General features: G+C 60.4%; 53 protein-coding genes and 2 pseudogenes (1 of these 55 cut by a window edge). 27 read left to right on the forward strand and 28 right to left on the reverse strand.

Annotation, left to right across the window (positions count from 1 at the left end; all coding sequences use genetic code 11):
• The 8 genes from ACA066_RS03130 to gcbA form a co-directional block, all read right to left on the reverse strand.
• A protein-coding gene (locus ACA066_RS03130) for a hypothetical protein (protein ID WP_497698084.1) crosses the window boundary here: on the reverse strand, nt 1-277 show its 5' portion. Its footprint begins 140 nt before the window's first position; 277 of the gene's 417 nt are visible here — the first part of the coding sequence; the start codon lies at nt 275-277; its stop codon lies off the left edge, out of view.
• Nucleotides 210-575: an AlbA family DNA-binding domain-containing protein gene (locus ACA066_RS03135; RefSeq protein ID WP_497698085.1), complete on the reverse strand. Its 366-nt coding sequence runs from the start codon at nt 573-575 to the stop codon at nt 210-212. The genes ACA066_RS03130 and ACA066_RS03135 overlap by 68 nt, the downstream gene beginning before the upstream one ends.
• Nucleotides 576-732: 157 nt before the next feature.
• Nucleotides 733-2,091, reverse strand: a complete 1,359-nt coding sequence (accC, locus tag ACA066_RS03140) for an acetyl-CoA carboxylase biotin carboxylase subunit (RefSeq protein WP_497698086.1) — start codon at nt 2,089-2,091, stop codon at nt 733-735.
• 17 nt (nt 2,092-2,108) lie between these two features.
• The gene (gene accB, locus ACA066_RS03145; RefSeq protein WP_007947648.1) at nt 2,109-2,573 is read right to left on the reverse strand and encodes an acetyl-CoA carboxylase biotin carboxyl carrier protein; all 465 of its coding nucleotides are present in this window, start codon (nt 2,571-2,573) and stop codon (nt 2,109-2,111) included.
• 46 nt (nt 2,574-2,619) lie between these two features.
• On the reverse strand, nt 2,620-3,072 hold the full coding sequence (aroQ, locus tag ACA066_RS03150; protein ID WP_033059577.1) for a type II 3-dehydroquinate dehydratase: 453 nt from the start codon (nt 3,070-3,072) through the stop codon (nt 2,620-2,622).
• 131 nt (nt 3,073-3,203) lie between these two features.
• Complete coding sequence (locus ACA066_RS03155) at nt 3,204-4,943, reverse strand: protein-disulfide reductase DsbD (protein WP_497698087.1); 1,740 nt, start codon at nt 4,941-4,943, stop codon at nt 3,204-3,206.
• Between the two features lie 215 nt (nt 4,944-5,158).
• Entirely contained in the window at nt 5,159-7,105 is a 1,947-nt protein-coding gene (locus ACA066_RS03160) for a methyl-accepting chemotaxis protein (protein WP_497698088.1), read from the reverse strand.
• 52 nt (nt 7,106-7,157) lie between these two features.
• The gene (gene gcbA / locus ACA066_RS03165) at nt 7,158-8,828 is read right to left on the reverse strand and encodes a diguanylate cyclase GcbA (protein ID WP_497698089.1); all 1,671 of its coding nucleotides are present in this window, start codon (nt 8,826-8,828) and stop codon (nt 7,158-7,160) included.
• Between the two features lie 324 nt (nt 8,829-9,152).
• Between gcbA and ACA066_RS03170 the strand changes: the two genes are divergently transcribed.
• From ACA066_RS03170 to ACA066_RS03220, 11 genes are all read left to right on the forward strand, one after another.
• The gene (locus tag ACA066_RS03170) at nt 9,153-10,304 is read left to right on the forward strand and encodes a DUF2515 family protein (protein ID WP_497698090.1); all 1,152 of its coding nucleotides are present in this window, start codon (nt 9,153-9,155) and stop codon (nt 10,302-10,304) included.
• A complete protein-coding gene (locus ACA066_RS03175; protein ID WP_497698091.1) occupies nt 10,301-10,984 on the forward strand; it encodes a hypothetical protein in 684 nt (227 codons plus the stop codon). Before ACA066_RS03170 ends, ACA066_RS03175 begins: the two co-directional genes overlap by 4 nt.
• Before the next feature lie 130 nt (nt 10,985-11,114).
• Complete coding sequence (locus ACA066_RS03180) at nt 11,115-11,576, forward strand: hypothetical protein (protein ID WP_497698092.1); 462 nt, start codon at nt 11,115-11,117, stop codon at nt 11,574-11,576.
• Between the two features lie 15 nt (nt 11,577-11,591).
• Nucleotides 11,592-12,098 carry an Hcp family type VI secretion system effector gene (locus tag ACA066_RS03185; protein ID WP_497698093.1) on the forward strand — a complete coding sequence of 169 codons (507 nt, stop codon included), beginning with the start codon at nt 11,592-11,594 and terminating at the stop codon, nt 12,096-12,098.
• A complete protein-coding gene (locus ACA066_RS03190; protein ID WP_497698094.1) occupies nt 12,095-12,571 on the forward strand; it encodes a hypothetical protein in 477 nt (158 codons plus the stop codon). The genes ACA066_RS03185 and ACA066_RS03190 overlap by 4 nt, the downstream gene beginning before the upstream one ends.
• 152 nt (nt 12,572-12,723) lie before the next feature.
• The gene (locus ACA066_RS03195; RefSeq protein WP_497698095.1) at nt 12,724-13,791 is read left to right on the forward strand and encodes a DUF2333 family protein; all 1,068 of its coding nucleotides are present in this window, start codon (nt 12,724-12,726) and stop codon (nt 13,789-13,791) included.
• A 3-nt stretch (nt 13,792-13,794) separates the two neighbouring features.
• A complete protein-coding gene (locus tag ACA066_RS03200; RefSeq protein ID WP_497698096.1) occupies nt 13,795-14,352 on the forward strand; it encodes an NUDIX hydrolase in 558 nt (185 codons plus the stop codon).
• Between the two features lie 275 nt (nt 14,353-14,627).
• Nucleotides 14,628-14,999, forward strand: a complete 372-nt coding sequence (locus ACA066_RS03205) for a translation initiation factor Sui1 (RefSeq protein WP_007947660.1) — start codon at nt 14,628-14,630, stop codon at nt 14,997-14,999.
• A 218-nt stretch (nt 15,000-15,217) separates the two neighbouring features.
• On the forward strand, nt 15,218-17,131 hold the full coding sequence (gene speA, locus ACA066_RS03210; protein ID WP_497698097.1) for an arginine decarboxylase: 1,914 nt from the start codon (nt 15,218-15,220) through the stop codon (nt 17,129-17,131).
• 233 nt (nt 17,132-17,364) lie between these two features.
• Nucleotides 17,365-18,681 carry a type VI secretion system Vgr family protein gene (locus tag ACA066_RS03215; RefSeq protein WP_497698098.1) on the forward strand — a complete coding sequence of 439 codons (1,317 nt, stop codon included), beginning with the start codon at nt 17,365-17,367 and terminating at the stop codon, nt 18,679-18,681.
• Entirely contained in the window at nt 18,678-19,463 is a 786-nt protein-coding gene (locus ACA066_RS03220) for a DUF4123 domain-containing protein (protein ID WP_497698099.1), read from the forward strand. The genes ACA066_RS03215 and ACA066_RS03220 overlap by 4 nt, the downstream gene beginning before the upstream one ends.
• On the opposite strand, the gene ACA066_RS03225 is transcribed toward ACA066_RS03220, so the two are convergent.
• Both ACA066_RS03225 and ACA066_RS03230 read right to left on the reverse strand, forming a co-directional pair.
• Nucleotides 19,457-20,806 (reverse strand): MATE family efflux transporter, encoded by a 1,350-nt coding sequence (locus ACA066_RS03225; RefSeq protein ID WP_497698100.1) that lies wholly within the window; start codon nt 20,804-20,806, stop codon nt 19,457-19,459. The two genes, ACA066_RS03220 and ACA066_RS03225, sit on opposite strands and share 7 nt — an antisense overlap.
• Nucleotides 20,807-20,941: 135 nt before the next feature.
• Complete coding sequence (locus ACA066_RS03230) at nt 20,942-21,235, reverse strand: hypothetical protein (RefSeq protein WP_497698101.1); 294 nt, start codon at nt 21,233-21,235, stop codon at nt 20,942-20,944.
• A gap of 271 nt (nt 21,236-21,506) precedes the next feature.
• On the opposite strand from ACA066_RS03230, the gene ACA066_RS03235 reads away from it, so the two are divergent.
• The 4 genes from ACA066_RS03235 to ACA066_RS03250 are packed head-to-tail and all read left to right on the forward strand — an operon-like array spanning nt 21,507 to nt 23,797.
• A complete protein-coding gene (locus ACA066_RS03235; protein ID WP_017336358.1) occupies nt 21,507-21,809 on the forward strand; it encodes a MazG-like family protein in 303 nt (100 codons plus the stop codon).
• Complete coding sequence (locus ACA066_RS03240; RefSeq protein WP_497698102.1) at nt 21,809-22,558, forward strand: methyltransferase domain-containing protein; 750 nt, start codon at nt 21,809-21,811, stop codon at nt 22,556-22,558. The genes ACA066_RS03235 and ACA066_RS03240 overlap by 1 nt, the downstream gene beginning before the upstream one ends.
• 12 nt (nt 22,559-22,570) lie before the next feature.
• On the forward strand, nt 22,571-23,185 hold the full coding sequence (locus tag ACA066_RS03245; protein WP_497698103.1) for a DUF4136 domain-containing protein: 615 nt from the start codon (nt 22,571-22,573) through the stop codon (nt 23,183-23,185).
• A 54-nt stretch (nt 23,186-23,239) separates the two neighbouring features.
• On the forward strand, nt 23,240-23,797 hold the full coding sequence (locus ACA066_RS03250; RefSeq protein WP_497698104.1) for a DUF4136 domain-containing protein: 558 nt from the start codon (nt 23,240-23,242) through the stop codon (nt 23,795-23,797).
• Between the two features lie 138 nt (nt 23,798-23,935).
• Here ACA066_RS03250 and ACA066_RS03255 read toward each other — a convergent pair whose 3' ends face one another.
• From ACA066_RS03255 to ACA066_RS03265, 3 genes are all read right to left on the reverse strand, one after another.
• Nucleotides 23,936-25,924, reverse strand: a complete 1,989-nt coding sequence (locus ACA066_RS03255) for a PAS domain-containing sensor histidine kinase (RefSeq protein ID WP_497698105.1) — start codon at nt 25,922-25,924, stop codon at nt 23,936-23,938.
• A gap of 280 nt (nt 25,925-26,204) precedes the next feature.
• Nucleotides 26,205-27,059, reverse strand: coding sequence for a MaoC family dehydratase (locus ACA066_RS03260; protein ID WP_497698106.1), 855 nt, complete (start codon nt 27,057-27,059; stop codon nt 26,205-26,207).
• Nucleotides 27,060-27,061: 2 nt separating this feature from the next.
• Complete coding sequence (locus tag ACA066_RS03265) at nt 27,062-28,414, reverse strand: 3-oxoacyl-ACP reductase (RefSeq protein WP_497698107.1); 1,353 nt, start codon at nt 28,412-28,414, stop codon at nt 27,062-27,064.
• Between the two features lie 265 nt (nt 28,415-28,679).
• Between ACA066_RS03265 and ACA066_RS03270 the strand changes: the two genes are divergently transcribed.
• Nucleotides 28,680-29,957, forward strand: a complete 1,278-nt coding sequence (locus ACA066_RS03270) for an acetyl-CoA C-acetyltransferase (RefSeq protein ID WP_497698108.1) — start codon at nt 28,680-28,682, stop codon at nt 29,955-29,957.
• A gap of 178 nt (nt 29,958-30,135) precedes the next feature.
• Nucleotides 30,136-30,927: an AraC family transcriptional regulator gene (locus tag ACA066_RS03275; RefSeq protein WP_497698109.1), complete on the forward strand. Its 792-nt coding sequence runs from the start codon at nt 30,136-30,138 to the stop codon at nt 30,925-30,927.
• A gap of 105 nt (nt 30,928-31,032) precedes the next feature.
• Here ACA066_RS03275 and ACA066_RS03280 read toward each other — a convergent pair whose 3' ends face one another.
• A complete protein-coding gene (locus ACA066_RS03280) occupies nt 31,033-31,800 on the reverse strand; it encodes a methyl-accepting chemotaxis protein (RefSeq protein WP_390959830.1) in 768 nt (255 codons plus the stop codon).
• A 90-nt stretch (nt 31,801-31,890) separates the two neighbouring features.
• A pseudogene (locus ACA066_RS03285) lies at nt 31,891-32,979 on the reverse strand (cache domain-containing protein); the annotation flags it as partial.
• A 445-nt stretch (nt 32,980-33,424) separates the two neighbouring features.
• Here ACA066_RS03285 and ACA066_RS03290 point away from each other — a divergent pair.
• Entirely contained in the window at nt 33,425-34,318 is an 894-nt protein-coding gene (locus ACA066_RS03290; protein WP_497698110.1) for a PA4780 family RIO1-like protein kinase, read from the forward strand.
• 185 nt (nt 34,319-34,503) lie between these two features.
• Nucleotides 34,504-35,719, forward strand: a pseudogene (locus ACA066_RS03295) (MFS transporter).
• Here ACA066_RS03295 and cueR read toward each other — a convergent pair.
• The 3 genes from cueR to ACA066_RS03310 form a co-directional block, all read right to left on the reverse strand.
• Nucleotides 35,673-36,086: a Cu(I)-responsive transcriptional regulator gene (gene cueR / locus ACA066_RS03300; protein WP_497698111.1), complete on the reverse strand. Its 414-nt coding sequence runs from the start codon at nt 36,084-36,086 to the stop codon at nt 35,673-35,675. The pseudogene ACA066_RS03295 and the gene cueR overlap by 47 nt on opposite strands.
• The gene (locus ACA066_RS03305; protein ID WP_497698112.1) at nt 36,083-38,476 is read right to left on the reverse strand and encodes a heavy metal translocating P-type ATPase; all 2,394 of its coding nucleotides are present in this window, start codon (nt 38,474-38,476) and stop codon (nt 36,083-36,085) included. Before ACA066_RS03305 ends, cueR begins: the two co-directional genes overlap by 4 nt.
• Nucleotides 38,477-38,664: 188 nt before the next feature.
• Nucleotides 38,665-39,048: a hypothetical protein gene (locus ACA066_RS03310; RefSeq protein ID WP_253435896.1), complete on the reverse strand. Its 384-nt coding sequence runs from the start codon at nt 39,046-39,048 to the stop codon at nt 38,665-38,667.
• Nucleotides 39,049-39,195: 147 nt separating this feature from the next.
• On the opposite strand from ACA066_RS03310, the gene ACA066_RS03315 reads away from it, so the two are divergent.
• Both ACA066_RS03315 and ACA066_RS03320 read left to right on the forward strand, forming a co-directional pair.
• Nucleotides 39,196-39,393: a heavy-metal-associated domain-containing protein gene (locus tag ACA066_RS03315; RefSeq protein ID WP_497698113.1), complete on the forward strand. Its 198-nt coding sequence runs from the start codon at nt 39,196-39,198 to the stop codon at nt 39,391-39,393.
• A gap of 218 nt (nt 39,394-39,611) precedes the next feature.
• On the forward strand, nt 39,612-40,808 hold the full coding sequence (locus ACA066_RS03320; RefSeq protein WP_497698114.1) for a multidrug effflux MFS transporter: 1,197 nt from the start codon (nt 39,612-39,614) through the stop codon (nt 40,806-40,808).
• Nucleotides 40,809-40,816: 8 nt separating this feature from the next.
• Here the strand turns inward: ACA066_RS03320 and ACA066_RS03325 are convergent, their stop codons facing one another.
• The 3 genes from ACA066_RS03325 to ACA066_RS03335 form a co-directional block, all read right to left on the reverse strand.
• Nucleotides 40,817-40,987, reverse strand: coding sequence for a hypothetical protein (locus ACA066_RS03325; protein WP_497698115.1), 171 nt, complete (start codon nt 40,985-40,987; stop codon nt 40,817-40,819).
• Between the two features lie 134 nt (nt 40,988-41,121).
• Nucleotides 41,122-42,135 carry a zinc-binding alcohol dehydrogenase family protein gene (locus tag ACA066_RS03330; protein ID WP_497698116.1) on the reverse strand — a complete coding sequence of 338 codons (1,014 nt, stop codon included), beginning with the start codon at nt 42,133-42,135 and terminating at the stop codon, nt 41,122-41,124.
• 32 nt (nt 42,136-42,167) lie between these two features.
• Nucleotides 42,168-42,461, reverse strand: coding sequence for a putative quinol monooxygenase (locus ACA066_RS03335; RefSeq protein ID WP_497698117.1), 294 nt, complete (start codon nt 42,459-42,461; stop codon nt 42,168-42,170).
• Nucleotides 42,462-42,579: 118 nt separating this feature from the next.
• On the opposite strand from ACA066_RS03335, the gene vimR reads away from it, so the two are divergent.
• Both vimR and ACA066_RS03345 read left to right on the forward strand, forming a co-directional pair.
• A complete protein-coding gene (gene vimR / locus ACA066_RS03340) occupies nt 42,580-43,509 on the forward strand; it encodes a transcription regulator VimR (RefSeq protein ID WP_497698118.1) in 930 nt (309 codons plus the stop codon).
• Between the two features lie 316 nt (nt 43,510-43,825).
• A complete protein-coding gene (locus ACA066_RS03345; protein WP_497698119.1) occupies nt 43,826-44,560 on the forward strand; it encodes an ArsR/SmtB family transcription factor in 735 nt (244 codons plus the stop codon).
• A gap of 81 nt (nt 44,561-44,641) precedes the next feature.
• Here ACA066_RS03345 and ACA066_RS03350 read toward each other — a convergent pair whose 3' ends face one another.
• Nucleotides 44,642-45,595, reverse strand: coding sequence for an adenosine deaminase (locus ACA066_RS03350; RefSeq protein WP_497698120.1), 954 nt, complete (start codon nt 45,593-45,595; stop codon nt 44,642-44,644).
• 191 nt (nt 45,596-45,786) lie between these two features.
• Here ACA066_RS03350 and ACA066_RS03355 point away from each other — a divergent pair, with 191 nt between their 5' ends.
• Nucleotides 45,787-46,875 (forward strand): calcium:cation antiporter, encoded by a 1,089-nt coding sequence (locus ACA066_RS03355; protein ID WP_497698121.1) that lies wholly within the window; start codon nt 45,787-45,789, stop codon nt 46,873-46,875.
• 94 nt (nt 46,876-46,969) lie between these two features.
• Here the strand turns inward: ACA066_RS03355 and ACA066_RS03360 are convergent, their stop codons facing one another.
• The 3 genes from ACA066_RS03360 to ACA066_RS03370 form a co-directional block, all read right to left on the reverse strand.
• Nucleotides 46,970-48,328, reverse strand: a complete 1,359-nt coding sequence (locus ACA066_RS03360) for an 8-oxoguanine deaminase (RefSeq protein WP_497698122.1) — start codon at nt 48,326-48,328, stop codon at nt 46,970-46,972.
• A gap of 276 nt (nt 48,329-48,604) precedes the next feature.
• On the reverse strand, nt 48,605-49,291 hold the full coding sequence (locus tag ACA066_RS03365; protein ID WP_497698123.1) for an SDR family oxidoreductase: 687 nt from the start codon (nt 49,289-49,291) through the stop codon (nt 48,605-48,607).
• 25 nt (nt 49,292-49,316) lie between these two features.
• Nucleotides 49,317-49,667, reverse strand: a complete 351-nt coding sequence (locus ACA066_RS03370) for a MerR family transcriptional regulator (protein ID WP_497698124.1) — start codon at nt 49,665-49,667, stop codon at nt 49,317-49,319.
• Between the two features lie 83 nt (nt 49,668-49,750).
• Here ACA066_RS03370 and ACA066_RS03375 point away from each other — a divergent pair, with 83 nt between their 5' ends.
• A complete protein-coding gene (locus ACA066_RS03375; RefSeq protein WP_497698125.1) occupies nt 49,751-50,176 on the forward strand; it encodes a hypothetical protein in 426 nt (141 codons plus the stop codon).
• 459 nt (nt 50,177-50,635) lie between these two features.
• Here the strand turns inward: ACA066_RS03375 and ACA066_RS03380 are convergent, their stop codons facing one another.
• From ACA066_RS03380 to ACA066_RS03390, 3 genes are all read right to left on the reverse strand, one after another.
• The gene (locus ACA066_RS03380; RefSeq protein WP_497698126.1) at nt 50,636-51,217 is read right to left on the reverse strand and encodes an IMPACT family protein; all 582 of its coding nucleotides are present in this window, start codon (nt 51,215-51,217) and stop codon (nt 50,636-50,638) included.
• A gap of 7 nt (nt 51,218-51,224) precedes the next feature.
• Entirely contained in the window at nt 51,225-51,875 is a 651-nt protein-coding gene (locus ACA066_RS03385) for a TetR/AcrR family transcriptional regulator (protein WP_497698127.1), read from the reverse strand.
• A gap of 223 nt (nt 51,876-52,098) precedes the next feature.
• A complete protein-coding gene (locus ACA066_RS03390) occupies nt 52,099-53,019 on the reverse strand; it encodes a LysR family transcriptional regulator (RefSeq protein ID WP_497698128.1) in 921 nt (306 codons plus the stop codon).
• Nucleotides 53,020-53,158: 139 nt separating this feature from the next.
• Between ACA066_RS03390 and aptA the strand changes: the two genes are divergently transcribed.
• Both aptA and ACA066_RS03400 read left to right on the forward strand, forming a co-directional pair.
• Entirely contained in the window at nt 53,159-54,508 is a 1,350-nt protein-coding gene (gene aptA, locus ACA066_RS03395; protein WP_497698129.1) for an omega-aminotransferase AptA, read from the forward strand.
• A 64-nt stretch (nt 54,509-54,572) separates the two neighbouring features.
• A complete protein-coding gene (locus ACA066_RS03400) occupies nt 54,573-56,066 on the forward strand; it encodes a CoA-acylating methylmalonate-semialdehyde dehydrogenase (protein ID WP_109627832.1) in 1,494 nt (497 codons plus the stop codon).
• Nucleotides 56,067-56,470 lie beyond the last annotated feature (404 nt).

The raw sequence follows: 56,470 nt of genomic DNA on the forward strand, positions 1-56,470 counted from the left end.
CGCTGCCAATCTCTTGCAGGAAGTTTTGCATCAGTGGTTTGGACAGGTCGATGACACGGGCTCCCAGATGGAAGCGATCATCGAAAGGTACCTTGGCAGCAAGACTCAAGAGCTCCTGTTCGGTTTCACCCTTGGCTTCCACTGTGCTGCTGTAGCGGCGGATGTAGTAATGCAGGCTCCGATGGTTGGCTGTCACCGCTGCCGGGGCTTTATATGGGCGATTTTGCCCGCCCGGTGCCCACAGTACGATCAGCTTGCGACCTTCGAACTTTTCCACGCTCAGCACGGGAAAGGCTGGCTGAACTGGATTGGCAAGCCGCCAGCAGTTCGAGCTGAATCCTGTCGAGCTCCTGATCGGCAAGGCCTCGCGGAGGAAAGATTGGCTGACCGTTGGGATCGCAATCCTGCCCAATCACCACATAACCACCGCCCAGGTTTTCAAAGTCGTTGGCGAAGGCGCAGAGCGTGCGAATGATCGGGTCAGGGTTCCAGCCCGTTTTGTATTCGATCCGCTCGCCCTCGACTGTTCGCTGGCGCAGGAGGTCGTTGAGATTGATGGGTAGCTTTTCAGGCATGGGCGGGCTCTGGTTCGTCGGCGTTGCGCTGATTAGAGGGCGATTATAGCCAGCCCGGATAGGCCAGTGACTGTCAGATAAACCCCAGCGGGAATGGATGAAACCTTCAGAAACAACAAAGCCGCTCGAAAGCGGCTTTGTTGATCCGGATTACAGACTAGTGCTTGTCGCCAGCCAGCTTGTGTTCCAGGTAGTGGATGTTGACTCCACCTTTGCAGAAGCCTTCATCGCGGGTAAGGTCGCGGTGCAGCGGGATGTTGGTCTTGATCCCGTCGACCACGATTTCGTCCAGCGCATTGCGCATGCGCGCCATGGCTTCGTCACGGGTTGCGCCGTAGGTGATCAGCTTGCCAATCAACGAATCGTAGTTCGGCGGAACGGCATAACCGCTGTACAGGTGCGAATCGACGCGAACGCCGTTGCCGCCTGGAGCGTGGAAATGCTTGACCGTACCTGGGCTCGGCATGAAGGTTTTCGGGTCTTCGGCATTGATCCGGCATTCCAGCGCGTGGCCGCGGATAACGACGTCTTCCTGGGTGTACGACAATTTGTTGCCAGCGGCGATGCTGAGCATCTCCTTGACGATGTCGATGCCGGTGACCATTTCCGAAACCGGGTGCTCAACCTGAACGCGGGTGTTCATTTCGATGAAATAGAACGCGCCGTTCTCGTACAGGAACTCGAAAGTGCCCGCGCCACGGTAGTTGATGTCGATGCAGGCTTTAACGCAGCGTGCGAGGACTTCAGCCCGTGCTTTCTCGTCGATGCCCGGTGCCGGCGCTTCTTCGAGAACCTTCTGGTGACGACGTTGCAGCGAGCAATCGCGGTCGCCCAGATGGATGGCGTGGCCCTGGCCGTCGGAAAGTACCTGAACTTCCACGTGACGTGGGTTGGTCAGGAATTTTTCCAGGTAGACCATCGGGTTGCCGAACGCCGCGCCAGCTTCGGAGCGGGTCAGTTTCGCCGAGGAGATCAGGTCTTCTTCTTTATGCACAACGCGCATGCCGCGACCACCACCGCCGCCAGCGGCTTTGATGATCACCGGGTAACCGACTTCGCGACCGATGCGCAGAGCGGTTTCTTCGTCTTCCGGCAGCGGGCCGTCGGAACCCGGAACGGTTGGAACGCCGGCCGCGATCATGGCGTGCTTGGCCGAAACCTTGTCGCCCATCAGGCGAATGGTATCGGCTTTCGGGCCAATGAAGGCGAAGCCGGAGTTCTCGACCTGCTCAGCGAAATCAGCGTTTTCCGCAAGGAAACCGTAGCCTGGGTGAATGGCGGTGGCGCCGGTCACTTCAGCCGCGGCGATGATGGCCGGGATGTGCAGGTAAGAGTGGGCGGCCGAGGCCGGACCGATGCAGACGGATTCGTCTGCCAGGCCCAGGTGCATCAGCTCTTTGTCGGCCTTGGAGTAAACGGCGACGGTCTTGATGCCCATCTCTTTGCAGGCACGCAGAATCCGCAGTGCGATCTCACCGCGGTTGGCGATCAGAACTTTTTCCAACTTCGCAGTCATCAAAGTTTCTCCGCGGTTCAAACGATGGTGAACAGCGGTTGGTCGTACTCAACCGGCTGGCCGTCTTCGACGAGGATGGATTCGATCACACCGCTGGTTTCAGCTTCGATGTGGTTCATCATCTTCATGGCTTCGACGATGCACAGGGTGTCGCCTTTCTTCACGGTCTGGCCGACTTCAACGAAGGACGGCGAGCTTGGGGAAGACTTGCGATAGAAGGTGCCGACCATCGGCGAACGGGCAACGGTGCCGTTCAGGACAGGGGCGGCTGGAGCAGCTGGAGCGGCAGCGGCGGCAACCGGAGCAGCAGCGACAGGCGCTGGAGCCGGAGCGTGCATTGGAGCCGGTGCGTAGTACTGCTGAGCCGGGGTCTTGCTATGGCGGCTGATGCGTACGGACTCTTCGCCTTCCTTGATCTCGAGCTCGTCGATGCCGGACTCTTCCAGCAATTCGATCAGTTTCTTAACTTTACGGATATCCATGAATCATCAACTCCCAAGGGTCGGTCAGGGGCGTTACGCTTGTTGTTCAAGCTGTTGCCGGTCTTTCAAGCTGCTCTAGGGCGGCCTCCAGGGCCAGTCGATAACCGCTGGCGCCAAGGCCGCAGATCACTCCCACCGCAACGTCGGAGAAGTAAGAGTGATGGCGGAAAGGTTCGCGTTTGTGCACGTTAGACAAATGCACTTCGATGAATGGGATGCTCACCGCCAGCAGCGCGTCACGTAATGCGACACTTGTGTGCGTAAAAGCTGCTGGGTTGATCAGAATGAAGTCCACACCTTCGCTGCGGGCAGCGTGGATGCGGTCGATCAATTCGTACTCGGCGTTGCTTTGCAGGTGCAGCAAATGATGGCCGGCTTCACGAGCGCGGCGTTCCAGGTCCTGGTTGATCTGCGCCAGTGTCGTAGCGCCATAGGTGCCCGGTTCGCGGGTGCCGAGCATGTTCAGGTTGGGGCCGTGCAGAACCAATAGCGTCGCCATCTGCTGTTCCTTGTTATCCGTGTGCATTTGTCAGAACCCGGCGACTATGCCGCAAAGCCTTTGTGACTGTCCAGTTCTATGCAATAGCCAGCACGATGGCCGATGTTTGCGCGAAATATGTGACCGGGTGATTAAATCCGGTCATTTGCTTTAGCGACACGTTCGGCGAAGTCCTCAGCGTTGATCTCGCCGATCACACGCACATCGGTGCGTTCAACGCCGTCCTTGCCGAAAAACATCAGCGCCGGTGGGCCGAACAGTTTGTAGCGGTCGAGCAGCGCACGTTGTTCGGCGTTGCTGTCGGTGATGTCGAAGCGGATCAGCCGATAGCCCTTGAGGCGTTCGACGACGCGGGTGTTGTTGAGCACTTCGTGCTCGATGACTTTGCAGCTGATGCACCAGTCGGCGTACCAGTCGAGCAGCAGTGGGGTGCTGGACGATCTGGCCTCGGCGAGAACGCGATCCAGCTCGGCCGGGGTGGTGATGGTTTGCCAGTCGCTAGTGGATTGCGGCTGCTCGTTGCCGCTAACGATGCGCGGCTGTCCGATTGGATTGAGCGGATCAGTCTGGCCACTGAAGGCGCCGTACCAACACGCCAGCGCATAAAACAGCAGGAACATTCCGAGCAACTGGCCCACACGTTTTCGCGGAGGTTTGTAGACGAACTCCAGCGCGCCCATGAACAAACCGACGCCACCGGCCAGCAAGCCGATCAGCAGCAAGGTGATCTGACCCGGCAAAACCCGACTGAGCAGACCGATCGCCAGCCCCAGCAACAAAACGCCAATCGCGTTTTTCACGTAGACCAGCCACGGCCCGCTTTTCGGTAGCCAGGCTGCACCGCCGGTGGCCACCAACAATAGCGGGGCGCCCATGCCGAGGCCGAGCATGAACAACTTCAGCCCGCCGCCCAGCGCATCGCCACTGGCGCTGATGTACAGCAACGCGCCGGCCAGCGGTGCCGAGACGCAGGGCGAAACCAACAGACTGGAAACCACGCCCAGCACCGCCGCACCCCACAACGAGCCGCCTTTGGTGCGACCTGCGATGCGGTCCAGTCGGCTGCTAATCGCCTGCGGCAACTTGAGTTCGAAGACGCCGAACATCGCCAGGGCAAACACGGCAAAAAACATCGCGAACGGCACCAGCACCCATGCCGATTGCAGCCGCGCCTGAAGGTTGAGCTGCGCGCCAAACATCCCCATCAACGCACCGAGCAGAGCGAAGCAGGCGGCCATCGGCAGCACATACGCGAGAGACAGATTGAAGCCGCGCAAGCCACCGACCTGGCCGCGCAACACCACGCCGGACAGGATCGGCAACATGGGCAACACGCAAGGGGTGAACGTCAGGCCCAGGCCGGCGAGGAAGAACAGCGCCAGCTCCCGCCAGCTCCAACTCGTGGTTGCACCGCTGCTGCCATCGATACTCAGGCGTTCGGTTTCAGGCGGATAACACAGGCCTCTATCGGCACAGCCCTGATAGGTCACGGCGAGGGTAAAGGCGCGTTGATCGGTGCGTGGCAGTTCTACATCGAGAATCCCGTGGTAAACCTCGACATCGCCAAAGTATTCATCATGCTTTTGTTCACCCTTGGGCAATTGCGCCGTGCCGAGCGCGACATCGGCGGGATCGGCGCGAAACTGAAAGCGATGGCGGTAGAGGTAGTAACCCTCGGTGGCGATGAAACGCAGCTTTATCGATTGCGGCGTGCTTTCTACCAGACTGAGCTGAAAGGCTTCGCGCACCGGCAGAAAGTCGGCGCTGTTGTTGATCGAGCCCAGCGTGGCGCTTGGCCGACTCTCCAGCAACCCGTCGGCGTTGGCCGGCAGGGCGAGGACAAAAAGCAGCAGGCAAAGCAAACGGCGCATGACAATCTCGCGTATCGGAGGTGAGGGCATGATAGCGGACAGTGTTGAGGTGTGCCGATGAGCTTTTGTGGCGAGGGGGCTTGTCGGAACGCCGCATCGCCCCGTTCGGTTGCGTAGCGACCGTTATTCAGGGCACGCGGTTTGTCAGGTTGAATGAGGTCGCTGGTAATGGGCCCGCTTCGCGAGCCAACGGGGGCAAGCCCCCTCGCCACAAATCAGACGCGGAAGGCTTGGACGGCAGTATGTAACCGCCCACCCAGCACCAACAAATGCTCCCCTTGCTCACGTCCCTCACCGATGCGCAGCAGGTTATCCCCACCCAACTGGTGAATCCTCTCACTGTGATCACGGATCTCGCTGACAGCGCCGCTCTGCTGAGCCGTGACATCGGCGATGCGCACGGCGGTGTCGGAAATGGTCTGGATCGCCCCGACGATTTTATCCAGCGCGCCGTCAGCGGCCTGGGCCTGATTGGCTGTTGCTTCAGCATGCTCGACCTGCGCGCGCATACCTTCCACCGATTGCTGCGCCGCCGTTTGCAACCCGGCGATCAAGGTCTGAATTTCGGCCGTGGCGCCAGCGGTGCGTTGCGCCAGTGAGCGAACCTCTTCAGCCACGACGGCAAAACCGCGACCCATTTCCCCGGCGCGGGCCGCTTCAATGGCGGCGTTCAGCGCCAGCAGGTTGGTCTGGTCGGCAATCGAGCGAATCACCGTCAGCACGCCGCCGATGGTGGCCGATTCCGAGGCCAGGTGTTCAATCATCTGTGCATTGCCTTGCACTTCATCGACAAGTGCGTGCAGCCCGGTGAGGCTCAAACCGATGACTTTTTGCCCATGTTCCACCGCCAGCCCGGCATGGCGGCTGGCGTCGGCGGCCTGGCTGGCATCACCGGCCACTTGTTGAATGGTCGCTTCCAGTTCGCTGAGAGAATCACGGATGAGCGCCGTGTCACCCGCCTGATGCTCGGCGCCGCTGTGCAGGTCATTGCTCAATTCGGCCAGGGTGCGACTGCTGCCGGCGACCTGTTCGGCGTTAAGGCGAATGGTCCCCACCAGATCGACGAGGTAGGCGCGCAGACGGTTGAGCGAGGCTTGAATGTCATGCAGCTCGCGATTGGTCTTGCCCAATTCAATGTCCCGGCTGAAGTCGCCCTCGGCCCAGGTCGAAAGCGCCGGTGCGAGGTTGGTCAGCGTCCGGGCGAGGCGTCGTTGCAGGGTGTCGATGAGCAACGCGATCAGCAGGATCAGGCCGATCATCACGCCTTGCATCAGCCGCACTTCGCTCTGGATCTGCCCGTGCTGGGCGCGGACCACCGGTTCCAGTCCGGCGATGGCCTGTTGCACCGCAGCGATTTTCAGGTGCGTCGCGGCGCTTAGGTCGGCACGTTTCTGGATCTGCTCACGGGTGCGCACAAGCTCCGCGGGATAGCGGGTCAGCAGGCTGTTGAGTTCGCGTTTGAGCCCGACGCCAGCATCTTCGGCCACGGCTTTTTCGGTGTTCTCCAGGCCCATCATCGCGGCGAAATCATCGGTGCCCGATTCACTTTTACTGGCCACGCCGAGTAGCGGCAGGGCATTCAGACGTTCAGCCTGAGCGCGGATGTTGGTGACTTCGCGCTCAACATCCGCCGCCAGTTCGCTGCGACCGCTGCTGACCAGTTTGTCCCGGGCCAGCGACAGTTTGCCCAGGTGTTGGGATGCAGTGAGCAGAGGCGTCAGATAAGTCGCGTTATCGCTGGCGTACTGGCTGAGCTGATCGAGGCTGGCACCGAGCTCGCGTTCGGCTTGCAACAACAGTGCTTGCGGGTCGCCCGCGAGTTTGCCGGCGGCCAGCAGGTCGGTTTTGCTGAACTCATCCAGGTTGGTCAGGCTGGGGCGCAAGGTGTCGGCCAATGCCGGCGGCAATTCACCGAGTTCTTTTTGCAGCGCGTCGATGGCCTGGCTGGCGCTGCTCAGGCGCAAGGCATCACCGCTGGCGAGGTAATCCTCAACGTTGCGCGCCACTTCATTTTGAAATTGCTGGGACAACCCCAGGTAGCGTTCCATCAACAAATACGGGCGTTCCAGGGCTTTTTGCGACCACCAGAGCGTAGCGCCGAGGGCCACGCACACGGCAACTAAAAGGAGGGTGTTGAGATTGGTCAGCAGCTTCAGGCGCATCGCGGGACAACCAGCGGCAGAATGGTAAGTGCCTGAAGTTATTGCGTTTCTGTTACAGGGTTATGACTGGCTGGGTTGATTCCGATGAAAAGGTGGCACTTTGCTGTGATGCCCGCGCCGCCTGTACGCGGTTGCGCCCGGCGTGCTTGGCACGGTACAGCGCCTCGTCCGCCTGGCTGGCCATCATCAGGCCGTCGGAGTCTTCGCACAATTCGACCACTCCGGCGCTGAAGGTGCACCAGAGATCCTGCGGCTGAGCGGGGTAATGAATTTCCGCAAAGCGCTGACGGATTTCATCGAGGACGTTGTAGGCCGCTTCGATATCGGTGTCCGGCATGACGATGGCGAACTCTTCGCCGCCGTAACGGCCGATGAAGTCAGTCTTGCGCAGGCGTTGCTTGAGAAACAGCGCCAGGCTCTTGATCACGCGGTCGCCCATCGGGTGGCCGTGACTGTCGTTGACCCGTTTGAAATGGTCGATGTCGAGCATCGCGAAGCTCAATGGCTTGCTCTCGCGGCGGGCGCGAAACGAGCAGTCTTCGAGCAACTGCAGAATGTGCGTGTGGTTGTACAGCCCGGTGAGGCTGTCGCGGACCATCCGCGCTTTGAGATTGCGTGCACGCGCCGCGCGGTTGCGCACAGTGGTGATCAGGTGGCGCGGCTTGATCGGTTTGGTCAGGAAGTCGTCGCCGCCCTCGCTCATGGCGTCGAGCTGCTTGTCCAGATCGTCTTCAGCGGACAGGTAAATGATCGGCACGCTGACGTAGCGGTCGTTGTGACGAATCACCTTGGCCAGTTCAGTGCCGGTGCAGGTCGGCATGTACATGTCGAGGATGATCAGGTCGGGCTGGAAGTCCGCCAGTTCGGCCATGGCCTGGATCGGCTCGATCAGAGTCCGCGTGACGATCCCTGCACTGTTGAGCAGGCGCTCGGTGTGCAAGGCCTGGGCACGGGAGTCGTCGATAATCAGCACTTTATAGGGTTCATACTGGGCGACGCAGGTCAGGACTTCGATTTTCTCCAGCAGACTCGAGGCTTCGAGGGTACCGGTGAGAAATTCCTGGCCGCCGGCACGCACCGCCGCGAGGCGGGTCGGAGTGTCGGTTTCGAGCAGGCTGAAAAACAGCAGCGGCAACGGTTCATCCAGACCGATCTGGGCTTCGGCGGCCAGTTTCAGGCCGATACCGGGACCGCTGAAGTCCACGTCCATGACGATTGCGGCGGGCAAGCGTTCGACCATCGACGAGCGAAAGGCCGCCACGCTGTCGAGGGATTGAGCGCTGAGTCCGAAAAACTCCAGTTGCTTGGCCAGGCGCTCGGCACGGTCGTGATCCTGCAGCATCACGTAGATCGGCTTGCGCAGCGGCGGCAGGAAGGTTTGTTCGAGTTGATCGCCATGCCGCAGGCCGGTGCGCGACAAGCGCTGCATCAGGCGATTGAGATCAGTGATCAGGCCGCTGCTCAGGCGTCCGCGATTGGCATCGACGGCTTCCAGCGATTGGCCGATGTGGCGCGCCAGCTGGATGTGTTCCGGTTGTTCGAAACGCTCGGCGAAACGCAGCAGGCGCAGGTTGGCCTCGCTCAGTTCCGATAAATCGGTGGTGGACCACTCACTGCGTTGCAGGCGCTGCCAGATCTCAAGAATTTGACGTGCCTGATGAATTACCCGCTGGGCAAAGTGGTGCTTGAGGCGCTCACGGCTGGGGTCTTCTGGCTCGGTCATATCCTGACTACTAGTTAGGGTGCATGCTGAGATCGACTGGTGGCTCTATGCTAGCACCTCTTTTCGATTGTATGAGTGTCGTACGTCAATAATCTGCAAAGCGGCGTCATTCAGTTTCTGACTGGGTGGTCTGAATGTGCTTGCGAGAAGTTTTAAAGCATCAGTGGATTGGGTGTTTCAGGCTTTTCCGGCGTATTTGTATGAAAGTTCTGTAACCCCGGCGAGCATCCCTTATCAGGGAATTCTGATTTTTCGCCTACTGGATTAGGAGAGGGTTTTCGGCTGATAGGGTTCAGGGATACCCCTAGACGCCATTTCCCGATCATGACCCAGTGTTTCAAAGATCAACCCTGCGACGAGCAGCGCCTGAACCACAACAGCACGCCAGTTGCTGACTGTGAATGCAAAGAGGAGCTGCTTTACGGCAGCAAGACGCTCATTACCGAAGTGCCGATTCTTACGTGCGCCTGCCTATGGCGACACTACCAGCGCGAGGCGGAAGAGATTGTTGCACCCGGTGGTGTACTGATTGCCGACCCGGTAGAGCGCAACCGCGTGATCAACGCTGCCTACGCTCGCCTGTGGCTGCACGATTCAAGGTTTCAGTGGGCCGGGCTGGCGGCGTTTGCCTCCAAGCAGGTCGGCTGCGGATTGCTGCATGCGGCTGACAGTATCGACCTCATTCGCAAGGAGTACGAGGCGCGTCAACGTGTGCGCGATAGCCGCAGCGAGTTCGGGCTGCTGACGCCAGACAAGATGTCCGAGCAGGCGGATGAGCTGCGTGATTATAGAGGCGCGGATGCGCGCAATCCTTTGCCCTCTGTGGATTTTCGTTCTGCGGGGGAGGAGTTGTCGCTGGTGCAACAGCAGTTCCGGCATGTGCACGACATGATGGCGCTGGGGAATACCACACTGTTTCTGGATGTTTTTCCGTTGCATGAGTTTTATGCGAAGCGTGGGTTCAGAGAGTTGAAAAAGTGTTTGGGAGCACGGGCGGGAATATTTGGGCATCCGAAGTTTCCGGTGCTGTGGCCAGCGGGGAAGGAGAAGCTGGAATTCGGGCTGGATTACACCGAGATTTTTCTGGGTTTTGAGGCGATAGAGGACGGAAACATTGCCGGTAGCGTTGAGCATTTGGCGTTGCATGAGCAGAAAAATATCCTCCAGCCGACAATTTACCTGGACCGCCAATTGGTGGCTTTGCTGCGTGCCAACCACGCTTCCTACGTTACAGGGTTTCCTTCAGGCGTTGCCCAGGCGATTGAGTTGACCCTTACCAGCCAATGCCAACGTGTCGAGGACGGGCGCACCATCGATTTTGGCGACAACCCGTTGGCGGACTTGTCCGACATCAAGCAGCGAATGGAATTCGTGCTCCAAGCAGCGACACGCTTTGATCAGATGCTCGGTGACCACAACCGTAATGCATTAGAACAGTCGATCAACGAAATCGCATTGAGCGGTAGCAGGCTATGAATCTGCGACCGTGGTTGTTCGGCTGGCGCTGCGGCGCCTACCTTCTACTTCTAGCCGTCTTGATATGGGCCGTCATACACAGCCTGACGCAACCTCTCTGGGATGAGCCCGAAATCGTCCTGGAAATGGGGGGGACGTATGAGAATCTGCGCAGGAACTCCTCAGCCCCTTTTAGTCCGGAGATACGCGGGCACATCTGGTTCGGCATTCCCATGACCGATGCAAGATTGCGATTCGTCGATTCGCAGTTCGGATTCACCACGCCTGCGGCGCGCTTTTTCACTGTCAATTTTGACGACAATGTCATTTTCGGCATCCGCATGTCACCACAGATCGAGCCGCTGCTGATCGATGACGCCCTCAAGGTGGTTCTCGATCTGCAAGACCAATGGCGCGAAAAAGGCTGGGCCGCGAAGGGCCTTCGAAACAATCCCACGATCGCCGATACCCCTGAATGGCGGGCCTACTTGAAGAAAGGAATTCTGGCCGGGCGATCCTACTGGCAAGCCGCCGATAAGTACCAGGTGATGCTGGTACTGGCGCGCTTCGAGGATTATCGAAATCCAAACGAGGAACGCTACCTCATCACCTTGGACCTCGGTAAAGCCTGGAGGCCCTTCGACGAAATCGAAGACATGTACGACGAGCCCAGTCACTTCCCCGCCCCACAACCCAAATAAAAAGGAGCGCTTTTATGCAAGTTGCTTCCGAGTTTCGGGCAACGGCACGCTGTAATCAGGTGCTTAACGACACAAACTGCAATTTGCTTGAGCAGTCGATCAACGAGATCGCATCGACTGGTAGCAGGTTTTGAGTATGCGACCACATTTGTTCGGCTGGCGCTGCGGCGCCTATCTTCTTGTCCTGGCTGTCCTGACGTGGGCCGCCATTCAGCAGTTGACGCAACCTCTCTGGGATGAACCCGAAATCGTCCTGGAAATGGGGGGCACATATGAAGATCTACACAGAAAGTCTTCAGCCCCCTTTAGTCCGGAGGTACGCGGACATATCTGGTCCGGTATCCCCACGATCGCCGATACCCCTGAGTGGCGGGCCTACTTGAGTAAAGGAATTCTTTCCGGGCGATCCTTTTGGCAGGCAAGCGATAAGTATCAGGTCATGTTGATATTGGGGCGCTTCGAGGATTACCGAAACCCCACCGAAGAGCGCTACCTCATCACCCTTGCGCTCGCCAAACCCTGGGTGCCCTTCGACGAAATCGAAGACATGTACGACGAGCCCAGTCACTTCCCCGCCCCACAGCCCAAATAAAAAAGGAGCCCCATCATGCCAACTCCCGCCTTCATGACCCTCCGCGGCGAACTACAAGGCCTGATCAGCGAAGGTGCCTTCACCGAGGCGTCGGTGGGTAACACCTATCAAAAGGGACGTGAGGACCAGATCATGATCCAGGCCCTGAGCCACGGCATTTTCGTACCGAAAGGGTCGGGTGCAGGTCGTCGGATGCACAAGCCCTTGATCATCACCAAGTCCATCGACAAAGCGACACCGCTGATCAACAACGCTTTATGTTCTGGAGAATTGCTGAAGGTATGCCGCGTCGAGTGGTATCGCACCTCGGCTCAGGGAGTCCAGGAACACTTCTATACGATGGAACTGGAAGACGCGGTAATCATCGGCGCGGAAGTGCTCATGCCTCATTGCCAGGATCCCGGCACTGCCCACGTCACTCAACTGGAGAAGGTCCACTTCAGTTATCGCCGGATTTACTGGCGGCATGAAATCAGCCGAACCATGGGGGCCGATGAGTGGAACACCGAGGTGCAGGGATGAGGTTGGTCAATGACATTCACCTGTCAGAATGGGAACGCCAGCATGCCTGTTCCAGTGAGCAAGCGCTGGAGCTTGTGCGCCAGGCGCTGCTGGATCGGCAGCCGATCGATGGAATGAACGAGTTGCGTATGGGGCTGCTGATCGATATCGACAGCGAGGTGCTTGACCAGATCGAGCGGGGAGAATGGCGATTGGTCAGGCCTGAAGCCGACTACGCTGACTGGAAAATGCCCGATCGCACCTTTGATTCAAGGGTGATGGAGTTGATGCAAAACCCGCCCGTCCAGCCTTCGAGGTCACCAAGAATCTTTCGCCTCGTAGACAGCGTAACCGGTGAGCCGCTGCCGCAGCGTCACTACATCGCGACGGTGGATGGGGGCACTGCGCCGCGCAGCACCGACGGCGCGGGCATTGCGCATCTGTTTGTATCGCCCGGGGCGCAGCAGATATCGATGGCGATCATCGGCGTTTAACCCAGGCGGCGCTTGAGTTCATGGGCGCACGGTTGTCACAGCTACTTGACGCAAATTTATCCGGATAACCCGACGACGGGTGCCGGGCAAAGGCACGTTGTTGTATGGTTGTGGTCGAATCGATGAACTCAAGTGATTGAAAGGATATCGCCATGCTGGACTGGAAGAACCGCGCGGGCAGCGCGCCTGAACGTGCCGCTGAACCGAAATCGGCCACCCGCAGCTACATCGGCGGCCTGTTGTTCAGCCGGGCGCTGGCCACGTTGATCGGCCTCTACCTGATTGTGGCCATTGCGCTTGGCTGGTACTGGAGCCAGGAACCGGCGCTGTTCCCGGTTCAGCAGAATGCTCAATTGGCGGCCGAGAAAGAAGGCAAACAGATGGTCATCGGCTACACCACGGTGGAAACCCTCAAGACCGTTGCCGACACCTTGCTGACCAAACCGGGCGGCTACATTTCCAACGATCGTTTCCCGCCGGGCCTGTGGATGGATAACACGCCGAGCTGGGAATACGGCGTGCTGGTCCAGGTTCGCGACCTGACGCGTGCGTTGCGCAAAGACTTCGCCCGTTCGCAATCGCAATCGGCCGAAGACTCCGATCTGGCCAAGGCCGAGCCGCGTTTCAATTTCGACAACAAAAGCTGGGTGCTGCCGTCCAGTGAGTCCGAGTATCTGGAAGGCATCAATTCCCTGAGCCGCTACCAGGCGCGCCTGTCCGACCCCTTGCAGAAAAATGCACTGTTTTATGCCCGCGCCGACAACCTGAACAATTGGCTGGGCGATGTGGGCACCCGTTTGGGGTCGCTGTCGCAACGCCTGTCGGCCAGCGTTGGCCGGGTCAAACTGAACACCGCGCTGAAAACCGAAGTGGTCGCACCGGGTCAAGTGCCACAGGTGGACGAAGAAATCGTCGAAACCCCGTGGATGCAAATCGACAACGTCTTCTACGAGGCTCGCGGTCAGGCCTGGGCGCTGTCCCACCTGCTGCGCGCCATCGAGGTCGACTTCGCCGATGTGCTGGCGAAGAAGAACGCGACGGTCAGCGTGCGCCAGATCATTCGTGAGCTGGAAGCCTCTCAAGAGCCGGTCTGGAGCCCGATGATCCTCAACGGCAGCGGCTTCGGCGTGCTGGCCAACCACTCGCTGGTCATGGCCAACTACATCTCCCGCGCCAACGCGGCGGTGATTGATCTCCGTCAACTGCTCAATCAGGGCTGAGTCATGGTCGATAGCGCCAAAGAGGCCGCTCACCGCGCGGCCTCGGATGCCGAACAGATCGCCTGGGTCGACGAGCAGGACAACCTGCTCGGCGCACTGGTCCGCTCCGACCTGCGCGAGCGCGGGCTGATCGGCCGCGGTACGTACATCATGCTGTTCAATTCCGCCGGTGAACTCTGCGTGCATCGGCGCACATTGAGCAAGGCGATTTATCCCGGTTACTGGGACGTGGCGGCGGGGGGCATGGTGCTGGCGACCGAAACCTACGCCGAATCGGCCGCCCGTGAGCTGGAAGAGGAACTGGGCGTGAGCGGCGTGGAACTGACCGCCCATGACCATTTTTTCTTCGAAGACACCGGTAATCGCCTCTGGTGTTCGGCGTTTTCGGCGGTGTGGGACGGCCCGTTGATCCTGCAACCGGAGGAAGTGCTCGAAGCGCGCTTTATTCCCATCGATCAGGTGATGCTGGAAATCCAGCAAAAGCCTTATTGCCCGGACTCTTTGGCCGCCTTGAAGCGCTATCTACGGGCTCGTGGGGAAGACGTCGCAAAAGAGGCATAAATTGGCGCCGATTGGCTCTTAGCAATCGGCGTTTTTGCCGTTACACTGCGCGACCTTTTGTAGGAGCGAAGCTTGCTCGCGAAGAACGCATGGACGACGCGTGCTGCCTGACGCCGCGCGTTATCGTTGACGTCCATCGCGAGCAAGCTCGCTCCTGCAGTGAAATGAATGTTGTACCGTTTCAGTAGCGCTGCCCCTGCCTGAGTGGGGCTTCGCGGTCGATGGCACTTGCCCAAGTGCCGCGACCAGTCTTTGTCCTCCCAAGAGGATTGCCGGTGGCCAAAAAAGCCGCATCCTTCGCCGCCCTTGGTGGCCTGGTATTTTCCACCGACGCAGGTCGTCATTGCCCGGAATGCAGTAAACCGGTGGACGCCTGCATCTGCAAACAGACCGTTATCCCGGCCGGCGACGGCATCGCTCGCGTGCGTCGCGAAAGCAAGGGCCGTGGCGGCAAGACGGTGACCACCATCACCGGCGTGCCGTTGGCCGAAGACGCGCTCAAGGACCTGGCCACCACGTTGAAGAAACGCTGTGGCACCGGTGGAGCGTTGAAAGACGGAATCATTGAAATCCAGGGCGATCATGTCGAGCTGCTGTTGGGCGAGCTGATCAAACTCGGTTTCAAGGCGAAGAAGTCCGGCGGCTAGCAGCCTCTGTGAAAACCACCCCCGGCTTGATCCGGGCCTGATTCAACACGGGTCCGCCGTCGCCTACATGGTTTTCACAGAGCCTGTTCTGACCGGTTTCTAAACTCACTGCGGTCAGCGAGGTCTATCCCCTCGTTGACGAACCGTCATTTTCATCCTTTAGACTGCGCCGGCCTGAACCCAGGCGACGCTCTATGACTTCTTTATAGGGGACTTCAATGTCCGTACGACGCACACGCAAAGACGATGGCAGCCAATGGACAGTTGCGGACAGCCGCAGTGTTTACGGGATTCGCCATTGGGGGGCCGGGTATTTCGCGATCAATGACGCCGGTCGCGTCGAGGTTCGTCCAAACGGTCCGGCCAGTTCGCCTATCGACCTGTTCGAACAAGTCGACCAGCTGCGCAAGAGCGGCCTGTCCTTGCCGTTGCTGGTACGTTTCCCGGACATTCTGCAAGACCGCGTGCGTCAGCTGACCGGCGCGTTCGACGCCAACATCGAGCGCCTGGAATACCAGAGCAAGTACACCGCGCTGTACCCGATCAAGGTCAACCAGCAAGAAGCGGTGATCGAAAACATCATCGCCACCCAGAATGTGTCGATCGGTCTGGAAGCCGGCTCCAAGCCTGAACTGCTGGCCGTGCTGGCACTGGCGCCGAAGGGCGGCACCATCGTCTGCAACGGTTACAAGGACCGCGAGTTCATTCGACTGGCGCTGATGGGCCAGAAGCTTGGGCACAACGTGTTCATCGTGATCGAGAAAGAGTCCGAAGTCGGCCTGGTGATCGAAGAAGCCGCCTCGCTGAAGGTCAAGCCGCAGGTCGGCCTGCGCGTACGTCTGTCGTCCCTGGCCTCGAGCAAATGGGCGGACACCGGCGGCGAGAAATCCAAGTTCGGTCTGTCGGCGGCGCAACTGCTGTCGGTGGTCGAGCGTTTCCGCGCGGCGGGTCTGGACCAGGGCATTCGCCTGCTGCACTTCCACATGGGTTCGCAGATCGCCAACCTGGCGGACTACCAGCACGGCTTCAAGGAAGCGATTCGTTACTACGGCGAACTGCGCAACCTCGGTCTGCCGGTGGATCACATCGACGTCGGTGGTGGTCTGGGCGTCGACTACGACGGCACGCACTCGCGTAACGCCAGCTCGATCAACTACGACATGGACGATTACGCCGGTGTCGTGGTCGGGATGCTCAAGGAATTCTGCGACGCGCAGAGCCTGCCGCACCCGAACATCTTCTCCGAAAGCGGTCGTTCCCTGACCGCTCACCACGCCATGCTGGTGGTGCAGGTCACCGACGTCGAGAAACACAACGACGACGTGCCGCAGATCGAAAACAAGGAAGCGCTGCCGGAAACCGTGCAGTGGCTGGTTGACCTGCTCGGCCCGACCGACATCGAAATGGTCACTGAAACCTACTGGCGCGCCACGCACTACATGAGCGACGTGGCCACCCAGTACGCCGATGGCAAGCTGACCCTGGCTGAAAAAGCCCTGGCCGAGCAATGCTACTTCGCCGTGTGCCGTCGCCTGCACAACTCGTTGAAAGCGCGTCAGCGTTCCCACCGTCAGGTGCTCGACGAACTCAACGACAAGCTGGCCGACAAGTACATCTGCAACTTCTCGGTGTTCCAGAGCCTGCCGGACACCTGGGCCATCGGCCAGGTCCTGCCGATCCTGCCGTTGCACCGTCTCGACGAAGAACCGCTGCGTCGCGCCGTATTGCAGGATCTGACCTGCGACTCCGACGGCAAGATCAAGCAATACGTCGACGAGCAGAGCATCGAAACCAGCCTGCCGGTGCACGCACTGAACGAAGGTGAAGACTACTTGCTGGGCATCTTCCTGGTCGGTGCCTATCAGGAAATTCTTGGCGACATGCACAACCTGTTCGGTGACACCGACTCGGTGAACATCTACCAGAATGCCGACGGCAGTGTGTACCACGCGGGTATCGAAACCCACGACACCATCGAAGACATGCTGCGTTACGTGCATTTGTCGCCAGAAGAGCTGATGACTCACTACCGCGACAAGTGCGCCAGTGCGCGCATCACCGCCGCCGAACGTACCCAGTTCCTCGACGCTTTGCGTCTGGGCCTGACCCGTTCGTCTTACCTGTCTTCTTGAGGTAAGTCGCCGTTCTCATCAGGTTGTCTGAAAATGTTCCGTACGCTGCGGAAATTTCAGATGACCTGGTGCGGCGGTTCTCTATTTTCCCGCGAAATTGCCCACACTCCCGGCTATCAAAGCCATATGGTCTTCTTTTCGCGTAGGCCATTTCCTAAGTTGTACTTCGGCACTCTACTCAGCCATGGCTCTCGGCGAGAATCCCCGGCCGCCCCTCCTGTAGAGAATCGCCGATGTTCGATCCAGTCAACGAGCCTTCATTTCGTCTGGACGTAGCCGGTCTGCCCGACCCTTTCGAAGTCCTGGCCTTTACCGGTAGAGAAGCGATCAGCGAGCCCTTTGTGTTCGACGTGGACCTGCTGATCGATGACCCGACGCTCGACCTTGCGAGCTTGCTGTACCGCCCGGCCGTTTTACATTTCGGGCCCGAGGGCAGCACGTTGCATGGTCTGTTGCATGAACTCGTCCAGCGTGACCATGGTCCGACGGTCAGGCTTTGCCATGTGCGTCTGGGGCCCAGGCTGGCTTGCCTTTCCCAGCGTTTCAGTCGACGCATTTTCAACGACGTCTCGGTGCCCGAGATTCTCAGCCAGGTGCTCAAGGAACATGGCATCACGGGCAAGGATCGACGCTTCGAACTGAGTGGCGATTACCCGCCCCGTGATTTCTGCACGCAGTATCGGGAGTCGGATTTGCAGTTTCTCCAGCGCCTGTGCGCCCAGGAATGCCTGCATTACCACTTCGAGCACCATGCGCGCGGGCACTGCGTGGTGTTTGGTGATGGTCGCGGCCATTTCCATCTCGCTGCGAGCGCGCAGTTCCAGGTCGATGGCGAGCAACCGGCGGTGCGGCAGTTTCAGCTTCAGGCGGGTCAGCGTGCCGCGCCAAGTGCCGAAGGTCGTACAGACTTGCCAACGTTGCGCAGTGGTCAGTTGATGCCGTTGTCCGGCCACCCGGTCGCCGACTGGAATCATCTGTGGCTGCTGACCCATGTCGAACATCAGGGCAGCCAGGACCCACTGGCTCCCTACAGCAATCAGATCCGTGCGATTCATGGGGAGGCCTCCTTCGTCCCGGCCCCAAGCGCTGTGAAACCGCGGATGCACAGCCTGCAACGAGCCTGGGTGGTCGATGTCGATGAACCTCGGCCGGATCCCTCCCGACCGGTGGCCGTGCAGTTCGACTGGCTCTATCAGGGGGAAGGCGCGACCCCCAGCCATTGTTGGCTACCGTTGGCCGCTGAGCTGGAAGATCCGAGCGTCTCGCCACTGAGCGAGGGCACCGAGGTGGTGGTGAGCTTCATCGAGGGCGATCCGGATCAGCCGTTGATTTGCGGGTTTCTGCCCGCGCCGTCGACGGTCGAAGAGGTCGAGGTTGCCGGCCCCACAGAAAACAGCTCGCCCGAGGAAGGGTTGCTGGAACTCCTGCGCTCGGGCGAGCCTTTGGTGCTGTTGTGTCTGTTGCCCGGCGGTGGCAGTTTCAGCCATTGCGCGCAGGCGCTGTGCACCTGTCGGGCGGTGACGGGGTTTGGCCAGAGCGGTGCGGCATGATCGGCGCGACCCCGCAATGGCTGTTACTGGATGCACCGAGTGCGCCTCAGACGAGGGCCTTGCTGCAACAGGCATTCGCGCAGGCCCGATGGTTCTGGTTGTTCGAGGACACGGAATGGCATGCGTTGCGCAAGGACGGACCGATCCTGATCGACCTTCGGACCTGCCCGGCGCTGGCGGAATCGTGCTACAGCCAAACACAGGTCTGGCGTGGTTTGCTGGTGGTCAGCGAGGCGTCTTCGTCGCTGTTGCTGGAGCATTTGCGGCGCATGCTCACCGTCACCATCGGGCTGCATCACCGGGCCTTGTTGAGTTATTACAACCCCAACACCGCCAGTTACTTTTTCGATGCCTGCGATGCCCTGGAACTGAGTCGCTGGCTGGGGCCCATCAGTCAGTTGCATTGGTTCGGCGGGACCTGGGCCGACCGCGCAATCGGCAGCCAGGGTTGGCAGCAGTTGCTCAATCCGGAGCTCGTCGTCAGCCCGTTGGCGGTCGAAGAAAGCCTCAGCGCTCGTCAGCGGGAAAAGCTGCAGACCTGCCTGCTGGAGCAGCATGCCTGGCACTGGAGCCAGTCCACCGGAACCGATTACCACCGCTTGTGGGCTCATGTGCAGGAAGGGCTGATGCTGGGCTTCAGCGAACGGCCGGTACTCGATGGCTGGTTATGGCTACGCTTGCAGAACCCCCGGGCTTCGCTGGTGCAGCCGTTGTCGGGGCTCACGCAGCAGGAGCGTCTCGATAGCCTGCGCAAACGCTGGCAGAACAATCAGCGTCAATGAGCCCGGCCCGCGAACCAGCCATCGTTGTTGCGCAGCGCCCAGGCGATTGCGCCGAGGGTCGCACTGCGCAGCACCATGAACAACAGGAAGGTTATCCACAGTCCGTGGTTGCCCAGACCTTGCAACGCCCAGCCAAACGGCAGCAGCAGAATCACGGTCAATAGCATGCCGTTGCGCATTTCACGGGCGCGGGTGGCGCCGATGAACAGCCCGTCGAGCAAGTAGCTCCAGACCGCGATCAATGGCAGGGCGGCGAGGTAGGGCAGGTAGATGAACGCCGTGTCGCGCACGCTTTGAATGTCGGTCTGCATCTCGATGAACAAGTGCCCGGCGAACAGAAACAGCACGGCAAACCCCAGACTCGCCAACAACGACCAGCCACAGGCAACGACCAGTGAGCGGCGCAGGGCATCACGGTCGCGAGCGCCAATCGCATGCCCGCACAACGCTTCCACCGCGTGGGCCAGGCCATCGAGCGCATGGGCGGTCAGTAGCAGCCCGTTGAGCAACAAGGCGTTGGCCGCGACGGTGGCGTCACCCAGACGTGCACCTTGTACGGTGATCAGGAAAAACACCGATTGCAGCAACAGGCTGCGGATGAAGATGTCGCGGTTGACCGCCAACAACGGTCGCCAACTCTGCCACAGCGCCAGTGCGGCCCAGGCGATGTGGCCGGGGTAGGCGCACAAGGCTTTGCGGGTCATCAGCAGGCCGATCAGTGCGCCGGTCCATTCGGCGATCACCGAGGCCCGGGCTGCGCCGACCACGCCCCATTCCAGACCGAGGACAAACCACAGGTTCAGCGCAATGTTGACCAGATTGGTGCTCAGCAGAATCGCCAGTGGCGCCCGGGCGTTTTGAGTGCCGAGGAACCAGCCGACCAGCGCATAGCTGGCCAGCGCGGCCGGCAGGCCGAACAACCGCGTGTGAAAGAATTCGCGGGTCAGTTGGTCCAGCTCTGCCGAGGGTTGCATGAAGTGCAACGCGACTCCGCTCAACGGGATGCCCAGCGCGCCCAATGCAATGGCCAGCCCCATGGCCAGCAACAGACCCTGCAACAGAATCTGCCGCAACGCCGCGCCATCCCCGCGTCCGGCGGCCTGCGCGGCAAAACCGGTGGAACCCATGCGCAGAAAGCCCATGGCCCAGGCGAGAAAGGTATACAGGCTGGCCCCGACCGCGACGGCGCCCAGTTGATGGGCGTGAGGCAAGTGGCCGATGACCGTGCTGTCGACCAGCGCCACCAGCGGCACGGAAATGTTCGAGAGGATCATGGGCGCGGCGAGCGCCCAGACCCGGCGATGGGTCGGGCGGTCGCGCCAGTCGGCAATCAGGTTGGACATGCAGGCTCCTTGGAGAGCCGGCATTGTAGCGAGACATTGGAATCCACAGCGATTCATTGTGGGAGCGGGCTTGCTCGCGAATGCGGTGACGAATGGCAGGGTGAAGACAGTTGCTCCCACAAGGGGTAGGCGGTGTTAGTGAATAATCCAGCTCAACAACCACAACCCCAGCAGCAACCAGATGATCCCCATGAGGATCGACGCATTCATGAACGCCCGGATCGCCGACCACAACAGCATCAGCCCCAGGATCAACGCGATGATGCTGATGATCGACGTGTCCATGCCCAGCGCACGGGACAATCCTTCGACAAAATTGCTGCCGGCATGGCTCAACAGATTGAACAGGCCGCTGAGGGCGTCAACGATAAAGCGGATGACCGAACCGAGTGCCTGGCCGAGCCATTCGAAAAAACTTTCTACCTGCATGTCGTTAACGTCCTGATGTAAGTGGTTGAGCCTTGGGCCATTGAACGCGGTGGCGAGTTCCCCGATACGGGGATCGTTTGAGTATGACGCAAGATTCTGTTCCGCTGATGAACCTTGTAGGAGCAGAGCTTGCTCGCGAAAGCGGTGGTACATCCAACATAAATGTTGCCATTTACACCGCCATCGCGAGCAAGCTCAGCTCCTACAGGTGCTAACGCCCCTTGCCATCCCCGGCCATCCCCCCGAAGCTATACGCCTTCAGGAGAGCCCGATGAACCTTGTTGAACTGACCGAACGCCTGCACGCCATCCGTGACCGCAATGACTGGCGGCAATTTCACAGCCCGAAAAACCTGGCCATGGCCGCGAGCGTGGAAATGTCCGAACTGGTGGAAATCTTCCAGTGGCTGAGCGAAGACCAGTCACGCCAGTTGCCGGCGGACAAACTGGCCCATGCCGGGCAGGAAGTCGGCGACATCGTGCTCTATCTACTGCTGCTGTGCAGCGAGTTGGGGCTGGACATGAATGAAGTGGTGCGCAGCAAACTCGCGGACAGTGAACGGAGGTTCAGCTGATGAGCGATCGTCATTTCGATCAACTGGCGACCCGTTTCGCCGAAAAGATCTACGGCGGCGCCAAAGGCGCGATCCGCCTGGCGGTGCTGCAGGCCGACCTCGCCGAAACCCTGCCGGACCGCCCGCTGCGTGTGCTCGACATCGGCGCCGGCCTGGGCCACATGTCGTTGTGGCTGGCCCAGCGCGGTCATGACGTGACGCTGGCCGAACCCGCAGAGCCGATGCTCGAAGGCGCCCGCCAACGTTTCGCCGATGCCGGCCAGACGGCCACTTTCATTCAGGCCCCGTGGCAGGACCTGCTCGGCCAGCTCACCGAACCCTACGATCTGGTGCTGTGCCATGCGGTGCTGGAATGGCTGGCCGAACCCCATGCGATCCTGCCGGTACTGCATCAATTGACCAAGCCGGATGGCTGGTTGTCCCTGGCCTTCTACAACCGCGATGCGCTGATCTACCGCAACCTGCTCAAGGGCCACTTCCGCAAAATGCGCAAGAACGACATGGCCGGTGAAAAGCAGAGCCTGACCCCGCAACAGCCCCTTGATCCGCGCGAATTGGCGGCGCAACTTGAAGGCCTGTGGCAGCTCGAAACCCAGAGCGGGGTGCGGGTTTTTCACGACTACATGCCGGTGGAGTTCCAGGCCCGCGCCGAACTGGTGGACTTGCTGGAAATGGAGCTGGCCCACCGGCGTCACCCAAGCTTTGCCGGGCTTGGGCGCTACTTGCACTGGATCTGTCGGCCGATCTGATCGGAGCGCGAAATGAAAAGTCGTTCGGGGTTACTGGTGATCTGTCTGGGGTTGGCGGCCTGCCAGGGCACCAATCCGTACGTGGCAAGTTCCAAACCCTTGCCGCCGGCGCCGCCCGAGGCGGCCAACACCTTCGATCGCAGCGCCTACCCGGCTGCGCCGCGTGACTACGGTCGCTACCGCAGCTGGGCCTGGCTCAACGGGCGCTTGCCTGCGGGGTCGGCCTGGGCGGATTCGGCGCAAGTCGCCGAGGCCGTGAGCAATGCCCTCGATCAGCGCGGTTTGCGGCCGCTGCATGACAATCGCCCGGCGGATCTGTTCGTCAGCGCCAACCTGCATCTGGAAACCCGTTTGCGTCAGGTTCAGGACGACTATGGTTATTACGGCGGCGGTTATGGCGGGTACAACCGTTACGGCAGCGGTTATGGCGTGTACAACACGGTGCCGATCGTTCGGACGTATTCGGAACAGGTGGTCGTGGTGCGGGTGGACATGTTCGATGCTCAAACCGGTCAACCCGTCTGGAGTTCCAGCGCCGAAACCAGCAACAAAGGCACCCAGAGTGCGCGCGCCGATGCGATTCGGGAGGCTGTGGAAAAGGCCATGTCGGCGTATCCTCCCAGTTAGCTTCTGCAATCACGAAGCGTTCCGCAGGTTCATGTCTTCAGCCGGAGAATCATCATGTTCCGCCGTCTCGCTTTACTGGCAGTGGCCGCGCTCCTGACAGCCTGCGCCGCCAACCAGGTCAATCATGACTTCGACGCCAGCCGCGACTTCGCCGCCTATCGCAGCTGGAGCTGGAAAGACCCCGCCCTGCAATATCGCCCCGATGACCCACGGATCAAGAGCGACCTGACCGAACAGCGCATCCGCCAATCGGTGGCCGATCAGATGGATCAGCGAGGCCTGCGCCCGGCCGCTGCGGGCAAAAAGGGCGATGTGAGCGTGCAAACCTACCTGATCGTTGAAGACCGTCAGCAACAAGTGACCACCAACTACGGCGGCGGTTGGGGTAACCCGTGGAATGGCTACTGGGGCGGGCCGATGTACAACGAAACCCGCAACATCAGCTACAAAGTGGCGATCATTCAGATCGACCTGCTCGACGGCAAGGACGGCAAACTGGTGTGGCGCGGCAGTGACGAGCAAATCCTCAGCCGCTCGCCGAACCCGTCGGATCGCAGCACGGCGATACGCGAAACGGTCGGCCGAATCCTCGCCAACTACCCACCCAGATAAACACAGTTGACCCTGTAGGAGCCGAGCTTGCTCGCGATGACGTCAGCACCTCCAATGGAGATGTAACTGATAGACCGTCATCGCGAGCAAGCTCGGCTCCTACAGGGTTTCTTGTTGTCTGGGTTGGCGGATTTAAGCCTATCGGATGATCTGAGCGTCCACGACAATCGGCAACTCGATACAGAACCGAGCGCCCTCGGCTGAGTTGCTCGCGCGCAGTGTTCCACCCATGTTCTCGACGATGCCATGGCTCACCGACAACCCCAGCCCGGTGCCCACGCCCACCGGTTTGGTGGTGAAAAACGGCTCAAAAATCCGCTCCAGCAACCGCGGATTGATACCGCCACCGTTGTCCTCGACCCACAGCCGCACCGAATGCTCGTCACGCTCGGCGTACACCGAGATCCACGGCTTGAAATCCCGATCCGCTTCGCGCTTGCTCAGCAGTGCGTCCCGGGCGTTGACCATCAAGTTGATCAGCACCTGCTCCAGCTGATCGACATGACCACGCACCTGAATCTCGAAACTGCTTTCGCTGACCCTGAGCTCGACGCCTTTGCCCTGCAAGCCTTCGGCCAGCAGCGACAGGGTGCCCTCGATGGCGTCAAACGGATTGAACGGATGCTGCTCGACCTCCGAGCGGCGGCCGAACACCCGCATATGATCTACCACCCGCGCCGCACGCTGGACCTGGGCATCGATGCGGTTGAGTGTGTCGGTCAGGTAGTCGACCTGCACATCACCATTGTTCAAGCGCTTGAGCACACTGACGATGGCCATGTGCATCACGTTCAGCCGCTGGGTGATTTCATGGGCCAGGCCCGTGGCCATTTCGCCGAGGGTGGCCATTTTCGCGCTCTGGGCCGCTGCGGCGTCCTGTTGCTGATTTTTAATGTCGCTGATGTCGAGCATGAAACCCACCAACCTCCGGTCTTTGCCGACGCCCATGGCTTGGCCTTGCAGGCGATACCAGGTCGGCGTCTCGGGGTGATGCAGGCGCACGCAGAGCAATAAAGGCGTGCCGTCATCCTGCAAGTCTTGCAGGCGACTGCGCAGCGCTTCGCGGTCGGCGGGGTGGATGTGCTCAAGCCAGTCGTGCAGAGGCATGCGCGTACCGGTCAGGTTCAGGGTGCTGGCCAGCGACGACGCCAACTGCACCTCGGCACTGTCGCTGAAAATTTCCAGCCAACCGGTGCCGAGCAGGGCCTGCAACGATTCCAGTCGATCGAGTTGCAGATGGTGCTGATGTTCGCGCAAGCGCTCCAGCAACGGCCCGGCGAGCGCGGCGGCGAGCTGCAGCCAATCACGTTCAGCGACGTCGGGTGCACGTTGCTGCACCGGGTAAAAACCACAGAGCAACCACGCGACCACGCCTTGCGCATCGTGATAGGGCACCGCAAACCCATCGGTACTACCGAAGAGGCTGTGCAGGCGCGGGTGCTCGCCGTGGGTCAAATGCTGAGGGGCGGAGCCGTTCAAACTGTCGAGCCCGGTGCCCAGGCGCTGACCGTTTTGCCACAGTCGGGGGGCATCGAAGGCTGAGTAATGTTGGTGGATCTGCCAGCCGTCTTCCTGTTCATCCAGCAACGCTACGGCCAGACACGGAATCTGAAAATGCTGCGCCAGATGTTGCAGTTGCTCCAACAGTACTTCGGGCAGGCGCGTCAGGCTGCACAGGCGCAACTGGTCACCGATCTGTGTCGCGAGCAACTGGCAGTGTTCGCGGCTGCGCGCTTGCCGGCGTTCGTGCAACAAATCGCCGATGTCCAGCAACTGCAACAGCCAGGCATCGGCCAATGGCTGCACCCAGCCGCGCAGGTGCAGGGGTTGCCCGCTGAGGCTGTAGAAGTCCAGGTCCAGACTTTGTCCTTGCCAGTCGGCCGGCGTGCCTGTGATGGCGAGGCTGCTGTGCGGCATCAGGAAATCGTGTAGAAGCGGCGCCTGCGCGGCAGGGTGCTGTTGGGCCAGGCCATGGCGCAGTGGGCCGGCCAAATGAATCACCCGGCCTTCGGCGTCCAGGCGCATCTGCAAACCGACACCTGTCATGCTCCGGGCGCTGGGGATTTCCGGTGGCGGTGGCGGATGGCGGTTGAGCAGGCGCCCGAACAGCTTGTCCCCGGAACTCAAAATTTCACGCTCGAACGGGCGGTGGCGTCGGTGGCGACATTGAAATTCAGTGTGACGGGAATCCAGGCCAGTTGCCGGCTCCGCTCCGTGGTGGCCACGGCACTGTTTCGCTTGCGGGGGAGGTTTGTCTTCATGAGTGCGTCTACCCTGACTATCACTATGTAATGTCAGCATAGAATCATTCAGCCAAAACGGGCGTTTTTTACCGGATGCAGAGTTTTGTCCTACAGAACTGGCTGACTCGGACCGGCACCACCTGACTCGAACTTCTGCCGAGTGATCAGGCAACCGGCCGCCAATGCCCGACCATATGTTCAAGATCTCCGGCACCCACCAGCTGAAAATCTCCACTGGAACCTGCCGCACTGGCGAGCAACGTCACCTCACCGGGCAACCGCACCGGCTTGCGAAACTGCACGGCAATCTCGACGTTGGCGGTTGGTAAATGATCGCTTAGCGCCGCGAGTGTCCGCGCCTTGTTCCACAACCCATGGGCAATGGCGGTCGGGAAGCCGAACAGTTTGGCGCTCGCGGCACTGAGGTGGATCGGGTTGTAATCGCCGGACACTTTGGCGTATTGCCGGCCAATGTCCGCCGGCGCTTTCCAACGGGTGACTTCGGTCAGCGGCAACGTCGAGGTCAGTACGTCCTCGACCGGCTCGCCTTCGAGCTTGACGCCGCGACAGAGCATCCGGCTTTCAGCTTCCCACAAGGCCCCCAACTGATCGTCGAGCGTCGTCACCAGATCGAATGTCGCACCCTTGGCGTGGGGCTGCAGGTTCTGCACCTGCACGCTGACCCGCACGCGATTCACGCCGCCCATGGGCCTGAAGACGCGAATGCGGTTGCTCAGATGAATCAGCCCCAGCAGCGGAAACGGAAAATCCTTGGCGGTGAGCAATTGCATCTGCAACGCAAACGCCAGGATGTGTGGATAAGTCGGCGGCAACAAACCGTTGTCGGCAAACCCGCAGACATCGCGGTAGGCTGCCAGGCGTTTTGGATCGACCTCGACCCAGCAGCGCAAACCCGAATCGGGCAGTGTGGTGCCGGTGATCTTGCGGCGTGTCGCGGCCTGCACATACAACCCTGGCAGGCTCGGTTCGCGGTTGAGTGTGTGCCAATCGGTGATCATCACTAAGCCCCCAAAACACTTTGTCCACAGACCCGCAGCGCTTGCCCGGTGAACGCGCCGGTGCCCGGTTGTGCCAGCCAGGCCACTGCTTCGGCGACGTCCTGCGGCAAGCCGCCCTGGCCCAGCGAACTCATGCGCCGGCCCGCTTCACGCAAGCCAAACGGAAGGTGCGCAGTCATTTGCGTCTCGATGAACCCCGGCGCTACCGCGTTGATGCTGATGCCGCGCTCATTGAGCAGGGGGGCCCAAGCCTGGGCGAGGCCGATCAGTCCGGCCTTGCTCGCTGCGTAATTGGTTTGCCCGCGATTGCCGGCGATGCCGCTGATGGACGCCAACAAAATCACCCGGCCGTTATCCTGCAAGATGTCGCTGTCGAGCAGCGCCTTGGTCAGCACTTGCGGGGCATTGAGATTGACCGCGAGCACCGCGTCCCAGAATTCCGGGGTCATGTTGGCCAGGGTTTTATCCCGCGTGATGCCGGCGTTGTGCACCACGATGTCAATCCCGTCAGGCAGCTGTTCGACCAACTGCGTGGCGGCGTCTTCCGCGCAAATATCCAGGGTAATGCTGCGCCCGCCAAGACGTGCGGCAAGGGCTTCAAGATCGGTTTTGGCCGGTGGCACATCGAGCAGAATCACCTCGGCACCGTCCCGGGCCAGGGTTTCGGCGATCGATGCACCGATGCCGCGCGCCGCGCCGGTGACCAGCGCCTTGAGACCCGCCAGCGGGCGTGTCCAGTCCGTCACCGGCGTGTCACAGGCGTTCAAGCGGATCACTTGCCCGGACACGAATGCACTTTTTGGCGAAAGAAAAAACCGCAACGGACCTTCCAGTTGATCCTCGGCGCCCTCGCCGACATGGATCAATTGCAAGGTGCCGCCGCTGCGCAGCTCCTTGGCCAGCGAACGACTGAAGCCTTCGATGGCGCGTTGAGCGCTGGCGGCGAACGGGTCGCTCAAGGTCTGCGGCGCGCGCCCGAGAATCACCAGGTGCGCGCAGTGATCGAGGTTTTTTATCAGCGGCTGGAAGAATTCGCGCAGTTGTTTGAGCTGATCGGTTTGCACCAGGTCGCTGGCGTCGAACACCACGGCTTTGAGTTTGGGGCCGTGGCCGGGAATCCATGCCGTGGCGATCGAAGGTTCGCTGCCGTAGCTGTAGATCGCATCGGTCAGGCGATTGGCGAAGGCGCTGACTTTTTCCGCCAGCGGCCCACCGCCGATCAGCAGCGCGCCTTCGACCGGGCGCAACCGGCCTGCTTGCCAGCGCTCCAGTCGCACCGGCGACGGCAGACCCAGGGCCCCGACCAGACGATGGCCGATGGATGAATTGGCGAAGTCGATATAGCGGTCAGACATGGAACGCGCTCCAGCAGCTGGGGTTCAAAGTGTGGACCACGAATGGCAATCAGTCGTTCGATTCACGAGATAAGGCCTACGCTTGGACATTGCAGATGGTTGATCACCGGATTTTTGTGGCAATGCAATCCCTGTAGGAGCAGAGCTTGCTCGCGAAGGCGGTGGGTCAGTCGACATCAATGTAGCTGACCCACCGCCTTCGCGAGCAAGCTCTGCTCCTACAGGGTTTGGTGTTCGCATTTGGATATTTCATCAGGAGCTTTTCATGACTCAACTGCGCCGCGTCGCGATTATCGGCGGTAACCGGATTCCCTTCGCCCGCTCCAACGGGCCGTACGCCACCGCGAGTAACCAGGCGATGCTCACCGCAGCGCTCGAAGGCCTGATCGAGCGTTTCAACCTGCACGGTTTGCGCATGGGCGAAGTGGCGGCGGGCGCGGTGCTCAAGCATTCCCGGGACTTCAACCTGACCCGCGAATGCGTGCTCGGTTCGCGGTTGTCGCCGACCACCCCGGCGTATGACATTCAGCAGGCCTGCGGCACCGGTCTGGAAGCCGCGTTGCTGGTGGCCAATAAAATCGCCCTGGGCCAGATCGAGTGCGGTATTGCCGGCGGCGTCGACACCACGTCCGACGCGCCGATCGGCATCAATGAAGGCCTGCGCAAAATCCTCCTGCAAGCCAATCGCGCCAAGACCACCGCCGATAAATTGAAAACGTTTTTGCAGCTGCGCCCCGGTCATCTCATCCCGGAATTTCCCCGCAACGGCGAGCCGCGCACTGGCTTGTCGATGGGCGAGCACTGCGAGTTGATGGCGCAGACCTGGAACATTCCGCGCACGGAGCAGGATCAATTGGCGCTGGAGAGTCATCAGAAAATGGCGGCGTCGTATACCGAAGGCTGGCACAACGACCTGATGACACCGTTCCTCGGCCTGACCCGCGACAACAACCTGCGTCCGGACCTGGCCCTGGAAAAACTCGCCTCGCTCAAACCCGCCTTCGAGAAAAGTGCCAAAGGCACGCTGACCGCCGGCAACTCGACCCCGCTCACCGACGGTGCGTCGCTGGTGCTGTTGGGCAGTGAAGAATGGGCGAAGGAGCGCGGCTTGCCGATCCTTGCGTATTTACGCGATGGCGAGGCAGCGGCGGTGGACTTCGTCAACGGCGCCGAAGGGCTGTTGATGGCGCCGGTGTATGCAGTGCCGCGTTTGCTGGCGCGCAATGGCCTGACCTTGCAGGACTTCGATTACTACGAAATCCACGAAGCGTTCGCCGCGCAAGTGCTCTGCACCTTGAAAGCTTGGGAAGATCCGGAGTACTGCAAAACCCGCCTCGGCCTCGACGCGCCACTGGGCTCCATCGACCGCAGCCGGCTCAATGTCAAAGGCAGTTCACTGGCGGCGGGGCATCCGTTTGCGGCCACTGGCGGACGTATTGTGGCGAACCTGGCGAAGTTGCTCGATGCTGCTGGCAAGGGGCGGGGGCTGATCTCGATTTGTGCTGCTGGCGGGCAGGGCGTCACCGCAATCATCGAGCGTTGAATCAAAACCTGTGGGAGCGAGCCTGCTCGCGATGGCGGCGGCACATTCAACATCAATGTCGTCTGCCAGTCCGCCATCGCGAGCAGGATCGCTCCCACAGGGGATCAGCGGTGTTGAATACATAAGTGACATACCCTAACGTCGCCTCATCAGCCACTCTGCGACACAAGGCCCGTCAATGCCGACTAACGGACAACAATCCCTCGAAAGGACGATTCCGGCGCTGACCGTGCTGCCGCGTCCACTGTATGCACGGGCGGAAAGCCTGAACGCCGGTTCGTGGACGCCGCCTCACCGACATGACTGGGAGCAATTTTCCTACGCGATCAGCGGCGTTCTCGGCGTACACACCGCCGAGGGCAGTTTCTTTGCGCCGCCGCAGTGGGGGATCTGGATTCCGGCGGATTTCGAACATCAGGTCGTGACCTCGATGCGCGCCGAGATGCGCAGTCTGTATGTGCGTCGCGAGGATTGCGCATGGGCGGACGGACGTTGTCGAGTGCTGGAAGTGACGCCGCTGGCCCGGGAGTTGATCAAGAGTTTTTGCCTGCTGCCCGTGGAGTATCCGCAGGGCGACAGCCCGGAAGTACGGCTGGTGAGTGTGCTGCTGGACCAGTTGGCGAATCTGCCCGAAGTTGGTTTCTCGCTACCGTTGCCGCGCCATGAGCGCTTGCTGGGCCTGTGCAACGAGCTGATCGAAAGTCCGGAGCGGAACGTGACCTTGCAGGAGTGGGCGGAGCGACTGGGCACGTCGGAGAAAACCTTGATGCGCCTGTTCCAGCGTGAAACCGGATTGAGTTTTCGCGGCTGGCGTCAGCGGATGCGATTGCTGTCGTCGTTGAGTTTGCTGGAGGAGGGGGACAGCGTGACGAATGCCGCGTTGTCCTGTGGATATGACTCGACGTCGGCGTTTATTGCGGCGTTCAAAGGGTTGTTCGGGTTTACCCCCGGAGAGTTGTTTCGGCAGTGATGGCGCCTTCGCGGGCAAGCCTCGCTCCTACAGAGGGCGTGGTGTGTCCTTGTAGGAGCAAGGCTTGCCCGCGAATGGCCGCGAAGCGGCCACCGGGATTTCGGATCAGGTGCGGAAACGACGAACCAACCCATCCAGCTCATTCGACAACCCGGCCAGGCTCTGGGAATCCAACCGCGCCGAGTTCGCCAGTTCCGCCACCAACTGCGCATCGCCATGGATCTGGCTGATGTGCCGATTGATGTCTTCCGCCACCTGGTGCTGTTGTTCGGCCGCCGTGGCGATCTGGGTGTTCATGTCGCGGATCACGTCCACCGATTCACGAATCTGCCCGAAGCTGCTGCGCGCCTCGCCGATGCGGGTCACCGACTGCTGGGACACTTCCAGGCTTGCGTGCATCTGCTGAGTCACCTGGCTGGTGCGCTTGGCGAGGTTGCCAAGTAGCCCGTCGATTTCCGCCGTGGAATCGGCCGTGCGTTTGGCCAAGGCTCGCACTTCGTCCGCCACCACCGCAAAACCGCGACCTTGCTCACCGGCCCGTGCAGCCTCGATGGCAGCGTTCAGCGCCAGCAGGTTGGTCTGTTCGGCGATCGAACGAATAGTTCCGAGAATCGACTGAATGTCATTGCTGTCGCGTTCCAGCTGTTGCATCGACTGGGCCGACTGTTCGATTTCCTGGCTCAGTCGATCGACGCTGGTTACCGCCGCATCAATCTGCTGCTGACCTTCACGCGCCTGGCGCTGGCCACTGTCGGCCGATTCGGCGGCCTGACTGCAGGAGCGCGCGACTTCGTTGGCGGTGGCAACCATTTCGTGGAACGCGGTCGACACCATGTCCACGGCTTCACGCTGACGCCCGGCCGCTTCAGCCATGTCGCTGGAGACCTGGGTCGAGCTCTTGGAGGTGGCGAGGATTTTGGTCGCAGCGCCGCCGATGCTTTGGATCAGGTTACGAATCGCCGCCAGGAACTGGTTGAACCAGTTGGCCAGTTGCGCGGTTTCGTCGCTGCCACGGATTTGCAGGTTTTTGGTCAGGTCGCCTTCACCCTGGGCGATGCCTTCCAGGCCATCGGCCACGCTGCGGATCGGACGCACGATGACGCTGGCGAAACTGGCGCCGACGATGGCGAAGACCACTGCCAGCACGGCTGCGATGATTGCGATCAACCAGGTCAGTTGGGTCGCGGTGCTCATCACGTCGCTTTGCTTGATCAGGCCGATGAAGGTCCAGCCCAGTTGCTCGGACGGCCAGACGTTGGCCATGTAGCGCTCGCCATTGAGTTCGACTTCGACCAGGCCTTTGCCGGCCTTGGCCAGTTGCGCATAACCCTCACCGAGGCTGCCCAGGGCCTTGAAGTTGTGTTCCGGTTGTTTCGGATCGACCAGTACGGTGCCGGAGTTTTCCAGCAGCATCAGGTAGCCGGTTTCGCCGAGCTTGATCTGTTTGACCAGTTCGGTGAGCTGTTTGAGCGACACGTCGATGCTGACCACGCCGCCGTTGGTGCCCAGCTTGTTGTCGATGGTGCGTACGGTGCTGACGTAGGACGTATCATTTTCGGCCCAGTAATAGGCCTCGGTACGGAACGGCTTGCCCGGTTTGGCCTGGGCCGCCTTGTACCACGGACGCTGGCGCGGGTCGTAGTTGGCCAGCTTGGCATCGTCCGGCCACGACACGTAACCGCCGGCCGCAGTGCCGAGGATGGCGTAGGCGTAGGACGGATGAGCGTTACCCAGGTCCTGCAGGAAGCCGAAGACTTTTTTGTCCATCTCGCCCTGGGGAATGCTCGCGGCGTTGGCATTCATGTAGGTCTTGAGGCTGTCGTCGGAGTTCGTGATCAGCGGTTGCTTGGCCAAGTATTCGACGTTCTGGCTGATGCCGTCGAAGAATAGTTGCATGGCATTGCTGACCTGACGGATTTCACGACCGCTGTTGTCGACGAATTCGTCCTTGGCATCACTGCGCAAGTTCAGCACAACGAGGGTGGCGACCAGCACCACGGGCAGGCAGGCGATGATTGCAAACGCCCACGTCAACTTTTGTTTGATGTTCATCCGCGCTCCAGATTTTCTTGTAGGCCCACGCAGTGCAGATGACTCGCGGAATTATTGGCAGCCGTAAATGGATTTGTTGAACCCGATCCCTTGGGTGCGCCATCGTCTTCTGTCGGAACGATCGTCGGACAATTCACTTTGCTACTGATGAATTCGGCCGCTGGTGGAGGAAATTGAGGGCTGTTGAAAAAAATCCTGCGAACGGAAGGGGCCGGTATGTCGGATTCTGTCGCAAATCCCCTCGCATCCCTGCTCCAACAAGTGCTGCCGGCTCGGCTATGATCCTTGGCGGTCGATGAACGTCGGCGGTTTTGCCGGTTTTTTTCGGCACATTGTGTGCATCCGCAACGTTCATAGGTCGGCAACCCCTCCCCCGAACGAGTGGATTGCCGTATAACGAATGACTTTCGCGTGTTTGGTAATAAAGGACCCACAATAAAAGCTGATGAAGACTCCAAAACGCATTGAACCCCTGATCGAGGACGGTCTGGTCGACGAGGTGCTGCGCCCACTCATGAGTGGTAAAGAAGCAGCTGTTTATGTGGTGCGCTGCGGCAACCAGTTACGTTGCGCGAAGGTCTACAAGGAGGCGAATAAACGCAGTTTCCGTCAGGCGGCCGAGTATCAGGAAGGCCGCAAGGTGCGCAACAGCCGTCAGGCCCGTGCGATGGCCAAAGGCTCCAAGTTCGGCAAGAAAGAAACCGAAGACGCCTGGCAGAACGCCGAAGTGGCGGCGTTGTTCCGTCTGGCCGGCGCAGGTGTTCGGGTCCCTCAGCCTTACGACTTCCTTGAAGGCGTGCTGTTGATGGAACTGGTGGCCGACGAGTACGGCGATGCCGCGCCGCGTCTGAACGACGTGGTGCTGGAGCCGGATCAGGCGCGCGAGTATCACGCGTTCCTGATTTCGCAGATCGTGCTGATGTTGTGTACCGGCCTGGTGCACGGCGACCTGTCCGAGTTCAACGTACTGTTGACCCCGACCGGCCCGGTCATCATCGACTTGCCGCAAGCGGTGGACGCGGCGGGCAACAACCACGCGTTCAGCATGCTGGAGCGCGACGTGGGCAACATGGCGTCCTACTTCGGGCGGTTTGCCCCGGAGCTGAAAAGGACCAAGTACGCCAAGGAAATGTGGGCGTTGTACGAAGCCGGCACCTTGCACCCGGCCAGTGTCTTGACCGGCGAGTTCGACGAACCGGAAGAGTTGGCCGACGTCGGCGGGATCATGCGCGAAATCGAGGCGGCACGCCTGGATGAAGAGCGCAAGCAAGCGGTCCGCGCGGCAGATGACGCGCCACCGAACAAGACCGAAGAACCGCCTCCGCCCTGGATGCAGTGATCGGTTGACGAAAAACCCGGCTTCGGCCGGGTTTTTTATAGATGTCTTTCTCGGTCTCCAAACACCGGCGAGCCCCTGTAGGAGCGAGCTTGCTCGCGATGGTCGTCAACGATAGCGCTATTAGCCTGATACCCAGCGGCGTTCTCAGGTTTATCGCGAGCAAGCTCGCTCCTACAGGACTGAATGTGAACACCTCCACCCGCAACGCCCAGCTGATCATCGCCGCCCGTCTGATCTCGGACTTCGGCGCCTTTCTCAACATGGTCGCCCTGGCCACCTACGTCTACCTGCTCAGCAACAGTGCCATGAACGTCGGCATCTTCCTCGCCAGCCGCGTGGGTGGAGGGATTTTCGCCAGCCTGATCGGCACGAGGTTTTATCGCCGCTGGGCCGGACGCTTGCCGTTGATCGCTTTCGACCTGTTGCGCGCCGGGCTGCTGGGATTGCTGCTGGTGTTGCCAGTCAACCAACAAGCGCTTTTGCTGCCGGTGATCGCTTTCGGTCTGGGCTTCGGCAATTCAATGTTCGCCATCGGCCTCAACAGTCAGTTGCCGCACTTGATCGATGGCGAGCACTTGCTCAAGACCAACGCCTGGATCACCTCCGCATCGTCGGCGGCGATGGTTGGCGGAAGTCTGGTGGCCGGCCTGTTGGTGGCGGCTTTTGGCTTTGAAACGGTCTTCGCGCTGAACGTGGTCACTTATCTGCTGGCCGCGTTGTTTATCCTGCCGCTGCGGTTTGCCGGACCTGCACTCGGTGCCGAGCCCCGTCACGAACGAAGCGAGTGGTCGACCTTGCGTCAGGGGCTGCGCGCAACGCCGGTGGTGGCCGCGATGCTCCGTCACCATGGCCGACACCCTGGGCAGCGCCGCACACAACGTCGGTTCCCCGATCCTCTCAAAACTGCTGACACCCGAATCGGCCAGCACCACGCTGGGCCTGATGCTGGCGGTCTGGGCCAGTGGGAAGTTGATTGGCGCACGGATCGCCAGTCGCCTGAAAGGCTCGGACAACGTAAACCTGGAGCGACGGTTTTTCTTCGGCGTGTTGCTGATGTCCTGTGGCTTCATCCTGATGTTCCAGCAGCAAACGCTCTACGGTTTGCTACTGTTCTCACTGCCGGCAGGGCTGGGCGACGGCTTCTCTGAAGTCGGCCTGATGTCGCGTCTGCAACGTGAGCCGGACAATTTGCGCCTGCCGATTTTCAGTTTCCTGACGTTGCTGCAAATGACCGGGTTCGGCATTGGCATGCTGATCGCCGCGCCGTTTTATTCATGGTGGACGCCCGGTGCGGTGGTGCTGTTGTTCCACGGCATTCCCCTCACCACGTTGCTGGTAGTGAAGGGGCTCGCGATCAGGGGCGAGCGGGTGCGGCGCAGCAACCCGACTCAAGATTTTTGAGGATCGGGCAGTCCGGACGGTGATCGCCGTGGCAGTGCTCGACCAGGTCCAGCAAGGTGTCGCGCAACTGACCGAGTTCGAGGATTTTCTGGTTGAGCTCGTCGATGTGCTGACGAGCCAGGGCCTTCACGTCAGCACTGGCGCGCTGACGGTCCTGCCAGAGGGTCAGCAGTTTGCCGACCTCTTCCAGTGAAAACCCCAGGTCCCGCGAACGCTTGATAAACGCCAGCGTGTGCAAGTCGTCATCGCGGTACACCCGGTAACCGCTGTCGGTGCGATGGGCCGCCTTGAGCAAACCGATGGCCTCGTAATAACGGATCATCTTCGCGCTCAGGCCACTTTGGCGGGCTGCTTGGCCGATGTTCATCGGTTGTCCTCCAGATCCTTGGGTTTCCAGGTTTTCAACAGTAGCGCATTGCTCACCACGCTGACGCTCGACAACGCCATCGCCGCGCCCGCCAGCACCGGGTTGAGGAAGCCGAACGCGGCCAGCGGAATGCCGATCAGGTTATAGACGAAGGCCCAGAACAGATTCTGACGAATCTTCGCGTAGGTCTTGCGGCTGATTTCCAGCGCGGCCGGCACCAGTCGCGGATCGCCACGCATCAGGGTGATGCCGGCCGCGTGCATGGCGACGTCGGTGCCGCCACCCATGGCAATGCCGATGTCCGCGGCGGCCAGGGCCGGGGCGTCGTTGATCCCGTCGCCGACCATCGCCACCACGCCGGTTTTCTTCAGTTCGGCGACGGTGGCGGCTTTGTCGGCCGGCAGCACTTCGGCGTGGACATCCTTGATGCCGAGCGCCTCGGCCACCACTTTGGCGCTGCCGCGATTGTCGCCGGTCAGCAGATGGCTGCTGATGCTGCGGGCGCTGAGTTGTTGCACCGCTTGCAGCGCGCCGGGTTTGAGGGTGTCACCGAAGGCGAACAGACCCAGAACGGTCGGTTGCGGACGTTGCTCGATCAGCCAGGACAGGGTCCGGCCTTCGGTTTCCCACGCAGTGGCCGAGTCAGCCAAAGGACCGGCGCTTAGTCCGCTCTCTTCCAGCAAGCGCCGATTCCCCAACGCCAGCCGCCGACCCTCGAGCGTGCCCGCGATGCCCCGCCCCGTCAGCGATTGACTGCCGCTGACATCCGCCACGGTCAAACCGCGCTCGACGCACGCATCGAGCACCGCCTTGGCCAGTGGGTGTTCACTGCCGCGTTGCAGGGCACCGGCCAATTTCAGCAGGGCGTCCTCATCACCGTCGATGGCACTCAAATGGGCGATGCGCGGCGCACCCGAAGTCAGCGTGCCGGTCTTGTCGAACACCACGGCGCTGACTTCATGGGCACGCTCCAGTGCTTCGGCGTCCTTGATCAGAATGCCGTAGCGCGCCGCCACACCGGTGCCGGCCATGATCGCGGTTGGCGTGGCCAGACCGAGCGCACAAGGGCAGGCGATCACCAATACCGCGACGGCATTGATCAGCGCCGTTTCGATGGGCGCGCCGTACAGCCACCACCCAATCAGTGTCGCCAGTGCAATCAGCAGAACCGTTGGCACAAATACCAGGCTGACTTTATCCACCAGTTTCTGGATCGGCGCTTTTGCGGCTTGCGCGTCTTCCACCAGACGGATGATCCGCGCCAACACCGTTTCCGCGCCCAAGGCCTGGGTGCGCACCAGCAACCGGCCTTCACCATTGATGGCGCCGCCGGTGACCTTGTCGCCGGGCTGTTTCGGCACGGGCAGGCTCTCGCCGCTGATCAGTGCCTCGTCGGCGTGGCTCTGGCCTTCGACCACTTCGCCGTCCACGGGAAAGCGTTCGCCGGGTTTGACCAGCACCAGATCGTTGAGGCGCAAGGCGCTGATGGCGACGTCCTGTTCGCGGCCTTCGATCACTTGAATGGCCCGCTCCGGACGCAACGCTTCGAGGGCGCGGATGGCGCTGGCGGTCTGGCGTTTGGCGCGGCTTTCGAGGTATTTGCCCAACAAGACCAAGGCGATCACGACTGCCGAGGCTTCGAAATAAAGATGTGGCATGCGCCCGGCAGCGGTGGCCCATTCGTAGAGGCTCAAGCCATAACCGGCGCTGGTGCCGAGGGCGACTAGCAGATCCATGTTGCCGGCACCGGCGCGCACCGCTTTCCATGCGGCCACGTAAAAGCGGGCGCCGAAGATGAATTGCACCGGCGTGGCTAACGCGAATTGCACCCACGCCGGGAGCATCCAGTGCACACCGAACGGTTGCAGCAGCATCGGCAACACCAGCGGCAAGGCGAGGGCGATCGCCATGATCAAGACCCAGCGCTCACGGTGCAGGCGCTGTTGTTGAGTGTCGGTTGTCGGGTGTTCGACTTCCCAGACGCTGGCGTTGTAGCCTGCCTTGGTCACGGCAGCGATCACGCTTTGTGGATCGATCTGGCCGAGCAGTTCGAGGTGGGCGCGTTCGTTGGCCAGGTTGACGCTGACACTTTTGACCCCCGGCACCTTGGCCAGCGCCCTTTCGACCCGGCCGACACACGACGCGCAGGTCATGCCGTCGATGCTCAGTTCCAGACTCTGCTGCGGCACGCTGTAACCGGCCTGCTGCACCGCGTCCATCAACGCCGGCAGGCTGTCGCTGGGCGCCTGGACACGCGCCTGCTCGGTGGCCAGGTTGACGCTGACAGCGGAGGCGCCGATGACTTTGCTCAAGGCACGCTCGACACGTCCGGCGCAACTGGCGCAGGTCATGCCGGCAATCGGCAGATCGAAAGTGGTGGTTCCGGACATCGGGCGCGCTCCCTGTAGTAGATGCCTACAGGATCAACCTTGCCATGCTGGCAAGGTCAAGCGCCAATATCAAAGTGCTGAAACTGCCTTTGTAAGAGCGAGGCTTGCCCGCGAAGGCGCCGTGACAGTCGACGAGGATGTGTCTGAAATACCGCCTTCGCGGGCAAGCCTCGCTCCTACAAGGGATCTCAATAATCGAGGGAAGCAGGCTTCAGATACATCCCTTCCTGCGTCATCGCAATCCGGAACTTCAACACATCCCCGGCCTTGAGCGTGATGTTCTGCGACCCCGGCGCCAACATCCCCGGGTTGCAGCCCGGCGCCTGGCCCGGCAGCAGTTTCAGGCGCAGGGAAACATTGCCCGGCGGCAGGTTGAACGAGGTGCTTTGTTCCTGAAACAGCCGCGCCGACAGTTGATCCTGGATATACACGCCAATTTCGCAGTTGGTCGACACTTCCAGGCGCTCGCGGGAAATGATCAACACGCCGTAATCCTCCCCGGCAGCATTGACCGAGGGCACGGCAGCGAAAAGGCTGAGGAAGCCAAACAGGCTGAGAGCTGACCAGCGCATGGCTGAATCTCCTGAGATCGAGTCATTGATGCACGCAGCTTGGCGGAGCGCGACGCCGATTGCCAGCCCGGCAGATCACTTCAGAACTTGACCTTGCCATGGTGGCAAGCTCGAGACTGCTCGCAACCTCACTCAAGGAGTCATTCCATGCAAGTGTTCAACGTTCAAGGCATGTCCTGCGGTCACTGCGTCAAAGCCATCACTCAAGCACTGCAGGCGAAGGATCCCGCGGCCAGCGTGCGGATAGATCTGGCGGCAAAGGAAGTCGGCGTCGAGAGTGCGTTGACCGCGGATGAAGTGATCGCAGCGATCACTGAAGAAGGCTACGAGGCGAAAGTCGCCTGAAGCCGCACGTAAATTCTGTAGGAGCAGAGCTTGCTCGCGAATGCGGAGGGTCAGACGTCATTGATGTGGCTGACACTCCGCCTTCGCGAGCAAGCTTTGCTCCTACAGGGGGGAGGCGTTCTTTCTGTGGTTTTTAATAGTTAGCGAGCTATCGGAATGTTCAAGGCGCCCCCACGCAGCTAGACTGTGGAGCTGCCGACCTCAGCCCTGGATGCCTGATGAACTTCCGTACCATTTTGATACTGGGCGCCCTGACCGCTTTTGGGCCGCTTGCAATCGACTTTTATCTGCCGGCGTTCCCGGCCATGGCGCTGGCGTTCGGCACCGATGAACAACACGTTCAGCTGACACTGGCGGCGTATTTCCTGGGTTTGTCCATTGGTCAGCTGATGTACGGCCCGGTGGCGGATCGTTTTGGCCGGCGCGTTCCGTTGCTGACGGGCGTTGGTCTGTTCACCGCCGCTTCCTTGGCGTGCGCCTATGCGCCGAACCTTGAATGGCTGCTCGGTGCGCGTTTTGTCCAGGCGCTGGGCGGTTGCGCGGGGATGGTGATTTCCCGGGCGATTGTCAGTGACAAATGCGATGCGGTGGGCTCGGCCAAAGTCTTTTCCCAGTTGATGCTGGTCATGGGCCTGGCGCCGATTCTCGCGCCGATGCTCGGCGGGTTGCTGGTCAACACCACGGGCTGGCAGTCGATCTTCCTGGCGCTGAGCGGTTTCAGTGCCTTGGCGGCGCTGGCCGTGGCGCTCGGCTTGCCGGAAAGCATGCCCGCGCATGTGCCACGTCAACCGCTGTCGGGCGCGCTGCGTCAGTACGGTCGCCTGTTGTCGGACCCGGTGTACCTCGGTCACGCCCTGACCGGTGGCATCGCCATCGCCGGGATGTTTGCCTACATCGCCGGTTCGCCGTTCGTCTTCATCAAACTCTACGGCGTACCGGCCGAGCATTTCGGCTGGTTGTTCGGCACCAATGCGGCGGGTTTCATTCTGGTGGCGCAGGTCAACGCGCGGCTGCTGGCCAAGCGTGGCCCCGCGTTTTTGCTGGCGCGTACCGTGTGGATTTACCTGGCGGCCGGCCTGACGCTGCTGGCCGTCAGTTCGCTGCACACCGAGCAGTTGTGGCCGCTGCTGGTTCCGCTGTTCATCTGCATCGCCAGCCTCGGCTGCATCCTCCCCAACGCTTCGGCCTGTGCCATGAACGGGCAGGGCGCCCGCGCCGGGAGTGCGTCAGCGATGCTCGGGTGCCTGCAATTCAGCGTCGCCGCCGGTGCTGCGTCGCTGGTGGGTATTTTGTACGACGGCAGCGCCGTGCCGATGGCCATGGTCATCAGCCTGTGCGGAATTCTGGTGGTGAGCGTGGCGATGCTCACCCGACGTTTGCAAAATGCCCGGGCGTTGGTGCAAGCCCAGGTGTGAGGAAGGTCTCAGCCGGCAGCGCGCTGCTGCTGGACGGGAATCTGATGAGGGGCGTGCAATCGTGCTTCAAGGGTTCGGGTGAAAGCGCGAGCTTCTTCTTCGCTACGGAACGTCACCGCGTGTTGGTCCAGGCGGACTTGCCACTGGGATTTTGCCAATTCTTTTATCAGGATCTTCATTGCTGACCTCCTCGGTTAAAAGATTGCATCGCAGAGTTCACGATTGTAGACCCGAATACGATCGCAATTATGACAACGGTCAACCTTCGGACTGACGGTGTCGTCCATTCGGACGACGCTTGTATCAATATGTTTCAGAAGCCTTCGAGCACAATCTTGCCCTTGGACTTGCCGCTTTCCAGCAGCTTATGCGCACGCCGCAGATTCGCCGCGTTGATGGTCCCGAAGTGCTCGCCCACCGTGGTTTTCAGTGTCCCGGTGTCGATCAGCCCGGCCACGCGGTTGAGCAGTTTGTGCTGCTCGATCATGTCCGCCGTTTCGAACAGCGAGCGGGTGTACATGAACTCCCAGTGCAGGGACAGGCTCTTGCGTTTGAGCTTGGTCACGTCCAGCGCTTTCGGATCATCGATCAGCGCGAGTTTGCCTTGTGGCGCCAGGGCCTCGACCAATTGATCGAGATGTTGATCGGTCTGGGTCAGGCTGGCGATGTGGGTCACCTGCGCAACGCCTGCGCGTTTCAGTTCTTCGTCGAGCGGCTGGCTATGATCGATCACCAGATCGGCGCCCAGCTCACGCACCCAGCTCTGGGTTTGCGCACGGGAAGCGGTGCCGATGACTTTCAAGCCGGTGAGTTGACTGGCCAGTTGCGTCAGGATTGAACCGACACCGCCGGCCGCTCCGACGATCAGCAGGCTCTGACCTTCATCGGTGTTGCCTTCGCGAACTTGCAGGCGTTCGAAAAGCAATTCCCACGCGGTGATGGCGGTCAGCGGCAACGCCGCCGCTTCGGCGTAACCGAGGGTTTTCGGCATGTGGCCGACGATCCGCTCGTCCACCACGTGCAGTTCGCTATTGCCGCCGGCGCGGGCAATCGAGCCGGCATAGAACACCTTGTCGCCGGCCTTGAACAACGTCACTTCGCTGCCGACGGCCTTGACCACGCCGGCCACGTCCCAGCCCAGCACTTTTGCCGCGCCGCCTTCGGGCTGGACGTTCTGGCGAACCTTGGTGTCCACCGGGTTGACCGAGATGGCTTTGACTTCCACCAGCAGGTCACGCGGGCCGGCGACCGGTTCCGGCAGTTCGATGTCTTGCAGGGATTTTTCGTCGCTGATCGGCAACGAGGCGTAGTAGGCAATGGCTTTCATGAGTGATTCCGGAACAGTTATAGAGGAAGGGATCAAGCCACGGAGCGCAGGCGCTTGAGATCGAAGTGTTCGATCAGGTCGCCGGCCCGGGCGCGAAAGTTCTGGATGTGCGCGCTGGCGTCGTGGGCCTGCAGCGCTTCGTCGCTGCTCCATTGTTCAATCATGTAGAAGGCCAGTGGATTGGCGAGGTCCTGATGCAGGTCGTATTGATCGCAACCGGCTTCGTCGCGGGTCGGTTCCAGCAGTGCGCGCAAGTGTTGTTCGAGCGCGTCCTGCTGGCCGGCTTTGGCGATCAGGGTGGCAATGGCGGTAAAAGGCTGGGACATGGTCGACTCCGGGAGCGGTGTGATTTCGATGCAGCAGATGATTGGCTATTTCTATGCAAGATAAAACCCGCTAAAAGAGCAGTCTCTTTCAATATTTCTTTGATAATCGAGGCTGAAAATGCTGCGTTTCGATGACTTGCAGTTGTTCGTCCGGGCGGCGGACCTGGGCAGCCTGTCAGCGGCGGCGCGGGGAATGGACATGTCGGCGGCGGTGGCCAGTGCGGCGTTGAAGCGAATTGAACAGCAACTCGGCGCCCGGTTACTCGCCCGTTCCACGCGCAGCCTGCGTCTGACTGCCGAGGGCGAAGGATTTCTCGAGTATGCCCGGGCCGCGCTGAGCAACCTCGACGAGGGCCGCCGTTTGTTGGCCAGCGGTCAGGACCAGGTCAGCGGGGTGTTGCAGCTGTCGGCACCGTCGGATTTCGGTCGCAACCTGCTACTGCCCTGGCTGGACGAGTTCCAGCGCGAACACCCGAAGCTCACGGTGCGCCTGTTGCTGGGCGACCGCATCGCCGATCTGTTCCGCCAAGCGGTGGACATTGCCCTGCGCTACGGTGAGCCGGAAGACTCCAGCCTGGTGGCGCTGCCCATCGCCCCGCACAACCGCCGCGTGCTCTGTGCCGCCCCGAGCTACCTGGCCCGGCATGGCGAACCGCGGCAATTGGAGCAACTGGCGCAGCACAATTGTCTGTTGTTCATGCTCGGCAGCCGGGTTCACGACCATTGGAGTTTTCACGACGGCAAACGCGAAGTCAGCCTGACCGTCAGCGGTGATCGCTTCAGTGACGATGCCGATGTGGTGCGCTTGTGGGCCGTGGCGGGTGCCGGGATCGCCTACAAATCCTGGCTCGATGTCGCCGCCGATGTGTTGGCCGGTCGCCTGAAAGTGCTGATGCCGGAACTGCTCTGTGAGCGCGCACCGCTGAATTTGCTGTGCGCCCATCGCGCACAATTGAGTAAGCCGGTGAACCTTTTGCGGGAAATGCTTGCCAGCCGATGTACTCGATTAGGCAGTCAATTTCCCGTATTGGCGGGTGTCGGTCATTAGTCGCAGGCAAATAGCGAAATTTCTCTCAGGATCAATCACCACCAATGGTTTCCGGAGGGCAGGAACCGACGGTCAACACGCTTATACTAGCGCCCGCCTCATGTACGCACCGTCGCTCTCGCCATGGCGAGTCCGCGTTCGAGTCGGTCAGGCTCCACCGTCAATCTACGGCCTTTGCAACGTCCTCGAAGCAATGGCTTGTGTGAGTGGATGGCTTTGCCCGGTTTATGGCGGTTACCACGTCTTGGCCGACGACACATTACTGGTCAAGATGTCTCCGAGCAGTAGACGAAACGATTCAACAGGGAGTGAATACATGGAACATGCACCTTGCATCAGCCAGATCGCCACGTTGCTGGCTGACCCAAAGCGCAGCGCAATGATGTGGGCCTTGATGGACGGCGCTGCGCGGCAGACCGAAGAGCTGGCATTGCTGGCCCGCCTGTCGCCGTCTTCGGCCAGTGCACACCTGGGGCGTTTGTCCGCCGGAGGTCTGTTGAAAGTCGAAACCCGCGGCCGCAAGCGATTCTTCCGGTTGGCCGCACCCGAAGTCGGGGCCGCGATAGAAGCGCTGGCCAGTGCGACGATCGCCAGCACACCTCGGGACATGCCCGATATTTTCAAACGCACCGCCCCCATCCCCCAACGTCAGGCCGCGCCCTCGTCTTTGTTGCGCGCCCGGCTCTGCGACGATCATTTAGGCGGCACGCTGGCCGCCGATCTGTATCAGCGCTTGCTGGATGCGGGCTGGATCGAACAGTTCGATCATCGGGTGTCGATCACGCACAAGGGCGCCACGCAACTGGCGACACGCGGCGTTTTCGTCCAGGCGCTGGCGCAGAGCACCAGCCGGGCCGCCTGTGCCTGTCCTGACTGGAGCGAAAGACGTCCTCACATGGGCGGTTCACTGGGCGCGGCGTTGCTGCAGTTGTTCATGCAGTCCGGCTGGTTGAGCTTGCCGAACGATTCGCGCGCCTTGCACGTCACCGCGACGGGGCAGCGTGAAATCCACCGGTTCGCCAAGGAGACCGAGCTGGAGTTGGCGTTGTAGACTCGCCTAGGGAACGTTGGCGGTACACGGTTCAATGTGGGAGCGAGCAGGCTCGCTCCCACATGGGTTTTGCGGTGAGGCTTAAGGTTTTACCAATCTGGCATCCAGGCTGTTTTGCGCCAGGCGCTTGGCCTGATCCTGGGTCATGCCCAGATCGGTATACAGCGCATGGAAGTTCTCGGTCACATACCCGCCGAAGTACGCCGGATCATCCGAGTTCACGGTGACTTTCACGCCGCGCTCAAGCATGTCGAGAATGTTGTGCTGTGACATGTGATCGAACACGCACAGCTTGGTGTTGGACAACGGGCACACCGTCAACGGGATCTGCTCGTCAATGATCCGCTGCATCAGACGCTCGTCTTCGATGGCGCGCACGCCATGGTCGATACGCTGGATTTTCAGCAGGTCGATGGCTTCCCAGATGTATTCCGGCGGGCCTTCTTCACCGGCGTGGGCGACGGTCAGGAAGCCTTCGTGACGGGCACGATCAAACACCCGCTGGAACTTGCTTGGCGGGTGACCCATTTCCGAACTGTCCAGGCCGACGGCCACAAACGCGTCGCGGAATGGCAGCGCCTGGTCGAGGGTCTTCTGTGCTTCGTCTTCGCTCAAGTGACGCAGGAAGCTCAGGATCAAACCGCTGGTGATGCCCAGTTGCTGCTCGCCGTCCTTCAGCGCGGCGGCGATGCCGTTGAGCACCACTTCGAACGGGATGCCACGGTCGGTGTGGGTCTGCGGGTCGAAGAACGGTTCGGTGTGGATCACGTTCTGCGCCTTGCAGCGCAACAGGTAGGCCCAGGTCAGGTCGTAGAAATCCTGGGAGGTGCGCAGCACATCGGCGCCCCGGTAATACAGGTCGAGAAACTCTTGCAGGTTGTTGAAGGCGTACGCCTTGCGCAGGTTTTCGACATCGCTCCACGGCAGGGCGATCCTGTTGCGTTCGGCCAGGGCGAACAGCAGTTCGGGCTCCAGCGAACCCTCGAGGTGCAGGTGCAGTTCTGCCTTGGGCAGGGCGTTCAGCCAATCGTACATTGTTGAAATCTCATCAGGTGCAATGACGGCATTCTACAGATGCTTGCTGCAACAATTGGTAAAACCTGACCAAGAGGTTCATCAATCGGCTGCCATCCATTGGTGGGCTAAGGTGTAACGAAACGTTAGCGCCGCTCCGCAGTCAGTAGCTCATCACGCTGATTCCGCTCCATTCGGCAAAAAGGCCCGCAATGCTCACATTCCTCAAGCAAGAAAAGTTTCTGCTGCTGGCCCTGATCGCCGCCTTCATCGCTTACCCGATGGAAGACTGGATGCTGCACAGCGGCCAGCCTATAGCCCTGACCGCCGGCCTCGTGCTGATCGCCTTCATCGTCGCCGCGTCCATGCGCGTCGCCCATCACGCGGAACTGCTGGCGGAAAAAGTCGGCGACCCCTACGGCACGATGATCCTGACCCTGGCGGCGGTGCTGGTGGAAGTGGTGATCCTGGCGATCATGATGAGCAACGAAGCCTCACCGACGCTGGTGCGCGACACGATTTACTCGGCCGTCATGCTCGACATCAACGGTATCCTCGGCCTCGCGGCATTGATAGGCGGGATCAAGCACGGCGAACAGTCCTACAACGATGACTCGGCGCGCAGCTACAGCGTGATGATCCTCACCGCCATGGGCGTTTCCATGGTGGTGCCGGAGTTCATTCCCGAGGCGAACTGGAAGATGTATTCCGCGTTCACTATTGGTGCGATGGTCGTGCTCTACACCTTGTTCCTGCGCATGCAGGTCGGGCCGCACAGTTATTTTTTCAGCTACAGCTACCCGGAAAAACGCCGCAAGAAAGTACCGGAAGAAGCACCAGAGCCGGTCAATCTAGTGTTGAGTATCGGGACGTTGGTGTTTGGTGTGGTGGTGATCGGCGCATTGGCCGAGGTGATGTCCAAGACCCTCGACCTGGGCCTGGAAGGGACGGGAGCACCGCCGGTAATCACGGCGATTCTGGTGGCGGGGATTTCCGCGGCGCCAGAGATTCTGACGGCGTTGCGCGCGGCGCTGGCCAACCGCATGCAGTCGGTGGTCAACATCGCCATGGGCGCCTCGTTGTCGACGGTGATTCTGACGGTGCCGGTGATGGAAGCGATGGCGCTCTACACCGGTCAGCCGTTTCAGATGGCGATGACGCCGGTGCAGACGGTGATGATCTTCCTCACCCTGATCGTCAGCGCGATCAACCTCAACGATGGTGAAACCAATGCCATCGAAGGCATGACCCACTTTGTGTTGTTTGCGACGTTTATCATGTTGTCGCTGTTAGGGCTTTAAAAGCTTCGCGGGCAAGTCTCGCTCCTACAGGTTTCGCATGGACCTTGTAGGAGCGAGCGGTGCGACGATTCGACTTGCCCGCGAAGGCGTCCGATCAGACGCCCGCAATCAACTGCCGGGCCGCCTGGCTGTGATCCGCAATCAACCCCTTCAAATCCAGCCCCTCAACCTGCCCGTCAATCACTCGCCACTTGCCACCCACCATCACCCGATCCGCCCGGTCCGCGCCGCACAACAGCAACGCAGATACCGGATCATGACTGCCGGAAAACCGCAGCTCATCCAGCTTGAACAACGCCAGATCGGCCTGCTTGCCCACCGCCAGCTCACCAATATCGGTACGTCCCAGCAAACTCGCCGAGCCCTTGGTCGCCCAACCCAGCACCAATTCCGGGGTGATTTTCTCGGCACCATAACGCAGCCGCTGAATGTAAAGCGCCTGACGGGTTTCGAGCATCATGTTCGACGCATCGTTGGACGCCGAACCGTCCACACCCAGCCCCAGCAATGCGCCGGCAGCGGTCAGGTCCAATGTTGGGCAAATGCCGGAGGCCAGACGCATGTTCGAGCTCGGGCAATGGCAAATGCCCGTGCCGGCCGCGCCGAGGCGGGCGATTTCGTCCGGGTTGAAGTGGATGCCATGCGCCAGCCAGGTGCGCGGGCCGAGCCAGCCGACGCTGTCCAGGTAATCCACGGTACGCAGACCGAAGCGCTGCAGGCAGAAGTCTTCTTCGTCGAGGGTTTCGGCCAGGTGGGTGTGCAGGCGCACATCGAGTTTGTTCGCCAGTTCGGCACTGGCAGACATGATTTCCGGGGTCACCGAGAACGGAGAGCACGGCGCCAGGGCGATCTGGATTTGCGCGCCATCGCCGCGTTCGTGGTATTCGGCGATCAGGCGCTGACTGTCGTCGAGAATCACTTCGCCTTCCTGCACGGTCTGCTGAGGTGGCAGGCCACCGTCCTTTTCGCCGAGGCTCATGGAACCGCGCGTGAGCATGGCGCGCATGCCCAGTTCGCGGACGCTCTCGACTTGCACGTCGATCGCATTTTCCAGGCCTTGCGGGAACAGGTAATGGTGATCGGCCGCCGTGGTGCAGCCAGATAACAGCAACTCAGCCAACGCGACTTTCGTGGCGAGGGCGAGTTTCTCCGGGGTGAGTCGTGCCCAGACCGGGTACAGGGTTTTCAGCCACGGGAACAACGGCTGATTGACCACCGGCGCCCAGGCGCGGGTCAGGGTTTGGTAGAAGTGGTGATGGGTGTTGATCAGCCCCGGCAGGATCACATGCTCGCGGGCATCGAACACTTGGCCACAAGGCGAAGAAGGTTGCTGGCCGGCGGCAAGCACTTCGACGATCAGACCGTCTTGCACAACCAGACCGCCACGGGCATCGAGGCCATTGGCAGTGAAGATCGCGAGGGGATTTTTTAACCAGGTACGGGTCGCAGGCATGTTGGCCGGCTCCTCTGAAAGTGGGTTCAGGTTAGCCAGCTCAGTGATTACCCTGTCTGCTGATCCAGGGTCGCCGCGGGGGGACGAGGTGCGGAGTTTCAAACAAAACCACGTTGTGGGCAAGCCCGTCCCGACAGGACGACCCCATCTCAACCCAAACCTAACCTCCAAGGAGCCGAGCTTGCTCGCGATGGGGCCGTAACATTCAACATTGATGTTGAATGTCAGTCCGCTATCGCGAGCAAGCTCGGCTCCTACAAAGGCAGGGCAGTGGTGTTACCAGGGAATGGTCTCACCCTTGTAATTCACAAAGTGATGCCCGCCCTTGCCGACGTAAGCATCCACCTGATCGACCAACCCACGCGTACTGGTTTCCACGTCGATATCAGCGCCTTCGCCGCCCATGTCGGTCTTCACCCAACCCGGATGCAGCGACAGGACGGTCAGTTTCTGCTCGCCCAATTGCGTCACGAAACTGTTGGTCATGGAGTTCAGTGCGGCCTTGCTCGCCTTGTACAACGCCAGCTCCGGCGCGTCCGGCATGGTCACGCTGCCGAGCACCGAACTCATGAACGCCAGCACGCCGCTTTCCGGGCGGATTTGCCCGACAAAACGTTGTGCCAGGTTGATCGGCGCCACCGCGTTGGTGAAAAACAACTGGCCCACTTCAGCCAGCGTCGCGCCGCCCGGTGTCTGTACCTCCGGACCCTTGACCCCGGCATTCACGAACAACAGATCAAACACTTCGCCCTTGAGTTGCTGACTCAACGCGATGACCGCCTCCTGATCATCCATGTCGAGTTTTTCGATCCGCACCTTGCCCAATGCCTGCAAGGCGTCGGCATTCTGCGGGTTGCGCACGGTGGCGGTGACTTGCCAGCCATCGGCCAGCAGGGTTTTCACCAGACCGAGGCCCAGGCCCCGGGAGGCGCCGATGATGAGTGCGGTTTTTGCCTTGGACATGAGTGGCTTCCTTGATAAATGAGGATCACGGAGTTAAGGGGCAACGTTGCCCGAGCCGTTGTTGCAACTCGTGTCGCAGCGCGCCAAGTTCATCCATTCGGGTTTCGATCAGTTTGAGTTTGTCTTGCAGCAGTTGCGTGACGGCGCTGTCCGGGTCGGGCGACTGCCACAACGTGGCGACGCTGTTGCCGATTTCGCCCAAGGTAAAGCCCAGCCGTTGAGCGGTCTTGATGTACAGCACCAGTTGCACCACGTCCGGCGGATAATCGCGATAACCGTTGGCGCTGCGTTGCGCGGCGATCAATCCGCGTTGCTCGTAGAAGCGCAGCGTGTCACGGCTGACGGCGCTGGCCTGGGCTAATTCACCGATGCGCATCCTGACGTCTCGAGAGGGGCTTGACCCTGGAGCATACTCCAGGCTTTAGCCTTGTTGCTCCCTGAATTTATGGAGCAAGGCCGATGTGGACTTCAACGCAATATCGCCGGTTGGTGCGTGGCAGCGCCTGGTATGACTTGGTCGTGACGGCGGCGTTTGTCACACCGTGGACATTTGCGGCGTTGCACGGTGTTTTGACGAGTGTGAGCCGGGCGTTCGACTTACCCGGGGAATTGCCGGCGTTCGAGCCAATGCACATGCTGATGGCGAACCTGTTGGGATCGATTGTATGCATTTGGGCCGTGCTGCGGATTCGTGATCCGCAGCAGGTGTTTGGTCGGTATGACGCCGTGGGCCGATTTCTGTTTTCGGCTTGGCAGCTCTATGCCTTGTTGCATGGCGCCAGTTCGCTGTTGGTGATTTTTTTGTTCTTTGAATTGGCTTGGGGCGTGGTTCAGGTGTTGCCTGTGGATAAAACAAGTAGCTGGCCATTGAGACAGGAAATTTGAAAACCCGTGGCGACCAAGGCGTTCAGGACGCCGCCTCGCCACCTTTCGATTCCAATCAGGCACCACTTGAGGGCGAAGCCTTTGATCAGGCTCCGCTTTTGCTCATCAAGGTTTGGTCAAAAAACGAGCAACCCATTGCAAGCCATGCCGGACATGGGGCCGCGACAGCCATGAACGGGTTATCCACAGATTGCTCCACAGTATTTGTGCGCAAGCGCAAAGCTCGGGCATAAGCACTGAGCGGCTATCTTCTAAAGGTGATAAACCACGCTAACTGGTTGTTTTTACGTGGATTTAGTCTTCGTGGTGGCCAATTGGGCGAAAAGTGAGCAATGCCCGCAAAGCCGCATGACAGAAGGGTTACAGCGGTATGTGCTCAGGTTATCCACAGCCGGGTGCACAGTAGATGTGGGCAACTGCAACAGTTCGACGAAAGGGCTGTGTACGTTGTTGGTGCGCTCAGCGCTGCAACAGAATGCGCCCGCGACTCAGATCCGCCAGTTGCGTTTGCAGGGTGCCGATCTGCGCTTCGCCCATCGCCAATTGCAGCTCTACACCGTTGGCGGTAAACGTCTCTTCCACCACCAGACCACCAAGCTCCGCCACTCGGAGTTTCACCAGCGTCAGTTCAGCAAACCCGCAGGCGCAACTCACCGGCACTCGGCTGATCAGCTCTATTTTCGGCGCTGCTTGCAGGCACTTGTTGGCGCCGCCGCCATACGCCCGGGCGAGCCCACCGGTGCCAAGTTGAATGCCGCCATACCAGCGGATCACCAGCACGGCGACCTGATCGCAATCCTGCGCATCGATCGCCGCCAGTATCGGCCGGCCAGCCGTACCGCCCGGCTCGCCATCATCGGTGCTGCGGTATTGAGCGCCGAGCTTCCACGCCCAGCAGTTGTGCGTGGCATTCAAATCACTGTGCTGTTCGATAAACGCCTGGGCTTCAGCAGGGCTGCTGATCGGCGCGGCGAAGGTGATGAAACGGCTTTTGCGAATCTCTTCGCGGTATTCGCAAAAGCCGCTGAGGGTAAAAGGCATAAGAGTCTTAATTAGCTGGAGTCAGGCCGCAGCCCTTGAGAATAATGCGGATCAGGTTGTTGCTGGCGTCTTCCATATCTTGCTTGGTCAACTTGGTACGGCCGCTGACCCGGCAAATTTGTGTGGCGAAATCGGCGTAATGCTGGGTGCTGCCCCACAACAGGAAGATCAGGTTGACCGGGTCGACCGGGTCCATTTTGCCGGCGTCGATCCACGCCTGGAACACCGCCGCCCGGCCCTGGAACCATTCGCGGTAGTCCTGGTTGAAATACTCGGTCAGGCATTCGCCGCCGCTGATCACTTCCATCGCGAAGATCCGCGAGGCTTGCGGTTGGCGGCGGGAGAATTCCATCTTGGCGCGGATGTACCGCGTCAGCGCTTCGGCCGGATCATCCTCGGCGGTCAGGGTGTTGAAGGTGCTGTCCCACAACTGAAGGATGTTGCTCAGCACCGCCACGTACAACCCCAGTTTGTTGGTGAAGTAGTAATGCAGGTTCGCTTTGGGCAACCCGGCATTGAGGGCGATGGTGTTCATGCTGGTGCCTTTGAACCCGTGTCGGGCGAACTCGTCTTCGGCGGCTTTGATGATGGTCTCTTCGTTCTTCTGACGAATGCGGCTGGCAGGCTTTCCGCCGTGAGCGGGGACTTCAAAGGTCATAGGCACTTCCGGACAGGTGGGTGGGTGCAACCAGTGCGTTGATAGCGCACCCATAGTTTCCAGACAAGCTCTGAAGCAATAAAACCCCGAAAACCACAATCCCTGTAGGAGCCGAGCTTGCTCGCGATGACGGTTTAACATTCAACATTGATGGTGACTGACCCGGCGCGATCGTCGGAACGCCGCCCGGAGCAAGCTCGGCTCCTACAGGTTTCTACCGCTTTCAGCGCGTTGCTGCCAGGCTCTCAAGGAAGCTTTCGAGCACCAAATGCGGGCGACGTCCCTTGCGTGTAACCGATGCGAGGCTCAGGTCATAGAAGCGCGCTTTAGGTTTCAGTGCGCGCAACCGACCTTGTTGAACCCAGAGGCTGGCGTAGTGATCGGGCAGGTAGCCGATATAGCGTCCAGTGAGAATCAGGAATGCCATGCCTTCGCGGTCCGAGGCACTGGCGGTGCAGTTGAGGGCCTGGTAATGCGCCTGAATGTCGGCCGGCAAACGGAAGGTCGGGGCGATGGCGTCCTGACTGTTCAGACGCTCGTCGTCCAGTTGTTTGTCGTCGACATAAAACAATGGATGCCCGACCGCGCAGTACAGCAACGAGCGCTCGCTATAGAGCGGCTGGTATTCCAGGCCTGACAGCGCGCTTGCCTGCGGAACTACACCGACATGCAAACGACCGTCGAGCACACCTTGTTCGACTTCGTTGGGCGCGATCATGCGAATTTGAATCTGCACGTCCGGCCCACGCTCCTTCAATTGCGCCAAGGCATGGGTGATGCGCATGTGGGGCAGGGTGACGAGGTTGTCGGTCAGGCCGATGGTCAATTCGCCGCGCAGATGTTGGTGCAGACCGTTGACTTCGGTGCGAAAGCTTTCCAGTGCACTCAATAGTTGTAATGCCGACTGGTAGACCTCGCGACCTTCCTCCGTCAGGGAAAACCCGGCGCGACCGCGTTGGCACAGGCGCAAACCGAGGCGCTGTTCCAGGTCGCTCATCTGCTGGCTGATCGCCGAGCGACCGATGCCGAGCACCGATTCGGCTGCGGAGAAACCGCCGCATTCCACCACGCTGCGAAAAATACGTAGCAGGCGGATATCAAAGTCGCTGACTTGTGCCAGCGGATCGGGGCGACGGCTGCTCATGCTTTAATTGCTCAAAGTTTAGTAACGGCCTGACTGAACGTTACAAAAGTTGGATTTCATCGACTTTATCCCCGTGGCAATTTAGCTGCAAGAACGCTTTTCATCTCCACGCCGCTTATTGCCCTGCGAGGTTTTGCCCATGAACTTGCCCGAAAACGCCCAGTCTCCTCTGGCCAGCCAGCTCAAGCTCGATGCTCACTGGATGCCCTACACCGCCAACCGGAATTTCCAGCGCGATCCGCGACTGATCGTGGCGGCTGAAGGCAGTTGGCTGACGGACGACAAGGGCCGCAAGGTCTACGATTCGCTGTCCGGTCTGTGGACCTGTGGCGCCGGGCACACTCGCAAGGAAATCCAGGAAGCGGTCGCCAAGCAGTTGGGCACCCTCGATTACTCGCCGGGCTTTCAGTACGGTCACCCGTTGTCGTTCCAACTGGCCGAGAAAATCACCGACCTGACGCCGGGCAATCTGAATCACGTGTTCTTCACAGACTCGGGTTCCGAGTGCGCGGATACTGCGGTGAAGATGGTCCGCGCTTACTGGCGTCTGAAAGGCCAGGCAACCAAGACCAAAATGATCGGTCGTGCCCGTGGCTACCACGGTGTGAACATCGCCGGCACCAGCCTCGGTGGCGTGAACGGCAACCGCAAAATGTTCGGTCAGGCGATGATGGACGTCGATCACCTGCCGCACACCTTGCTGGCGAGCAATGCCTATTCCCGTGGCATGCCGAAAGAGGGTGGTATCGCCCTGGCGGATGAGCTGCTCAAGTTGATCGAACTGCATGACGCTTCGAACATCGCCGCCGTATTCGTCGAGCCAATGGCCGGTTCCGCTGGTGTGCTGGTTCCGCCTGAGGGTTACCTCAAGCGTCTGCGCGAGATCTGCGATCAGCACAACATCCTGCTGGTGTTCGACGAAGTGATCACCGGTTTCGGCCGTACCGGTTCGATGTTCGGCGCTGACAGCTTTGGCGTGACCCCGGACCTGATGTGCATCGCCAAGCAAGTCACCAACGGCGCGATCCCGATGGGCGCAGTAATTGCCAGCTCCGAGATCTACCAGACCTTCATGAACCAGGCGACGCCTGAGTACGCCGTGGAGTTCCCGCACGGCTACACCTACTCCGCGCACCCGGTGGCTTGCGCCGCGGGCCTGGCAGCCCTCGACCTGCTGCAAAAGGAAAACCTGGTGCAGAGCGTCGCTGAAGTCGCGCCGCATTTCGAAAATGCGCTGCATGGTCTGAAAGGTTCGAAAAACATCATCGACATTCGTAACTACGGTCTGGCCGGCGCGATCCAGATTGCCCCGCGTGACGGTGACGCCATTGTGCGGCCGTTCGAAGCGGGCATGGCGCTTTGGAAAGCCGGGTTCTACGTGCGCTTCGGCGGCGACACCCTGCAGTTCGGCCCAACCTTCAACAGCAAGCCGCAAGACCTTGATCGTCTGTTCGACGCGGTCGGCGAAGTGCTGAACAAAATCGACTGATTTTCCCTTCTATATAGAGGCGCCCTTTGCAGGGCGCCTGTGGACAACTTTTCAGGAGCCCCGCATGAGCCTTATCCCGCATTTGATCAACGGCGAACTGGTGACCGAAGACGGTCGTACCGCCGACGTGTTCAACCCGTCCACCGGCCAGGCGATCCACAAGCTGCCATTGGCCAGCCGCGAAACCATCCAGAAAGCCATCGACTCGGCCAAGGCTGCGTTCCCGGCCTGGCGCAATACTCCGCCGGCCAAACGTGCGCAGGTGATGTTCCGCTTCAAGCAACTGCTGGAACAGAACGAAGCACGTATCGCCCAACTGATCAGCGAAGAACACGGCAAGACTCTGGAAGATGCGGCGGGTGAGCTGAAACGCGGTATCGAGAACGTCGAGTTCGCTTGCGCAGCGCCGGAAATCCTCAAGGGTGAATACAGCCGTAACGTCGGCCCGAATATTGATGCCTGGTCGGACTTCCAGCCGTTGGGTGTCGTTGCCGGTATTACTCCGTTCAACTTCCCGGCGATGGTGCCGCTGTGGATGTATCCGCTGGCGATCGTCTGCGGCAACTGCTTCATCCTCAAACCGTCCGAGCGTGATCCAAGCTCGACGCTGCTGATTGCTCAGCTGTTGCTCGAAGCCGGACTGCCTAAAGGTGTGCTGAGCGTAGTGCATGGCGACAAGGCAGCGGTGGATGCGCTGATCGAAGCGCCGGAAGTCAAAGCGTTGAGTTTCGTTGGCTCGACGCCGATTGCCGAATACATCTACGCCGAAGGCACCAAGCGCGGCAAACGCGTTCAGGCACTGGGCGGTGCGAAGAACCACGCGGTGCTGATGCCGGATGCCGATCTGGATAACGCCGTCAGCGCACTGATGGGCGCGGCTTACGGTTCTTGCGGTGAGCGTTGCATGGCGATCTCGGTGGCCGTGTGTGTTGGCGACCAGGTGGCGGATGCGCTGGTGGCCAAGTTGGTGCCGCAGATCAAAGCGCTGAAAATCGGTGCGGGTACCTCTTGTGGGTTGGACATGGGGCCGCTGGTTTCCGGTCAGGCTCGCGACAAAGTCAGTGGTTATATAGAAGACGGCGTTTCTTCCGGTGCTTCCTTGGTGGTTGATGGTCGTGGCCTGAGCGTGGCCGGTCATGAGGAAGGGTTCTTCCTGGGTGGCTGTCTGTTCGATAACGTCACGCCGGAAATGCGCATCTATAAAGAAGAGATCTTTGGGCCTGTGCTGTGCGTCGTTCGGGTCAACAGTCTGGAAGAGGCGATGCAACTGATCAACGATCACGAGTATGGCAACGGCACCTGCATCTTTACCCGTGATGGGGAAGCGGCGCGGTTGTTCTGCGATGAGATCGAAGTCGGCATGGTCGGCGTCAACGTGCCGTTGCCGGTGCCGGTGGCTTATCACAGCTTTGGCGGCTGGAAGCGTTCGCTGTTCGGCGATCTGCATGCGTATGGCCCGGATGGCGTGCGCTTCTACACCCGTCGCAAGGCCATTACCCAGCGCTGGCCGCAGCGTGCGAGCCATGAAGCGTCGCAATTTGCGTTCCCTAGCTTGTAAGTAGAAGGGAAGAAGGCCGAGCCCCTTGGGGCTCGGCCTTCGTGTTTATGGGCTTTTTTGACCCATATGACAGAAATGTGAAATTAAGGGTTGACGGCAGATTCTGGAAGTCTATAATTCGCCCCACTTCCGGCGCAGTCGAAACGGAAAACTCCTTGGTAAACAAAGAGTTACGCAGTTTTCGGCAGCGAGCTGCTTCAGTTCATCGAAGCCCCGAAGGAGTTGAAAGAGCGGTGTTGTTTGGCTCTTTTGACGGTTCGATCTTCTCGGTCGAAAGCGGAGAAAAAGAGGTGTTGACAGCAGCGACTAACGCTGTAGAATTCGCCTCCCGCTGACGAGAGATCGGAAGCGCAAGTGGTTGAAGTTGCAAAGGAAACTTTGAAAACTTCTGAAAATAACCGCTT

It is taken from the genome of Pseudomonas sp. LBUM1651 (assembly GCF_059716135.1).

Bases quoted from the DNA above. Each gene is read 5' to 3' on its own strand.
- ACA066_RS03370 (WP_497698124.1), bottom strand. From the start codon at position 49,667: ATGCGCATCGGTGAATTAGCCCAGGCCAGCGCCGTCAGCCGTGACACG.
- accC (WP_497698086.1), bottom strand. From the start codon at position 2,091: ATGACTGCGAAGTTGGAAAAAGTTCTGATCGCCAACCGCGGTGAGATC.
- ACA066_RS03230 (WP_497698101.1), bottom strand. From the start codon at position 21,235: ATGCAGGTAGAAAGTTTTTTCGAATGGCTCGGCCAGGCACTCGGTTCG.
- ACA066_RS03240 (WP_497698102.1), top strand. From the start codon at position 21,809: ATGAGCGATCGTCATTTCGATCAACTGGCGACCCGTTTCGCCGAAAAG.
- ACA066_RS03375 (WP_497698125.1), top strand. From the start codon at position 49,751: ATGTGGACTTCAACGCAATATCGCCGGTTGGTGCGTGGCAGCGCCTGG.
- gcbA (WP_497698089.1), bottom strand. From the start codon at position 8,828: ATGACCGAGCCAGAAGACCCCAGCCGTGAGCGCCTCAAGCACCACTTT.
- ACA066_RS03185 (WP_497698093.1), top strand. From the start codon at position 11,592: ATGCCAACTCCCGCCTTCATGACCCTCCGCGGCGAACTACAAGGCCTG.
- vimR (WP_497698118.1), top strand. From the start codon at position 42,580: ATGCTGCGTTTCGATGACTTGCAGTTGTTCGTCCGGGCGGCGGACCTG.
- ACA066_RS03160 (WP_497698088.1), bottom strand. From the start codon at position 7,105: ATGCGCCTGAAGCTGCTGACCAATCTCAACACCCTCCTTTTAGTTGCC.
- ACA066_RS03400 (WP_109627832.1), top strand. From the start codon at position 54,573: ATGAGCCTTATCCCGCATTTGATCAACGGCGAACTGGTGACCGAAGAC.
- accB (WP_007947648.1), bottom strand. From the start codon at position 2,573: ATGGATATCCGTAAAGTTAAGAAACTGATCGAATTGCTGGAAGAGTCC.
- ACA066_RS03265 (WP_497698107.1), bottom strand. From the start codon at position 28,414: ATGTCTGACCGCTATATCGACTTCGCCAATTCATCCATCGGCCATCGT.
- ACA066_RS03245 (WP_497698103.1), top strand. From the start codon at position 22,571: ATGAAAAGTCGTTCGGGGTTACTGGTGATCTGTCTGGGGTTGGCGGCC.
- ACA066_RS03215 (WP_497698098.1), top strand. From the start codon at position 17,365: ATGTTCGATCCAGTCAACGAGCCTTCATTTCGTCTGGACGTAGCCGGT.
- speA (WP_497698097.1), top strand. From the start codon at position 15,218: ATGTCCGTACGACGCACACGCAAAGACGATGGCAGCCAATGGACAGTT.
- ACA066_RS03325 (WP_497698115.1), bottom strand. From the start codon at position 40,987: ATGAAGATCCTGATAAAAGAATTGGCAAAATCCCAGTGGCAAGTCCGC.
- ACA066_RS03270 (WP_497698108.1), top strand. From the start codon at position 28,680: ATGACTCAACTGCGCCGCGTCGCGATTATCGGCGGTAACCGGATTCCC.
- cueR (WP_497698111.1), bottom strand. From the start codon at position 36,086: ATGAACATCGGCCAAGCAGCCCGCCAAAGTGGCCTGAGCGCGAAGATG.
- ACA066_RS03345 (WP_497698119.1), top strand. From the start codon at position 43,826: ATGGAACATGCACCTTGCATCAGCCAGATCGCCACGTTGCTGGCTGAC.
- ACA066_RS03385 (WP_497698127.1), bottom strand. From the start codon at position 51,875: ATGACCTTTGAAGTCCCCGCTCACGGCGGAAAGCCTGCCAGCCGCATT.
- ACA066_RS03175 (WP_497698091.1), top strand. From the start codon at position 10,301: ATGAATCTGCGACCGTGGTTGTTCGGCTGGCGCTGCGGCGCCTACCTT.
- ACA066_RS03290 (WP_497698110.1), top strand. From the start codon at position 33,425: ATGAAGACTCCAAAACGCATTGAACCCCTGATCGAGGACGGTCTGGTC.
- ACA066_RS03235 (WP_017336358.1), top strand. From the start codon at position 21,507: ATGAACCTTGTTGAACTGACCGAACGCCTGCACGCCATCCGTGACCGC.
- ACA066_RS03365 (WP_497698123.1), bottom strand. From the start codon at position 49,291: ATGTCCAAGGCAAAAACCGCACTCATCATCGGCGCCTCCCGGGGCCTG.
- ACA066_RS03380 (WP_497698126.1), bottom strand. From the start codon at position 51,217: ATGCCTTTTACCCTCAGCGGCTTTTGCGAATACCGCGAAGAGATTCGC.
- ACA066_RS03260 (WP_497698106.1), bottom strand. From the start codon at position 27,059: ATGATCACCGATTGGCACACACTCAACCGCGAACCGAGCCTGCCAGGG.
- ACA066_RS03330 (WP_497698116.1), bottom strand. From the start codon at position 42,135: ATGAAAGCCATTGCCTACTACGCCTCGTTGCCGATCAGCGACGAAAAA.
- aroQ (WP_033059577.1), bottom strand. From the start codon at position 3,072: ATGGCGACGCTATTGGTTCTGCACGGCCCCAACCTGAACATGCTCGGC.
- ACA066_RS03170 (WP_497698090.1), top strand. From the start codon at position 9,153: ATGACCCAGTGTTTCAAAGATCAACCCTGCGACGAGCAGCGCCTGAAC.
- ACA066_RS03200 (WP_497698096.1), top strand. From the start codon at position 13,795: ATGGTCGATAGCGCCAAAGAGGCCGCTCACCGCGCGGCCTCGGATGCC.
- ACA066_RS03350 (WP_497698120.1), bottom strand. From the start codon at position 45,595: ATGTACGATTGGCTGAACGCCCTGCCCAAGGCAGAACTGCACCTGCAC.
- ACA066_RS03190 (WP_497698094.1), top strand. From the start codon at position 12,095: ATGAGGTTGGTCAATGACATTCACCTGTCAGAATGGGAACGCCAGCAT.
- ACA066_RS03310 (WP_253435896.1), bottom strand. From the start codon at position 39,048: ATGCGCTGGTCAGCTCTCAGCCTGTTTGGCTTCCTCAGCCTTTTCGCT.
- ACA066_RS03195 (WP_497698095.1), top strand. From the start codon at position 12,724: ATGCTGGACTGGAAGAACCGCGCGGGCAGCGCGCCTGAACGTGCCGCT.
- ACA066_RS03155 (WP_497698087.1), bottom strand. From the start codon at position 4,943: ATGCGCCGTTTGCTTTGCCTGCTGCTTTTTGTCCTCGCCCTGCCGGCC.
- ACA066_RS03135 (WP_497698085.1), bottom strand. From the start codon at position 575: ATGCCTGAAAAGCTACCCATCAATCTCAACGACCTCCTGCGCCAGCGA.
- ACA066_RS03335 (WP_497698117.1), bottom strand. From the start codon at position 42,461: ATGTCCCAGCCTTTTACCGCCATTGCCACCCTGATCGCCAAAGCCGGC.
- ACA066_RS03320 (WP_497698114.1), top strand. From the start codon at position 39,612: ATGAACTTCCGTACCATTTTGATACTGGGCGCCCTGACCGCTTTTGGG.
- ACA066_RS03360 (WP_497698122.1), bottom strand. From the start codon at position 48,328: ATGCCTGCGACCCGTACCTGGTTAAAAAATCCCCTCGCGATCTTCACT.
- ACA066_RS03275 (WP_497698109.1), top strand. From the start codon at position 30,136: ATGCCGACTAACGGACAACAATCCCTCGAAAGGACGATTCCGGCGCTG.
- ACA066_RS03355 (WP_497698121.1), top strand. From the start codon at position 45,787: ATGCTCACATTCCTCAAGCAAGAAAAGTTTCTGCTGCTGGCCCTGATC.
- ACA066_RS03225 (WP_497698100.1), bottom strand. From the start codon at position 20,806: ATGTCCAACCTGATTGCCGACTGGCGCGACCGCCCGACCCATCGCCGG.
- ACA066_RS03250 (WP_497698104.1), top strand. From the start codon at position 23,240: ATGTTCCGCCGTCTCGCTTTACTGGCAGTGGCCGCGCTCCTGACAGCC.
- ACA066_RS03390 (WP_497698128.1), bottom strand. From the start codon at position 53,019: ATGAGCAGCCGTCGCCCCGATCCGCTGGCACAAGTCAGCGACTTTGAT.
- ACA066_RS03220 (WP_497698099.1), top strand. From the start codon at position 18,678: ATGATCGGCGCGACCCCGCAATGGCTGTTACTGGATGCACCGAGTGCG.
- ACA066_RS03280 (WP_390959830.1), bottom strand. From the start codon at position 31,800: ATGGCTGAAGCGGCCGGGCGTCAGCGTGAAGCCGTGGACATGGTGTCG.
- ACA066_RS03305 (WP_497698112.1), bottom strand. From the start codon at position 38,476: ATGTCCGGAACCACCACTTTCGATCTGCCGATTGCCGGCATGACCTGC.
- aptA (WP_497698129.1), top strand. From the start codon at position 53,159: ATGAACTTGCCCGAAAACGCCCAGTCTCCTCTGGCCAGCCAGCTCAAG.
- ACA066_RS03315 (WP_497698113.1), top strand. From the start codon at position 39,196: ATGCAAGTGTTCAACGTTCAAGGCATGTCCTGCGGTCACTGCGTCAAA.